Source organism: Polaribacter glomeratus (assembly GCF_002954665.1).
Classification (GTDB): domain Bacteria; phylum Bacteroidota; class Bacteroidia; order Flavobacteriales; family Flavobacteriaceae; genus Polaribacter; species Polaribacter glomeratus.
In genome coordinates this window covers 2323893-2381563 of record NZ_MSCM01000001.1, presented here as the reverse complement: position 1 = coordinate 2381563, position 57671 = coordinate 2323893, and the positions used below count along the sequence as shown (strand labels likewise).

Sequence of the window (57671 nt, the reverse complement as noted above, 5' to 3'; positions counted from 1 at the left end):
TAAAAAGTTAGGCGTTATTGGCTTCTCTGCTGGAGGAAGTTTAAGTGCTCGTGCAAGTACCCAGTTTTCTGAAAAAAGCTATACTTTAATGGATGAAATTGACACTATTTCAAGTCGGCCCGATTTTGCTTTATTAATTTATCCTGCATATTTAGACGAAGGAGAAAATAGAAATTTATCTCCAGAATTGCTAGTGAATACGCAAACTCCGCCCATGTTTATTTTCGCTACTGCGGATGACAAATATGGAAATAGTACTCTCGTTATGGCAACTGCATTGAGAGACAATAAAGTGCCTGTTGAACTGCATTTATTACCAAATGGAGGTCATGGATATGGAATCCGATCGGGGAATATTGCAGCAGAAACTTGGCCTTCTTTAGCAGGGACTTGGCTACAGAATGAGGTTTTAAATAAATAATAAATTATTTAACGAAGCATATTTTTAATCACTATTGTCCGATTAAAACTATTTTAATTTCAGGAATATCAACAAATAGTAAAGTTTAAGGTCGTTTTTAAACATTAGATTGAATTTAGAGTTCATTTTAAAAAGATAAATAAATGCAATTTCTATTTTAAAATATATTTGTTTTTTAGACAGTTAGAATCAAGTCTTGTTTCTTGATTCTAAAAGTGAAACAATCCTGATTCTTTTGTCGGACAACAATGATTTTCAATAAAAAAGCGCTTACTTTTCTATTTTAGCAACTTCTTCTTCGGTAACCATTTTATCATTCTCATTGCCCCAACTATTCGTAATATAATTCATAACATCAGCAACTTCATCATCAGCTAATCCTAAAGCGCTCATATTGCCGTTATATTCTTGGCCATTGACAATAATTTTGCCTTTTAGGCCGTATTTAATAGCTTGAATACTTTCTTTTCTTTTTTGCATCAGATAATCAGACTTTGCCAATGGCGGAAAAACTTCTGCCACACCTTCTCCCGCTGGCAAGTGGCAAGACATGCAAAAGTCCGAGTAAATTTCACTACCTCTTTTTATACTTTCTTTTAACGGATCTTGTGATGTATAGATTTCAATTTTAGCTTCCGATTCTATAGAGAAATAGAAGAAAAGTGCTGCTGTGAAAATAAGTAATGTTTTCATTTTTTTAGTAGTTTATAAATTCCTTTTCCTTCTACTGCCATGTAAATATAGCCATCCGGAGCTTGAACAACATTTCTAACGCGACCAATATTTTCATACAATTTTTCACGTTTTACAACTTTATTATCTTTTAAAATTAACCGCTCTAGGTATTGAAATTTTAAAGAGCCAACAAGGAAACTGCCAGTCCACTCAGGATATTTATCCGAAGAAACAATAACGAAGCCGTTTGGTGCAATCGAAGGTACCCAAAAGAAAACAGGTTCTTCCATACCTTCTTTTTTGGTAAGTTCTGTAAATGAGGTTTTGTTATAATTAATACCATAAGAAATAATAGGCCAACCATAATTTTTACCTTTTTTTACAATATTAATTTCATCGCCTCCCATTGGGCCGTGTTCATGTTCCCAAAGTTCACCAGTAATTGGGTCTATTGCTAGTCCTTGCGGATTTCTGTGCCCGTAACTATAAATGGCGGTTTTTGCATTTTTTACATCTATAAAAGGATTGTCTTCGGGAATTGTTCCATCTTCATTTAGGCGGTAAATTTTACCACCATCTCTTGTTAAATCCTGCGGATTTTCATCACGATTTCCTCTTTCTCCTATAGAAAAATAAAGATATCCATTTTTGTCAAATACAATTCTAGAACCAAAATGTTGCCCTCTTGTTGAGTTAATTGCTCCTTTGTATAATTTCTCAATACTAACTAATTTATTTTCTTTGAGTTTTGCTCTAATTAATGCGGTGTTACCGCCTTTTCCTTCTCCTTCGGATGACGAATAGGTAATATAAAGCCAACCGTTATTTTTATAATCTGGATGCAGTTTAATATCTAATAAGCCACCTTGTCCGCGAGCATAAACTTCTGGCACGTTTTTTATTTCAGTTTTTTTGCCATCTTTAAAGAGGTACAATTCTCCTGATTTTTCAGTAAAAATAATACTTCCATCAGGTAAAAAATCCATTCCCCAAGGGATGTTTAAATCTGCAATTATAAGTTCTGCTTTGTATTCTAAATCTTTATCAGCAATAGGTATTGGCACTATTTCAGATTGAATTTGGCTTAGCTCAGCTTCTGTTTGTGCAGCTGCAGCTTGTGCAATAAATAATGCAATAAATAAGTAATAAAATTTTCTCATATCCATGATTTTCAGTGCTAATTTACGTTAAAAATGATAATTCAAGTTTATTCCAGCATAATAATTTACAGGATTGCCTGGGTAATAATATCTAGGAGCGCTGCCACCAAAGCCAGTTGCATTTATTAAAATTTGAGAAGCGTAAAATTCATCAAAAACATTATTTACACCTACAAACGTATTTAACTTCAGCTTTTTAGTAAGGTTTGTTTGATACCCTATTTTAAGGTTTACGAGGTTGTAACTATCAGAATATAAGCTATTACTATCCGTAATTGGCATACTGCTCACAAATTGATAATTAATGTTTCCGTAGAAACCAACTAAAGTTTGAAAATCGAGACCCGTATTAAATACATCAGAAGGAACACCAGTTAATTCATTTCCAGAAAAATCTTTAGTATCATCAATAAAATCTTTAAATATATAATTGTTTAAAGTGTAGTTTAAAAACATACTTATGGAGATTTTTTCTTGATCTAGCCATTTATAATTAATGGCTAATTCTAGTCCGTCATGTTGGGTTTTACCCGCATTAATGCCAATAAATTGATCTTCTGCTGTTCTTCTAGGAACCAATAAATTTTTGATGTCTAGTCTATATATTGATGCGTTAAACTGAAACCTATCATTAAGGAAAGCACCACGAGTTCCTATTTCGTAGTTCCAACCTGTCTCTGGTTTTACAGCTCTATTTATTTGTCCGTCTGGTAATAATGTTTCCTGAAGAGAAATAGGAGAGAAGCCATGACTTATACTCGTAAAAACACTAATTTGTTTATTTAACAAGTGCGAAAAACCAAACTTAGGAGACACAATGTCTTTATATTTATAGCTGCCAGATTGGTCTTTGTTTTCAGTAGAAACTGGAAACCTATCCTTTAAATTGTAGGATGTCTTATTTAAATTTAAACCAATTGAAATCGTGGTTTTTTCAGAGATTTCATAATCTGCCTCGGCAAAAACATTGTAATAATATCTGCGTTCTTTGTAGTTAGATAATTGTTTGCCTTCTACACTTCCTGTATTTGGCGGAAAATCTTTATATAAATTTTCAAAAGTTCCGTAGGTATATGTGTCATTAAATAGTTCGCCGCCAATCGTCCAATTAAATGGGTTTTTAAATACTACCGTGTTTCCTAAAACTCTACTTCGGATACCAAGCCCACGTGTATTTTCTTTTAAAATATCAAAAGGTCTCGGCTCGTATCCTTCTCTAAAAGATGTAAAAACACTTGTAACTTGTTTTAGACTGGAACTGTAATCATGGTTCCATGAGATTCCAAAAATTCCTCGGGTAGCATCCTCATAACCTTGTGCTTGTTTCCATGTAAAAGCTGCAGACTTAGGATTATTTATAAAAGTATTTTCGTTAATTGAACTCGGTATAAACGCTTTTAAATTTACGAAACTTCCTAAAAAAGACACTTCATCTTTTTTTGAAATAAAATGGTTGGTGTTTAGTGTAATTGTTTGTCTATTATAATTGTTATTTTCACGATATCCATCACTTTCTGTGTCGCTAAAAACTGCTCTAAAACTATTTTTAGAAGTCCCGTAATTAGCATTAATAACACTTTTAATCAACCCAAAAGAACCTACAGTAAGTTCGCTATTAACGCTAGATTCATTTAAAAAAGCATTTTGTGGTTTTAAGTGAATAACGCCACCAAGTCCTGCGCCATAAACACTTGATGCAGCTCCTTTAATAATTTCTAATTGAGAAATTGAAGCGAGTTCAAAATCTTCAATCGTAGTTTCTCCACTTCCGTTTGTTAACGGGATATCTTTAAAATAAGCTCTAATTTTTGAGGTACCGTAAAGATTTCTAGAACCAATACCTCTTATGGTAATTCGGTTGGTATTTAACGCACCACTTTGCATAAAAACGCCAGGAGTTCTATTTAAAATTGGCGCAAAATCTGTATTGTTAAAGCGTGCAATGTCATCAGAAGAAATGATGTTGATGGCGTTGGTCGCTCTTTTTAGTTTTTTGGGTATTTGATTTGCATTAATAATAATTTCATTTAATTGATTAGGATTTATGCTAAGCTGAATAATAGCATACGTCTCTTTCTTTAATTCAATCGTTTTTTCAAAATAGCCCTCTTTTCGAAATGTGTATGTTCCAGTTTCTAAATTTTGAAATGTGCCATTTAAATCAGCGTTGGTACCAATACCGGTTTTAAAATTAGTGATTTTAGCAGATGCCAAAGGTGTATTTGTATCACTATCAATAATTTTTCCGCTTATTTTTGATTGACCTAAGCTTGTTAAAATGCTTAATAATAAGGTAAAGAGAAACAATATTTGTGGCATACTGTATATTTAATCGCAAAAGTATTCATTTTTTATGAATGAAAATTTAAACAAAAATAATTCGTTCGATAAATTTTCGTAAATTTGTTTTTAATATGAAACAAGTTTCACATAAAATAATATCAACTTTAATGGCTTTTGTAGTCTTATTTTCTACAATGTCGTTCACAATTGATATGCATTTTTGTGGCGACACTTTGGTTGAAACGGCTGTTTTTCATAAAGCAAAAGGTTGCGGAATGGAAATGCAAAAGCCTTCAACAAATGACTGTGAGATGACTAAAAAGAATTGTTGTAAAGACGAACAATTAGTGGTCGATGGTCAAGATGAATTGCAATTATTAGTTGATAAAATCACTTTTAATCAACAATTATTCATCGTTTCATTTGTATATACGTATCACACTCTTTTTGAAGGTTCAGCTAAAAATATATCTTCTTACGCAGCATACAAATCACCGCTCGTCATACGACAACTCTACAAAATTGACGAGACTTATTTAATTTGATTTTTTAAACAATAGACTCTTTTATCCACTGATTAATTTCATTAGGATAATTTCTTGTATTCGGTATTTTTTTAACACCAATGTCTAATTGTTTAATAATCAAAGCTAATGCTAAATAAAAGCATCAAATTTTTAATAGAAAATAAACTAGTAGCGGTTTTAATGCTTGTCCTTTTTGTGGGATGGGGAACTATAAACGCACCCTTTAATTGGAACACAGGTCTTTTGCCAAGCAATCCTGTAGCAGTAGATGCGATTCCTGATATTGGCGAAAACCAACAAATTGTCTTTACCAAATGGGACGGTCGTTCGCCACAAGATATTGAAGATCAAATTACCTATCCTTTAACGACTTCTTTACTAGGAATTCCCGGAGTAAAAACCATCCGTAGTTCTTCTATGTTTGGTTTTTCTAGTATTTACATTATTTTTGAGGAAGATATTGAGTTTTATTGGAGTCGTAGCAGAATCCTAGAAAAGCTAAATTCCTTGCCAAGCGGATTGTTACCTGAAGGGGTAAATCCATCATTAGGACCAGATGCAACCGGTTTAGGGCAAATATTTTGGTACACATTAGAAGGTCGTGATGAACAAGGAAACGTAACTGGCGGTTGGGATTTACACGAATTGCGAAGCATTCAAGATTACTATGTAAAATATGCGTTGTCTTCTGCAAGTGGCGTTTCTGAAGTGGCTTCTATTGGTGGTTATGTTCAAGAATACCAAGTAGATGTGAATCCAGAATTAATGCGTCAATACAATATTGGTTTAAACCAAGTTGTAAAAGCCGTTAAGGAAAGTAACAAAGATATTGGTGCGCAAACCTTAGAAATCAACCAAGCAGAATATTTAGTACGTGGTTTGGGGTATGTAAAATCGGTTGAGGATATTGAAAATGCAGTGGTTACTTCAGAGGATTTTACATCCATCAAAATAAAAGATATTGGTAAAGTATCTCTAGGTCCGGCAACTCGAAGAGGTGTTTTAGATAAAGAAGGTGCCGAAGTTGTGGGTGCAGTTGTGGTAGCAAGATATGGAGCAAATCCGATGGAAGTTATCAACAATGTAAAAGAAAAAATTAACGAATTAAGTGCAGGTTTGCCATCGAAAGTACTGGCAGACGGACGTACATCACAAGTTACTATTGTTCCGTTTTACGATAGAACAGAACTGATTCAAGAAACCTTAGGAACTTTAAATGAAGCGTTAATTTTAGAAATTTTAATTACTTTTTTAGTAATTATTGTCATGGTTTTTAACCTGCGAGCATCCATATTAATATCAGGATTATTACCTGTTGCGGTTTTAATTGTGTTTATTGCGATGAAACTTTTTGGAGTTGATGCAAATATTGTGGCACTTTCAGGAATTGCAATTGCCATTGGAACTATGGTGGATGTTGGGGTTATTTTATCAGAAAACATCATTCGTCATATTGATGAATCAGAAGAGCAACCAATAACTAACAACCAAAAACTAACAATTAATCAGATTGTTTATAATGCTACGGCCGAAGTTTCTGGGGCGATTGTAACTGCGGTAATGACTACGATTATTAGTTTTATTCCAGTTTTTACAATGATTGGCGCCGAAGGAAAATTATTTAGACCTTTGGCATTTACAAAAACCTTTGCATTAGCAGCAGCACTATTTATTGCGCTATTTTTAATTCCGCCTTTTGCAGCCTCGATATTCAAAAAAGTGAGCATCAGAAGAACAACGAGTTTTATTTTAAACGGATTGTTACTAATTCTGGGGCTTGTAATTATGTTTTTAGGCTATTGGATTGGAATTTTATTAATTAGTTACGGAACTGTAGCGTTTTTAAAAATGCAGGGTAAACTTACTGATAAAAGAGCAAATCGTATTAACATAATTGCGTCTTCATTGGCAATTGTATTTCTATTGGCCGAATATTGGAGACCACTTGGTGTTGATAAAAGTATTGCCTTAAACTTGATTTTTGTTTGTATTATTTGCTTCGGATTGTTGGGTATTTTTATTTTATTCCAAAATTATTACTCTAAAATTTTAAAATGGGCACTAGAAAATAGACTGCTATTTTTAACGATTCCTGCTTCCTTATTGGTTTTTGGTTTTTATATCATGAAGAATACAGGCAAGGAATTTATGCCGTCATTAAACGAAGGTTCATTTTTGTTGATGCCTACTTCGATGCCACATTCTGGGATAGAAGAAAACAAACGAGTTTTACAGCAATTAGATATGGCAGTTGCTAGTATTCCAGAGATAGAAACTGTGGTTGGTAAAGCGGGCAGAACAGAATCTGCTTTAGATCCTGCGCCAATATCTATGTACGAAAATATGATTCAGTATAAACCTGAATATATGTTAAATGAGCACGGAGAACGCCAGCGCTATAAAGTGAATGATGAAGGTAAATATGTGTTAAAAAACGGAATGTCTTTACCAACGGAACCTCGTGAAGCTTGGCAATCTGTGGATGCAAAAAAACAACTCATTCCAGATAACGATGGCGAATTCTACCGAAATTGGCGACCAGAAATTAAATCACCAGATGATATTTGGAACGAAATTATAAGAGTTACCAAGTTACCGGGAGTTACTTCTGCACCAAAATTACAACCTATCGAAACGAGATTGGTAATGTTGCAAACAGGAATGCGTGCACCAATGGGAATCAAAGTTAAAGGACAAGATTTAAAACAAATTGAAGCTTTTGGGGTTCAATTAGAAACGATTTTAAAACAATCTGAAGGGGTAAAGGAAGAAGCTGTTTTTGCAGACCGAATTGTAGGCAAACCGTATTTACTTATTGATATTGATAGAGAAAAAATAGCACGTTATGGCATTTCGATACAAGATGTGCAAGATGTTTTAAAAGTGGCTGTTGGCGGAATGATTTTAACACAAACCGTTGAAGGAAGAGAACGTTATGGTGTAAGAGTTCGATATCCAAGAGAATTGCGTAATAATCCAGATGATTTAAAAAACATCTACATTCCTGTTGGTAAAGGAAATCCGGTGCCATTAAGCGAATTGGCAACCATCCGTTATGAAAAAGGGCCACAAGTTATTAAAAGTGAAGATACTTTTTTGGTTGGCTATGTATTATTTGACAAGTTAGATGGTTTTGCAGAAGTAAATGTAGTTGAAACTGCACAAGCATTAATTCAGCAAAAAATTGCATCAGGAGAGTTAATTGTGCCAAAAGGCATCAGTTATAAATTTACAGGAACCTATGAAAATCAGCTTCGAGCAGAAAAAACCTTGTCAGTTGTGGTTCCTTTAGCTTTACTCATCATATTTTTAATTCTGTATTTTCAATTCAGATCTGTATCAACATCCTTAATGATTTTTACAGGAATATCGGTTGCATTTGCAGGAGGTTTTATTATGATGTGGTTGTATGGTCAAGAATGGTTTTTGAATTTTAGTTTTTTCGGAGAAAACGTACGAGACCTTTTTAATATGAAAACGATTAATTTAAGTGTCGCTGTTTGGGTTGGTTTTATTGCGTTGTTTGGTATTGCTACGGATGATGGTGTGGTGATGGCAACCTACTTAACGCAAACTTTTGATAAAAATGATCCAACAGATAAATTTGAAATTAGAAAATCAACTTTAGAAGCGGCATCAAAACGAATTAGACCTTGTTTAATGACGACAGTTACCACCGTTTTAGCATTGTTGCCAGTATTAACTTCAACAGGTAGAGGAAGTGATATTATGATTCCGATGGCAATTCCGATTTTTGGAGGAATGATCATCGACATTACTTCTTATTTTATTGTGCCTGTTTTGTTTAGCTGGAAGAAAGAATTTATAGCAAAGAGAAAATTAAAAAATGAAGCGCAACCAATTTCTATTAAATCATAAAACAGATGAAATTATATATAAAAATTAGCAGTATAGTTTGTTTTATGCTGTTTGTTTCTAAGACTCAAAGTCAGCAATTAGAAACACTAATTGGCGAAGCATTGGCAAACAATCCTGAAATTCAAAAGTATGAATTGCAATATAGCATCGCCACAGAAAAAGTAAATGAAGTAAACACCTTGCCAAATACCGAATTTGGTGTTGGCTATTTTGTAAGCGAACCAGAAACACGAACGGGAGCGCAACGTTTTAGAGTATCGGCAAAACAAATGTTGCCTTGGTTTGGTAATATTACAGCAAGAGAAAATTATGTAAGTTCTTTGGCGGATACAAAATATGAAGACATTGTAATTGCAAAAAGAAAACTGATGGTTTCGGTTTCGCAATCGTATTATAATTTATACGCAAATAAAGCGAAGCAACAAGTGTTATCCGAAAATATAAAATTGTTGGAAACCTACGAAACATTGGCATTAACTTCTGTTGAAGTTGGCAAAGCATCTGCAGTAGATGTATTGCGTTTGCAAATGCGTCAAAATGAAATGCAGCAATTATTAGATGTTTTGAGTCAGCAATACGTAGCAGAACAAACTGCTTTTAATAATTTATTGAATAGAGAAAATACGATTGTAGTTCGTCTTGTTTCTGAATTAAATATTCCTTCGGATGATTTTGAAATTACTAGTAAAAATTTAGCATTACACCCAGAATTGTTGAAATATGACAAACTCTATCAATCCGTAGAAAAATCTGAATTACTGAATCAAAAAGAAAGTAGCCCAATGATTGGTTTTGGATTGGATTATATCAACGTTGAAAAACGACCCAATATGAGTTTTAGCGATAATGGTAAAGATATTGTAATGCCAACAGTGTCAATTTCTATTCCAATTTTTAATAATAAATATAGATCGCAAACCAAGCAAAACGAGTTGCAACAAAAAGAAATCTTGGCACAAAAAAGTGAACGCTTAAACACGTTAGAAACACTTTTAGACAAAGCAAAAAAAGATAGAATTTCTGCAAGAATAAGTTATAAAACTCAGGCTAAAAATTTACGACAAGCCAAAAATGCAGAAGAAATTTTACTAAAAAGTTACGAAACAGGAACGATTGATTTTAAGGATGTATTAGACATTCAGGAATTACAATTAAAGTTTGAAATAAATCAAATAGAAGCTGTGAAGGCCTATTATGTGCAAACAACGATTATTAACTATTTAACGCAGTAACAATGATCAAAGATTTTTACATAAAAAATATGGTTTGTGATCGTTGTATAAAAGTGCTCAAAAATGAAATTGAAGCGCAAGAAATAGCAATAGTAGAAATTGAACTTGGTCGCATACAATTGAATATTTTAAATGATAAGGAATTGGATAAACTCGAGAAGATTATTATAAGCAACGGTTTTGAAATAATTAATAGTGTAGAAGAAAAAATAACTGAAAAAGTTAAAATAGATCTCATTAAAATAGTAAGTAAACTGCCGCTCGATTTGAAAGAAAATCTATCAACTCACCTTGCTGAAACAATGCATCAAGACTATTCGAAAGTAAGTAAAGTATTTTCATCAACGGAAGGAATAACCATTGAAAAATATTTTATCAAACTAAAAATAGAAAAAGTAAAAGAATTAATTGAAGCGCAAGAAAAAAACTTTACGGAGATAAGTCAGTTTTTAGATTACAGTAATATAAACCATTTGAGCAAGCAATTTAAAATAGAAACAGGTATGAGTCTTACTGATTATAAATTATTACAAAATAAAGGTAGAAACCCGTTAGACCAAATTGTATAGATTATATCCATAATTAGAATAAAGAAAATAGTATTAGAATACGAACTTTGTACAAGATAAATATAAAATGAAAATTGTAAAAATCATACTATTGGTTTTATTAGTTGCCTTTGTGGGTTTGCAATTTGTGCCTACAGCGCTTAACACAAGCGATGTTGTGCCAAAAACTGATTTTATGATGGTAAATAATGTTCCAGAAATAATTAAGAATAAATTACAAGTTTCTTGTTACGATTGCCACAGTAATAATACGGCATATCCTTGGTACAATAAAATACAACCTGTGGCTTGGATTTTAGAAGATCATATTAAAAAAGGTAAAGACGAATTGAATTTTAGTGAGTGGGATTTACTATCGAGCAGAAGAAAGGCAAGTAAACTTCGTTCAATTATAAAACAAATTGAAAGTAACGAAATGCCTTTGGAATCCTATACACTTATCCACAGAAATGCACTGTTTTCTTTAGTTGAAAAACAGAAAATAATTGAATATATATCAGAGTTAAAAAATAATTTATAATTAAATACAAAGAAAATGAAAAATTTAAAAATGAGTATAGTAGTAATGTTATTGTTAGTCGTTTCTTCTACCAATGCACAAGAAAAAAATGAAATAAATGATGCTAAGGCAGAAGCAATTCTTGCTGATTATTTTATGTTAAAAGATGCTTTGGTAGCTGATGATTCTAAAAAGGCTGCTCAAACAGGCGCTACATTGGTAATCTCTTTAAAAGCCTTTAATATGTCAAGTTTTACTGCGGATGAACAAAAAGAATTGATAGATATTATTGAAGATGCCACAGAACATGCAGAACATATTGCAAAAAGCCCGTTGGGTCATCAAAGAGAGCACTTTAAAACATTGAGTAAAGATATTTTGGATTTGGTGGCTATTACGGGAACAAAAAATACGCTTTACCAACAATTTTGCCCAATGTATGACAAAGGTTCTGCTTGGTTAAGTATGAGTAATGAAGTAAGAAATCCATATTATGGTAGTAAAATGCTTAAATGTGGAAAAGTTCAAAAGACGATTAATTAGAGATTTCTCCTCTTTAAGGATGATTTAAGAATCGCTTATTATAGTCTTAAGAATACAGGTAATCTATCAGCAATTAAAAATAATTAATTTTAAATACAATGAAACATACCTATCACATACACGGAATGACTTGCAACGGATGTAGAGGTCACGTTGAAGAAATACTCTCTAAAGTGGAAGGTGTTTCTAAAGTTGAGGTTAATTTAGAAAAGGCAGAAGCAATCCTAGAAATGGAAGTACATATTGCTATAGAAAAATTTCAAGAGGCGCTAAAAGATGATGGAGCTAGTTATAGTATTCATAAATCAGGAGAACATCCTCTTATTAAAGAAGAGAAAAAAGAGAAACCTAAAGGCAAAGGAACGGGAACATTTTATTGTCCGATGCATTGCGAAGGCGAAAAAACCTATAATAAAGCAGGTGATTGTAAAGTTTGCGGAATGGATTTAATCGAAGAAAGAAGCATTTCTTCTTCTAGCAATCAGTTTACATGTCCGATGCATCCAGAGGTTTTAAAAGATGAGCCAGGTGCTTGCCCTATTTGCGGAATGGATTTAATTCCGTTAGAAGCAGGTACATCCGAAGAAGATAAAACCTATAAAAAACTATTAAAAAAGTTTTGGATTGCGGTTGCTTTTACGGTTCCAATATTTCTCTTAGCAATGTCTGAGATGATTGAAAACAATCCATTATATGACATTTTAGCCCAGAAAAACTGGAATTGGGTTCAATTTGTATTGTCAATTCCTGTGGTGTTTTTCGCAACTTGGATGTTTTTTAAACGTGCTTGGACATCCTTAAAAACGATGAATCTAAATATGTTTACCCTAATCGGAATTGGTTCGGGAATCGCGTGGATTTTTAGTGTGTTTGCAATGTTATTTCCAGAAGTGTTTCCAGCAGATTTTAAAACTGCGGATGGCAACGTATTTGTTTATTTTGAAGCAACAACGGTTATTCTTACTTTAGTGTTGTTAGGACAATTATTAGAAGCAAGAGCACACAGTCAAACAAGTGGCGCTATAAAAGAATTACTAAAATTAGTGCCGGCAACAGCTACGTTAGTTACCGACGGTGAGGACAAAGTAATTGCCATTGATAAAATTGAAAAAGGAAACTTATTACGTGTAAAACCAGGAGAAAAAATTCCTGTGGATGGAAGTATCGTAGAAGGTCATAGTAGCATCGATGAATCTATGATTACGGGAGAGCCCATTCCTGTTGATAAAAACATTGATGATAACGTGAGTTCAGGAACCATAAATGGAACAAAATCATTTGTGATGAAAGCCGAAAAAGTAGGGTCAGAAACTTTGCTTTCTCAAATTATTCATATGGTAAATACGGCAAGCCGATCAAAAGCACCTATTCAAAAATTAGCGGATAGAATTGCTAAATACTTTGTGCCTACGGTGTTTTTAGTTTCTGTTATAACATTTATAGTTTGGGCACTATTTGGTCCAGAACCAGCCTATGTTTTTGCGTTTGTAAATGCAATTGCAGTATTAATTATTGCGTGTCCGTGTGCTTTAGGTTTAGCAACGCCAATGTCTGTAATGGTTGGTGTTGGTAGAGGTGCACAATCTGGTGTTTTAATTAAAAATGCAGAAGCTTTAGAGAAAATGAATAAAGTGGATACGCTAATTGTTGATAAAACAGGAACGATTACAGAAGGAAAACCATCCGTAGAAAAAGTAATATCAGTAAATGAAATAGAAGAAAATAGTTTACTTAAATATATTGCCTCTTTAAATCAGTATAGTGAACATCCGTTAGCGGAAGCAATTGTAAACTATGGGAAATCAAAAAATGTTTTAATTACTAAAGTTGATGATTTTGAAGCAGTTGCAGGAAAAGGAGTTATTGGTACTGTTGAAAATAAAAAAATAGCTTTAGGTAATGCAAAATTATTAGAACAATTCGCCATCGATATTTCTGAAAGTTTAGCAAGTAAAGTAAAAGCGGAGCAAGAGCATGGTAAAACGGTTTCATACATCACAGTTGATAACGAAGCAGTTGGATATGTTACTATTTTTGATGCGATAAAAGCAACCAGTTTAAAAGCGATTAAAGAACTACAAGACAACGGTGTTGAGGTAATTATGTTAACCGGGGATAATAAGAATACTGCAAAATCGGTTGCTGAGCAATTAAACCTAAAACATTACAAAGCAGAATGTTTACCAGAAGATAAATTGAATGAAATTAAAAAGCTACAGGAAGAAGGCAGAGTTGTTGCCATGGCAGGAGATGGAATTAATGATGCACCCGCTTTAGCGCAAGCCGATGTTGGTATTGCCATGGGAACAGGAACAGATGTAGCCATTGAAAGTGCATCCATAACTTTAGTGAAAGGCGATTTACTGGGTATTGTAAAAGCTAAAAAATTGAGTCATGGTGTAGTTAAGAACATAAAACAGAACTTATTTTTTGCATTTGTATATAATGTATTGGGCGTGCCCATTGCAGCAGGTGTTTTGTATCCAATATTTGGGTTGCTGCTTTCGCCAATGATTGCTGCATTAGCAATGAGTTTTAGTTCGGTTTCTGTGATTGTAAACGCACTAAGATTAAGAAATATTAAACTATAGTAAAATGAATAAACACATAAAATGGTGTATAGTTTATGTAGGTATATTGTCTGCTCATATGGTATTTGGCCAAAATGTAGTTCGATATAATTTAACCGTTACCGATACGATTGTTAATTTTTCTGGTAAAGAAAAAAGAGCGATTGCCGTAAACGGACAAATTCCAATGCCAACCTTAACTTTTACAGAAGGTGACATTGCTGAAATTGTAGTTCATAATAAGTTAAAAGAAAGTACTTCTTTGCATTGGCACGGCCTTTTTCTGCCTAATAAATATGATGGCGTTCCTTATTTAACGCAAATGCCAATTGAGCCGAACGAAACATTTACGTACCGTTTTCCTATAATTCAAAGCGGAACACATTGGTATCACAGTCATAGTGGTTTGCAAGAACAAATTGGAATGTATGGCTCACTGGTTTTATTAAAGAAAAAAGACGATCCAACTTTTAGAAGAGGGATTGACGATTTACCAGAAGTTCCTGTTCTTTTAAGCGAATGGACAGATATAAAACCTGAAAATGTACATCGTATGTTGCACAATGCAAACGATTGGGCAGCCATTAAAAAAGGTACTGTTCAAAGTTATTCAGAAGCTATAAAAACAGGACATTTTAAAACGAAATTAGGCAGCGAATGGAAACGTATGTTGGCGATGGATGTTAGTGATGTCTATTATGATAAGTTTTTAATCAACGGAAAAAATGAAAGTCAATTACCACAATTTAAAGTTGGTGATAAAGTTCGTTTGCGTATTTCAAATGGTGGAGCATCTTCTTATTTTTGGTTGAATTATGCCGGAGGAAAAATGACTGTGGTTGCAAATGATGGAAATGATGTTGAACCTGTAGAGGTTGATCGATTAATTATTGGAGTATCAGAAACCTATGATGTTGTGGTTACAATTCCGAAAAAAGATACAGCATACGAATTTTTGGTAACTCCGGAAGATCGCACAAAATCGGCTTCTCTTTATTTAGGAAGTGGCAAAATTAAGTCGATGCCTAAAATGCCAAAGCTCATGTATTTTGAAGGAATGAAGATGATGAACGACATGATGAATATGGACGGAAGTATGAATGATATGGGAATGGAAATGTCTTTGCAACAAATGGATATGAATACGATAATGTATCCAGAAATTTCTGGGATGTCAGGAATGGATGGAATGAAAATGGACGATAAAATGGAGCACTCCAATCATTCTATGAATGCAACCAAAGATACGATAGCTTCGAAGCCTGAGATGAAAATGGATGGAATGAAGATGGATCAAACAATAAATACATCAGAAGGGATTGTTACTTTAAATTATGCAATGTTAAAAGCACCACAACCAACAACATTACCCAAAGATGCACCAGTTAGAGAATTGCGTTTTGAACTAACAGGAAATATGAATCGGTATGTTTGGAGTATGGATAATAAAGTGCTTTCGGAAACGGATAAAATCCTCATTAAAAAAGGTGAAAATGTGCGGATTACGATTTACAATAATTCAATGATGCGACACCCAATGCACCTGCATGGACACGATTTTAGAGTTTTAAACGGTCAAGGCGAATTTGCACCACTTAAAAATGTACTGGATATTATGCCAATGGAAACAGATACCATAGAGTTTTTAGCAAATGTTGAAGGCGATTGGTTTTTTCATTGTCATATTTTATACCATATGATGGCTGGAATGAATCGCGTTTTTTCTTATGAAAATCAGGCACCAAATCCGTATTTACCAAACAAAAAATGGGCCTACAAAAAGTTACAGTCAGAAAGTAACCAACTTCATTTAATGGCAGAAAATAACGTTGCAACCAATGGAAACGACGGACAAGTAATGTTGCAAAATACACGTTGGAGTTTTGGAACAGAATGGCGTTTGGGCTATCATGACGAACATGGTTATGAAACCGAAACGCATATTGGTAGATATATTGGCAAAAACCAATGGTTGATGCCATTTGTTGGTTTTGATTGGCGATATCGAAAACAAAATGGCGCAGTTGAAAAAAATGTATTCGGACAAACAAACACCAAAGACCAAAGGGCAGTTTTGAGTTTGGGAGCAGAATACACGCTACCAATGCTTGTAAAATTGCAAGGAGAAGTATTTACAGACGGGAATGTGCGATTTCAGTTAATGCGTGAGGATATTCCTATTTCGCCCAGAGTAAGATGGGCGTTTATGGCAAATACCGACAAAGAATATATGACAGGATTTAAGTATATTGTTACTCGGAATATCGGAATTACAACCCATTACGACAGCGATATGGGAATTGGTTTTGGAGCAACTTTAAACTATTAAAGAAAATAAATGCAAAAAACAGTATTCAAAATATCAAAAATGGATTGCGCTTCGGAAGAAAATCATTAAAAATAAAAAATAGAGTAAAATGAAAAAATATTTAATGTATTCAGGAATGTTAATAGCTGGTTTGTTTTTAGGTTGGATTCTTTTTGGGAATTCATCCGAAGAAAAAATAGCACATAATCACGCTGAAATGTCAGAAACTAATAAAATGTGGACGTGTTCTATGCATCCGCAGATTATGCAACCAGAAGCAGGCGATTGCCCAATTTGTGGTATGGATTTAATTCCTGCAGAAACGAGTGCAGACGGATTAATGGCAGATCAATTTAAGCTCACTAAAAATGCAATGGCCTTGGCAAATATTGAAACTTCTATGGTTGGTGAGGGTAAAATTGAAAATTCAGCGATGAAGTTGTCTGGTAAGATTGTGCCAAATGAAGAAGCAAATACGGTTCAAGTGAGTTATTTTTCTGGAAGAATTGAGCAATTAAATGTTAGTTTTACGGGTGAAGAAATACGTAAAGGCCAATTGTTGGCAACTATTTATTCGCCCGAATTATATGCTGCCCAACAAGAATTAATTACTGCAGTGTCTTTAAAAGAATCGCAACCTGCATTGTACAAAGCGGTGCGTAATAAACTAAAAATCTGGAAACTTTCTGAAAATCAGATTCAGCAGATTGAAACATCCGGAAAAGTAAAAGAAAATTTTCCTGTTTATGCAACAGTTTCAGGTACTGTATCAGAAAAATTAGTAGCACAAGGCGAATCAATTAAACAAGGTCAGGCTTTGCTTAAAATTGCGAATTTAAATACCGTTTGGGCTAATTTTGATGTGTATGAAAATCAAATTGAATTATTTAAAAAAGGTCAGGAAATTTCCATCACTTCTAAGGCCTATGTTGATAAAGAATTTAAGGCAACAGTAGCTTTTATTGATCCTGTTTTAGACACAAAAACACGAACTGTAAAATTGAGAGTGGTACTTAATAATACAGCAGGTTTTTTAAAACCAGGGATGTTTGTTGAAGGAAATATTAAAGGAATTACTTCGAGCAAAGAGCAGGTTTTAACGGTTCCGGCTTCAGCAGTTTTATGGACAGGAAAACGCTCTGTAGTGTATTTGAAAGTAAATCCGAAGGAGCCTATTTTTAAAATGCTTGAAGTTACTTTAGGAAATAAAGTTGGTGATTTTTATGAAATAGTAGAAGGATTAAATGCTGGTGATGAAATTGTAACAAATGGTACATTTACGGTGGATGCTGCTGCGCAATTGCAAGGTAAAAAGTCGATGATGAACAGAGATGGCGGAAAAACGACTACAGGTCACGAAGGCCATCTAGGAATGAATGAAACGACTTCTGTAAAAAATGAGAATCATTTGAATATGAATGAAAGAATGAGCGTTTCAAAGGATTTTCAGAATCAATTAAAAGCAGTTTTTAATGAATATATTAAATTAAAAGACGCTTTGGTAAAAGAGGATTCAAAAAAAGGAATAGCAGCATCAAAAAAACTTTTAGATAATTTGTCTAAAGTTGATATGAAACTATTAGAAAATAAAGATGTTCATACTCATTGGATGTCTTTAGAAAATGAAATAAAAACGGCGGCAAGTTCAATTTCAAACACATCAAACATTAAAGCGCAAAGAAATCATTTTAAGCATTTATCATCAAATTTAGCGAATGCTTTAGAGGTATTTGGAATTAATGAAAAGGTTTATCATCAATTTTGCCCTATGGCTGATGCTAATAAAGGCGCGTATTGGTTGAGTACAGAAGAAAAGGTAATCAATCCGTATTTTGGCGATGCAATGCTAACTTGCGGAGAAGTAAAACAAGTAATAGAGTACTAACAATTAAATTTAAAACAATGAAAAAAGTAATTTTAAGTTTAGCAGTAATTGCTGCTATAGCGTTTACAAGCTGTAAAAATGAAGCAAAAAATGAAACAAAAACAGAAACTACAGAGATGTCTAAAGACATGGCAATGACAGCTGTTTCTTTTGGAGTAAGAGGTAATTGCGGCATGTGTAAAAGCACAATTGAAAAAGCAGCAAATGCGGTTGAAGGCGTTTCTAATGCAACGTGGAGTGTAGATGAAAAGAAAATTGATGTTTCTTTTGATGAAAGCAAAACGGATATAATGGCAATTCACACTGCAATTGCAGCGTCTGGTTATGATACAGAAAATGTACCAGGAAACGAAGAAGCATATAAAAATTTGCCAGGATGTTGCAAATACAGTCATTCCATGAATATGAATATGATTGTTAAATAGGACAAATTACAAAAGCACAAAATTTAGATATCCGATTTTTTTTATAAATAGATATTAATATTTTGATTTTATTTTAAACTTTAAAAGAGTAATTAGAAATAGTTACTCTTTTTTGATGCGCTATATTATGTATAAATTAATAGTTGGTGAAAGTGAAACACTTTTAGAAATAGCAACGCGTGCAATGCAAACAATAATTTACTAAATTTACTTTTTTAAAATTCAATATTTATAATGAATAATAAGGCGTACACCATTTTTATAAGTTTTATAGTAGCATTAGGAGGATTTCTTTTTGGTTTTGATGCAGGGATCATTTCTGGTGTAATGTCTTTTGCGGGGCCTCAATTTAATTTAACTGAAATTCAATCTGGATGGGTGGTAAGCGCACCTTCTTTTGCGGCGATGTTTGCGATGTTATTTTCAGGAAGGATAAGTGATATTATTGGTAGAAAAAAAACACTCATTTTTGTAGCTTTCCTTTATGCAATTTCAGCTTTATTGTCTGCAATTGCACCTTCTTATGAAATGCTTTATATCGCAAGAATGATTGGTGGTTTGGCATTTGGAGCTGCTTTGGTGTTAGCACCAATTTATATTGCAGAGATTTCCACAGCAGAAAACAGAGGTAAGTTAGTTTCATTACAACAACTTAATATCGTTTTTGGTTTCTTTGCAGCATTTTTAAGCAACTACTTTTTTAATAAATACAATACAGCCGATAGTACATTTTTAACCGATGAAACCGTCTGGAGATGGATGTTGGGTGTAGAGTTAATTCCTGCATTGTTTTATTTTGTTTTATTATTCTTTGTACCAAAAAGTCCGCGTTGGTTGTACCTAAAAAAAAACTATGAAGAAGCAGAAAAAGTTTTAAACCAGATTCACGGTGTAGAAAGGGGGCGCGTAGAAATTGCATCCATAGAAAAGAATATACACGCTGATAAAAATAAATCAGATTTAAAAATAAAAGATTTATTAAAACCGTCCTTGCGTTTTATTTTAGTTATTGGTTTAGTTGTTGGTATTCTTCAGCAAATTACAGGTATTAACGCAGTCTATTTTTATGCAACATCTATCTTTAAGCAAACTGGTATTGGTACAGATGCTGCTTTTTCATCAGGAGTTTTATTAAGTACTATTTCTGTAATTTTTACTTTTCTTGCAATCTATTTAATTGATAGAATGGGCAGGAGACCTTTGTTATTAATTGGTACAGCAGGTATTGCAGTAAGTTTATTGTTGTGTGCATATAGTTTTAATAATGCGACCTATCAATTATCCATCGAAAAAATTAATCAATTTGAGTTTGCAGAATCTCAGAAATTAGTACCCCTTGCAGATAAAATTTATGAGAATGATCTTGATTTTAAAAACGAAATAAAAGCTGTTTTAGGAAATCAAGTTTATAGTAAAAACGATGGCGAAATTTTAGAGGCTGCCACAAATATAAATGCAAATCTAGTTTTAATAGGAATTTTAGGTTTTATCGCATGTTTTGCATTTTCATTAGGTCCTGTAATGTGGGTGTTGTTATCAGAATTATATCCAATAAAGTATAGAGGAATCGCTATTGGCGTTATTGCTTTTATAAATTCTTTAATAAGTTCGATTGTACAATTAGTTTTTCCGTGGGAAATCTCTAATTTAGGAAATGCATTAACTTTCTTTTTGTTTGGTGCAGTTGCTGTAATTGGCTTTTTTGTGATGTTAAAGATAGTACCGGAAACAAAGGGGAAATCTCTGGAAGAGTTAGAAAGGGAGTTGGTTAAAGATTATTAAAGTGATGCAAACTTGATTGTTTTTTGATTGATAAAAAAGTTACTTTTTCATTTTAGAAGCAACTTTAAAGAATGAATGTTGAAATAGCGTATATTTATATTCCTTTAAATAAATATGAATAAATTAATTTTTTCTTGCTTTTTAGCACTCTTTACAACTCTTATTTACTCGCAAAAAGATTCTTTAGAGTTGGGCGATAGCTATGCCGATGATCAAATTTATGCAGCTATTACCTATGCACAATTTAGTAATCAGCCTTCAAGTATTACAAGAAGCAGATTTTCTTACGCATTCTCAATAGGTTTTTTAAAAGATTTTATTCTTAATGAAAAAGGGACTATTTCATTTGCAGCCGGAGTTGGTTATGGCTACGATTTTTTTAACCACGAATTAAAAGTATCAGAAATAAATAATAATACATTTTTTGATACATCAGCAAATACGAGTTCTAATGTCTTTAAATCTCATAATTTAGAGTTTCCTTTAGAAATTAGATGGAGAACCTCGAACGCTAAAAAATATGATTTTTGGCGAATTTACACAGGTGTAAAATTTTTATATAATGTATCTAACACTTTTCAGTTTACAGAAAATGCCACAGATTTTAAGTATAAAAATGTTTCTGCATATCGAAAATTACAATATGGTTTAACATTTTCCGCGGGTTATACAGAGTTTAACGCGTATCTTTTTTATAGCTTAACTCCTGTTTTTGAAAATGCAACCATTAATGGCGAAAACATCAATACGCAAATCTTAAAATTTGGATTGATTTTCTATATTTTATAAAAGGTAATACATACTTAAAGAGGATAAAACACCTGCAAAAAAACCAATATAAATTTCTTTTGTTGTGTGTGCCCTTAGGTTTAATCTAGCGGATGCTACTAAACCCGAAAGTAAAAATAGGAGTATAATTATAATTAAAAAGGGTTGTGAATAAAGGTTGCTCAAAATCATAAAAAAACCAATAGGGATTCCTAATGAAAACATGTGCAAACTAGCTTTTATTTTAAAGTAAAAAAGTAAGTAAACAATGAATAAGCCTAAAGAGGTTGCGTAAAAAAGTAAGCCTAAATCTTTTAAATGTGCAATAGTATTTAACGTATTTCCTAGCACATAAAACAAAGTAACCATTAAAGCAACTGGCAGTTTTCGTTCTTTTATACTTTCCGTTTGATAGTTTTCTATAATTTTTAATTTTTTAAAAACAGCTAAAATAAGTAACGGAATTAAATAAGTTACCACAAAAATCAGACTTAAAATAATAAGTTTTTGATTGCTTATAAAATTAGTTGGAATCAATAAAAAATACAACATTACTACAATTGTAGGCAGTACAATTGGATGTAAAATTACAGATATGAATTTATAAAAATGCACTAGATTTCTTTTCGTAAACGTGCCACAGGCAAATCTAATTGCTCACGGTATTTGGCAATAGTTCTTCTTGCTATTGGGTATCCTTTTTCTTTTAAAATTGCCGCTAATTTTTCATCTGTTAAAGGCTTTCTTTTATTCTCTTCGGTAATAACGGTTTCTAAAATTTTCTTAATTTCTTTGGTTGATACATCTTCTCCTTGGTCATTTTTCATAGACTCAGAAAAGAATTCTTTGATTAATTTTGTGCCATACGGTGTAGAAACATATTTACTATTTGCAACTCTGGAAACCGTAGAAACATCCATTTTTATTTGATCTGCAATATCTTTTAAAATCATTGGTTTTAACTTGCGTTCATCACCTGTTAAAAAATAATCGTATTGATAATGCATGATCGAATTCATCGTAACTAAAAGCGTTTGCTGACGTTGTTTTATGGCGTCTATAAACCATTTTGCAGAATCTAATTTTTGTTTGATAAAAAACACAGCATCTTTTTGCGATTTACTTTTTACAGTAGATTCTTGATACCCTTTTAACATATTATTATATTCTCTAGAAATATGCATTTCGGGCGCATTTCTTGAGTTTAGAGTTAAATCTAGTTCGCCATCTAAAATTTTAATCGAAAAATCAGGAACAATTTGTTCTGCAATTTTGTTGTTACCAGCGTATGAACTCCCTGGTTTTGGATTTAATCGCGATATTTCTGTGTTCACTTCTTTTAACTCAGCTTCAGAAATACTGTACTTTTCTTGAAGCTTTTTGTAATGTTTTTTCACAAAATGATCAAAGGCATTTTCTAAAATATCAATGGCTAAACTTCTAATTTTATTTTTATCCTTTGCTTTTAATTGAATGATTAAACACTCTTTTAAATCTCTTGCGCCAACCCCAATTGGATCCAAATTTTGAACCACTTTTCTTAAAACAGCCAACACTTTTTCTTCGGATGTAAAAACGTTTGCGGTAAAAGCTAAATCATCTACTAAATCAATAATTTCTCTTCGTATATAGCCACTATCATCTATGCTACCAACTAAAAATTCTGCAATTGCACGTTCTTCGTCATTAAAATTAAACGTATTTAGTTGATTTTTTAAAGACTGATGAAAACTCGTTCCAGCTGCATACGGCACATTTTTTTCTTCATCATCCGCAGAATAGTTATTGGCTTGCGTTTTATAACTTGGTGTTTCATCATCACTCAAATACTCATCAATATTAATGTCATCTGCATCAATTTTTTCATTTCCAGCATCATCATCGTCATCAAACTCGTTAGATAAATCATCATCTATAGATTCTGAATCATCTTTGCCCGTATCTAGCGCCGGATTTTCTTCAATTTCTTGTTTCAAACGTTCTTCAAAAGCTTGTGTAGGCAATTGAATTAACTTCATCAACTGTATTTGTTGTGGAGATAATTTTTGTAAGAGTTTGTATTGTAAACTTTGCTTTAGCATAGATTTAAATGTACGAAAATTCTATTTTAAAATTCAGCATTTTGCGGTGTTCTTGGAAAAGGAATAACGTCTCTAATATTACTCATCCCGGTTGTAAATTGCACCAAACGTTCAAAACCTAAGCCAAAACCAGAGTGCACTGCTGTTCCGTATTTACGCAAATCTAAATACCACCACAATTCTTTTTCGTCGATATTCATTGCTTTCATTTTTTCAACCAAAACGTCATAACGCTCTTCTCTTTGCGCTCCACCAACAATTTCTCCAATTCCTGGAAACAAAACATCCATAGCTCTTACCGTTTTTCCGTCATCATTTAAACGCATATAAAATGCTTTAATATTTGCAGGGTAATCAAATAAAATTACTGGACATTTAAAATGTTTTTCAACCAAATAACGCTCGTGTTCAGATTGTAAATCTGCTCCCCATTCGTTAATTAGGTACTGAAATTTCTTCTTTTTATTAGGTTTCGAATTTCTTAAAATATCGATTGCTTCGGTATAAGAAACACGTTTAAAATTATTATCAGCAACAAAACGTAATTTCTCTAACAAACTCATTTCACTGCGTTCTGCTTGAGGTTTACTTTTATCTTCTTGGGTTAAACGCTCATCTAAAAATGCTAAATCATCTTTACAGTTTTTTAAAATATCATTAATAACAGACTTTATAAAATCTTCTGCTAAATCCATATTGCCATCTAAATCCATAAAAGCAACTTCTGGCTCAATCATCCAAAATTCTGCTAAATGACGGGTTGTGTTTGAGTTTTCTGCTCTAAAAGTGGGTCCAAAAGTATAAGCTTTACCTAAAGCCATTGCAAAAGTTTCTGCTTCTAATTGACCAGAAACCGTTAAGTTGGTTTCTTTACCAAAAAAGTCTTTAGAATAGTCAATTTTGCCGTCTTCAGTTAACGGCGCTTTGTTGTCTTCAAAATTTGTAACTCTAAACATCTCTCCTGCACCTTCTGCATCCGAACCGGTAATAATTGGCGTGTTTACGTAGTTAAAATCATTTTCTTGAAAGTATTTATGAACTGCAAAAGATAGTTTAGAGCGCACACGCATTACAGCACTAAAAGTGTTTGTTCTAACACGTAAATGTGCATTTTCTCGTAAAAATTCGAAACTATGTTTTTTAGGCTGAATAGGATATTCTTCTGGATTACAATCTCCTAAAATTTCAATTTTAGAAACTTGTACTTCAACCGATTGACCTTTTCCTTGGCTTTCTACAATTGTGCCTTTTATAGCAATTGCCGCGCCAGTTGTAATTCTTTTTAAAGTAGTTTCATCGGTGTTTTCAAAGTCGATAACACATTGTATATTGTTTAAAGTTGAGCCATCATTTAAAGCAATAAACCGATTACTTCTAAATGTTCTTACCCAACCTTTTAATTCTACTTCTTGTAAAACTGAATCCGATTTTAAAATTTCGGCAACGTTTTTATGTGTCATCTTTTTTTTGTTTGATTTTCTACTAAATGTATATACTGAAACGTAAAGATACTTTTTTGCAACAAATTGCGCAATTATCAAATGTCAATAAAAGTATAAAGTTATATGGCGCTCTAAATCAGTTAAAATGATATCTATTTTTTTATATTTATAAAAATTTTCAATACATATTATGAAAAAGAACAATAAAATACCTTTTAAAAGAATTTTACAACAACTTAATGCAGATTTAATAGGGAAAGATTCTTATAGAGGTGTAACGCTAACATACGCTTGGTTGGCAAACCAGTTTGGGCATATCTCATTAGGGTTTATACCTACTTTTTTAGTGTATTATTTTTTACATACATCAGTGTTAAAATCAGCTTTATATGTTGCTATTTTTTGGTCTTTATTTGAATTGTATAATTTTTTAGGACCTTTGTTAAGTAAAAGAAAATCAAATACTGATGTTCTTTCCAATCAGCCAAAAAAGACTTATGTTTTTAAGCCTAGATGGTTTAATGTTGCTTTTGATACGTTTACAGATGTTTGTTTTTTTACCTTAGGTTGTTTTTTGTTCGCTTTCTGTATCCTTAAGTTAGATGATAATGATATACTAATTGTCCTTTCTATTTTAGGTCTTTATCTAGCATTTGCTACTAGGTATTGGTATGTTACCAAAATGTATCAATTTTATGCAAGATTTCCTTTTCAATTTAGATTAAGTCAATGGAATTTTAATATCAATGCTTCGGATAAACTAAAAGTTGAGAACTTTTTATCAGCAAAAACAAACGGAAATCATTTATTAATTTTTGGGTCTTTAGGTGCAGGAAAAACAAGTTTAGGTGTTGGAATGTTAAATGAATTAAGTATACAAAATAATAGTTGCTTATATGTAAATGCTATAAAAATGTTTAATTATTTTTTTAAGGAGGAAGGCGATTTAGTAAGCGCTTATGAAATCTGGAATTGGAAAACTGCTAATTTTTTAATGATTGATGACATAAACCCCAGTGAACCTATACAAGATGAATTAATTTCGCCAACAAAACTTTTAAGTTTCATAGACACACTAAAGCCCGAAAATCAAAAAAATAGAGAAACACTCAAAAATAAGAATATAATTTGGGTTTTAGGAAGTAAGCAATCTTTGGATGAAAGTCATGTTGATGAATGGAAAGATATGTTGCTAAAAATTGGAATAGAACAACATAAAATTGCAACCATAAACTTATAAAATATAATTATCGTGCGCAAAACTAATTAAGTGCGGTAAGCTTTTAACATCAAATCTTTTGTAAAGAGGAATCATTCTTTTTTCAATTGCAGATTGACTAACATTTAATTTATCAGCAATTTCTTTAAAAGCATAGCCTTTAGCTGCTAACTCTAATGCTTCTTTTTCTTTTCTTGAAATTGCTAATTGGTTAAATAATTGTTCATTCAACGTTTCTTCAAATCCAGAAGTTTCTGGCCCAAATGCTGCATATTGCATAATATTGCCTAATTTTCTTGAATGAATTTTTTCTGATATACCAATTAATTCTAAAATTGTACCATCCATAGATTTATAGACACCTACTCTTGAAAATATTGGAATAATTTCTCCGTTTTTATGAATTTTTTCTACTTCAATAGTAAAACTATATTTATTTAAATCTTCTTTAATGTCTTTTAAATATTGTAAACTTTTGTCATTTAATTCGTTAGAGAAGTTTGAGTGTCTTTTAGAGGTTGAGCTAACAATTTTTAATAAAGTAATTTCTTCATCTTTATAACCCAACATGTCTTCCCAACCATTTGCAAATAGCATTCTGTTTTTCTCAAAAGAGTAGATGTAGACTGCTTGGCCAACAAACTGTGCTATTTTCTCTTTGTATTCTTTGTAAAAATCATCGGTAGCATCAAAAGGAATATTTGACACTCTTTCTCTAGTATATTTACCAAATTGATTTTTCATTTAACGAAAATAACATAAAACTGCGTATAAACACAGTTGACAACACCTTAAATATAAGTTATCTTTGTAAAATAAATGTTATTGAAAAAGTGAAAGTATATTGAACAAGAGAAAGTAAAAAAATTCGCTATGAAAAAGAATTTATAAAAACTTTGCTTCTTATTAAAATCCTTTTATTCCCCCGGCCTAAATCAGTAAAAAAACCTTTACCAACTTTCTAAGTGGTAAAGGTTTTTTTTATTCCTCATTCATTTCCTCTTTCGGAGGAATAATTTTTATCGATGGTTCTTTAAAATCTTTTTTGTTAGCAATTTTCTTTTCAAAGGTTAATAACAAAGAAGGCAATAAAAGTAAGTTTGATACCATTGCTAATAATAAAGTTACAGAAACTAAGCCTCCCAATGCAATTGTACCACCAAAACTAGAAAGTGTAAACACTAAAAAGCCAAAGAATAATACTATTGATGTGTAAAACATACTAACTCCTGTTTCTCGCAAAGCAGCGTAAACAGACGGTTTAATTTTCCATTTGTTGGCCATTAATTCCTGCCTATACTTGGCTAAAAAGTGAATAGTATCATCCACAGAAATACCAAAAGCAATACTAAAAACTAAGATGGTAGACGGTTTTATAGGGATGTCTAAAAAGCCCATTAAGCCTGCGGTAATTAATAAAGGTAACATATTTGGTATCAAAGAAATTAAAATCATTTGTGGTGACCTAAACATCCAAGCCATAAATAGTGCAATCAAAATAATAGCCAATGATAAAGAAAAAACTAAATTATTGATTAAATAATTAGTTCCTTTTATAAAAACCAATGCTTTACCCGTTAATGTAACCGTGTACTTATCCGAAGGAAATTCCTTATCGATTACCGCTTTTAATCGTTCTTGAATAACATCCATTTTGTCTGTACCAATATCTTTCATAAAGGTAGTTATTCTTGCATAACGTCCGGTAGAATCTACAAAATTCTTGAGCATTCCTGCTTCGCTATTCGAGTTTTTCGTGTACGAAAAAATATAACTTTGTTCTTGATTTGTTGGTAATTGGTAATATTTAGGATTCCCTTTGTAGTACGCTTGTTTAGAGTATTTTACCAAGTTTACAACAGAGATGGGTTTTGATAATTCAGGAAAGGTTTCTATCGCTTCATTAATTTTATCCATCTTTTTTAAAGTGGATAATTTCATGACGCCTTTTTCCTTTTTTGTGTCAATTAAAATTTCAAGAGGCATAATTCCGCCAAACTCTTTTTCGAAGAATTTAATGTCTTTATAAAAGCCCATACTTTTAGGCATGTCTTCAATTAAACTTCCAGAAACTTTAATTTGATAAACGCCAATAATTCCTAAAATAATAACAACTACAGATGCTATATAGATTGTAATTCGTTGCTCTTTTACCATTCTTTCCATCCAATTTACCACATTTTCAATCCATCTTCTTTCGAGATGATTTAAATGTTTCTTTTTTGGAAGCGGCATAAAACTGTAAATAATAGGAATAATTAATAGTGCTAAAATAAAAATACTAATAATGTTCACAGAAGCTAAAATTCCGAATTCACGTAATAAATCACTTTTAACAAAAATAAAAGTTGCAAAACCAGAAGCGGTTGTAATGTTAGTCATTAAAGTTGCATTTCCTATTTTGGAAATTACACGCTGTAAAGCTTTTGCTTGTTGACCATGTTTTTTAATTTCTTGCTGATACTTATTAATGAGAAAAACAGCATTTGGTACACCAATTACAATTATTAAAGGCGGAATTAATGCTGATAAAACAGTAATTTCATATCTAAATAAACCGATGAAACCAAAAGCCCAAACAACACCAATTAACACTACCAAAAGCGTAATAAAAGTAGCTCTAAAAGACCTAAAAAAGAAGAAGAAAATGATGGCGGTTATCCCTAAAGCCCCAACAACAAAAAGTATAATTTCATCTTGAATGTTTTGCGCATTTAGTGTTCTTATATAAGGCATACCAGAAACACGAACATCTACATTGTTCTCTTTTTCGAATTTTTCTATAGTCGGAATTAATTTATCAAAAATAAAATCTCTACGAGCTGGAGTATTAATAATCTCTTTTTTGATGTAAATAGCAGTTTGTAAAGTGCCTGTTTCTTTGTTAAAAAGTAAATTGTCGTAAAAAGGAAGCTTCTCAAAAAGCTGTTTCTTAATTTCTAGAACTTCTTCTTTGGTTGTTGGGTCTTCTTCGTACAAGGGCTCTAATACAAATTTTCTTTGTTTTCTGTCTGCTTTTAATTGTTTAACATCAGCAATAGAAATGGTGAAATCTATTTCGTCTAAGTTTTCAAATTCACGAACTAAATTATTCCATGCATTAAACTTTTTTGGCGTAAAGACAGTAGAATCTTTTATACCAAGAATTACCAAGTTGCCTTCTTCGCCAAAGATTTTAAGAAATTTATTGTATTCTAAATTGGCTTCATGGTTTTCTGGCAGCAAGTTTGCTTCTGTATATGAAAACTTCATATACTTCATTTGTGAAGCTAATAAGCCAGTAATGATTGCAATAATTATTAAAATTAAGTATCTGTTTCTTAAAATTATACCTGCAACTTTTGTCCAGAAATTCATTTATTTAATTTTGTGCAAAGTTAGTTAATTTGTAATGGTGGTTTAAATAAAAAGGAGTGTTTTGCAACACTCCTTGTATTTAGTAGGTTTTATTTGATTAAACTTTCATTATTTCCATCTCTTTTACAGAGAATTTATCGTCAATAGTTTTTACGTAAGTATCCGTTAATTTCTGAATTTCATCTTCTGCAATCTTTTTCATATCTTCAGAAATATCAACTTTTTTGATCTCGTTATTAGCGTCTTTACGTGCGTTTCTAATACCAACTTTTGCATGTTCTGCCTCTGCTTTTGCTTGTTTAGCTAAGCCAACTCTTCGCTCTTCTGTTAATGGTGGTACATTAATCATAATAACATCTCCATTATTCATTGGGTTAAAACCAAGATTAGCCAACATAATAGCTTTTTCTATAGTTTGTAACATACTTTTTTCCCATGGTTGAATGTTTAAAGTTCTTGGGTCTGGAGTGGTAACATTTGCAACCTGGCTTAATGGTGTTTGCGAACCATAATAATCTACCATAACCATACCCAACATTGCAGGTGTAGCTTTACTTGCTCTAATAGATCTTAATTCTTTTTCTAAATGCTCAATTGCATTTGACATTGCTTCTTTTGCAGTGTCTACTATAAATTCAATTTCGTCGTTCATCTTTTTAAATTTAAAGATTATGCTTTTAATTGTTTATGATTGTACCAATTTCTTCTCCAGAAACTAGTTTTACTAAGTTTCCTTCTTTATTCATGTCAAAAATAATAATTGGTAATTCGTTTTCTTGACTTAAAGTAAAAGCGGTCATATCCATCACTTTTAAACCTTTTGAAATTACATCTTTAAAGGTAATTGTTTCAAACTTAATGGCGTCTTTGTTTTTTTCAGGATCACTGTCATAAACACCATCAACTCTAGTTCCTTTTAAAATACAATCTGCATTAATTTCAATAGCTCTTAAAACAGCTGCTGTATCCGTAGTAAAATAAGGATTTCCAGTACCTGCGCCAAAAATAACAACACGTCCTTTTTCTAGATGTCTAATTGCTTTTCTTTTTATATAAGGCTCTGCAACTTCTTTAATTTCAAGAGCAGTTTGCAAGCGTGTATGCACATCTTCATCCTCAAGAGCGCTTTGTAATGCTAATCCGTTTATTACGGTAGCAAGCATTCCCATGTGATCTCCTTGCACACGATCCATGCCATTACTTGCGCCAGCAACACCTCTAAAAATATTTCCGCCACCAATAACAATAGCAACTTCAATACCTTTTTCTACAACTTCTTTAATTTCTTTTGCGTATTCAGCAAGACGTTTTGGATCTATACCATATTGTCTGTCGCCCATTAGAGCTTCTCCACTTAATTTTAAAAGAATTCTTTTATATTGCATTTAGTATGTTGTTTGAAAATTCCCTTTTGGGAATAAAGTTGAGCAAAATTACGGAATTTTTTTATTTTTTAGAAATTCAGCGTTATTGTTTTGATTTATAATTTTTTAAATAAAATGAAAATGCTGAAATAGAACCGTTTAAACCTTTGTAATATTCATACAAATTGATTAATTTTGCAGTCGATTTTTTAAGAACTATACATAATAAGAAATGAATATTACAAAAGAAAACGTAGACGCATTAAATGCAGTTGTAAAAATTGATATTGTTGCTGATGATTATCAAGCAAAAGTAGCTGATTTGTTAGCAGATTATCGTAAAAAAGCAGATATTCCTGGTTTTAGAAAAGGCCACGTGCCAATGGGAATGATCAAAAAGCAGTATGGTAAATCTATAATGATAGATGAGGTTAACAAACTTTTACAAAGTTCTTTAAATAAGTTTTTAGCAGATGAAAAATTAGAGATTTTAGGAAACCCTTTACCTAGAATGAAAGAGGATTTTAATTGGGACGCAGCTGTGTTCTCTTTTGAATTTGAAGTAGGTTTAGCGCCTACATTTGAAATCAATTTAAGCGAGAAAAACAAAATACAGCAGTATAAAATTGTCGCTACCGATGATTTAATAAACGAAGAAGTTAAAAACATTCAAACACGTTACGGAAATGTAAATGCTATTGATGAAGCTACTGAAAATGCTAGTGTAACAGGAACTTTTGTAAACGAAGAAAAAGAAATCAATAAAAAGGCTACTTTTTTAGTAAAAGATTTAAAAGGTAAGAAAAACGAAGCGAAAGTTATTGGTGCTAAGTTAGGTGATGTAATAGCGTTAGAAACTAAGAAATTATTTGAAGACGATCATAAATTACAGCAAATTTTAGGTGTTTCTCATGACGAAATTCATGATTTAGACATTACAGTTACTTTTACTGTTGAAGATATTACAACAACAGCACCAGCAGATTTAGACAAAGAGTTATTTGATAAATTATTTGCTGATGGAAGCGTTACTTCTGTAACAGAATTAAAAGAAAAAATTAAAGAAGACGCAGAAAAACAATTTCTACAACAAGGTGATCAGCAATTATTAAATGCTGTAACCGAGTATTTAGTAGAAAACACAAAATTTGATTTACCTGCAGATTTCTTAAAAAAATGGTTAGCAAATGCTGGCGAAAAGCCATTAAATGCTGCAGAAGCTACCGCAGAATACGAAAAATCAGAAAAAGGTTTACGTTACCAATTAATCGAAGGTAAGATTATGAAGGATAACGATATCAAAATTGATTATAAAGAATTGATCGACTATGCAAAAGGATTTATCCGCACGCAAATGGCTCAGTTTGGTAATATGAATCCAGAGGAAAAAGAATTAGAAGATATTGCTGGTAGAATTTTACAAAATCAAGAAGAAGCTCAAAAGTTGCAAGCGCAATTAATTAGTCATAAATTATTGGCTTTCTTTAAGGAGAAAATCAGTTTTAAAACAAAGGAAGTTTCTTACGAGGAATTTATTAAAGAAGTTTATAAATAAACGTCATTGCGAGAAACGTAGTAATCTATTTATCAAATAATAGATTTCTTCTGATATTAATAATTCGCAGCGACAAAAAATCAAAACCTGAATTTTAAATTCAGGTTTTTTTGGCAAGTACATTAACAGAAAGGTAATAAATAGTTTCTTACCTTTACCAATCAAAATATTTAAAATAATCATCAATGGATTACGGAAAAGAGTTCGAAAAATATGCTACTAAACATCACGGAATTAGCAGCACTAGTTATACAAAAATTACAAGTAGTTTAACGCCATATATTATGGAAGAACGTCAAATGAACATCACTCAAATGGATGTTTTTTCACGTTTAATGATGGATAGAATTATCTTTTTGGGAACTGGTATTAACGATCAAGTTGCAAATATTATTCAAGCGCAATTGTTGTTTTTAGAAAGTGTAGATTCAAGCAAAGATATTTCTATTTACATCAATTCTCCCGGTGGTGGCGTGTATGCAGGTTTAGGGATTTATGACACAATGCAGTTTATAAAGCCAGATGTTGCAACAATTTGTACAGGAATGGCAGCTTCAATGGGTGCTGTTTTAATGTGTGCAGGTCAAAAAGGAAAACGTTCTGCTTTACCTCATTCTAGAATTATGATTCATCAGCCTTTAGGCGGTGCTCAAGGTCAGGCTTCGGATATGGAAATAACTGTAAGAGAAATTGGAAAGCTAAAAACTGAATTGTACGAAATTATTGCAAATCATTCTGGTCAAACTCTCGAAAAAGTGCACGCAGATTCTGATAGAGATTATTGGATGAAAGCAGATGAAGCAAAAGAGTATGGTATGATTGATGAAATCTTAGTTAGAAAGTAGTAAAGTATTTAGTTATTGGATTTTTAGCTGTTGGTAAGTATTTTGCCAAACAACTATTCGCCAGTAACCAAAAACCAGAGAATAATGGCAAAAGAAGAAATTTTAGAGTGTTCATTTTGTGGACGAAAAAAAGCAGAAACAGACTTGCTAATCGCAGGAATGGATGCTCATATTTGCGATAAATGCATTGAACAAGCGCATGGTATTGTAACAGAAGAAATATCTGATGTAAAATCGAGCAAATTGTCTAAAGACTTAATGCTTAAGAAGCCTTTAGAAATAAAGGAGTTTTTAGATCAATATATTATTGGTCAGGTAGAAACTAAAAGAGCAATGGCTGTTGCAGTTTACAATCATTACAAGCGTTTATTGCAAAAAGAGACAGATGACGAAGTAGAGATTGAAAAATCGAACATTATTTTAGTCGGTGAAACAGGAACAGGAAAAACATTAGTGGCAAGAACAATTGCAAAAATGTTAAATGTACCTTTTTCTATTGTAGATGCTACTGTTTTAACGCAAGCTGGTTATGTAGGTGAAGATGTAGAAAGTATTCTTAGCAGATTATTACAAGCTGCGGATTACGATGTAGAAAAAGCAGAAAAAGGAATTGTTTTTATTGATGAAATTGATAAAATTGCCAGAAAAGGCGATAATCCTTCCATTACTAGAGATGTTTCTGGTGAAGGTGTTCAACAAGCGTTGTTAAAATTATTAGAAGGTTCTGTGGTAAATGTGCCGCCAAAAGGAGGTAGAAAGCACCCAGAACAGAAGTTTATTGAAATAAATACCAAAGATATTTTATTTATTGCTGGTGGTGCTTTTTCAGGAATTGATAGAACAATTAGCAAACGTTTAAACAGGCAAGCTGTTGGTTTTGGCGCCTCTTTAGAAGGTAATAAAATTGATGAAGAAAATTTGTTACAATACATAACGCCTTTAGATTTAAAATCTTTTGGATTGATTCCAGAGATTATTGGTCGTTTACCAGTTTTAAGTTACATGAATCCTTTGGATGCAGAAACGTTAAGAGCAATTTTAACAGAACCTAAAAACTCAATTATAAAACAATATACAAAGTTGTTTTTGATGGATGAAGTTGCATTTACAATTGAAGAGGGTGCTTTAAACTATATTGTAAACAAAGCAATAGAATATAAATTAGGTGCAAGAGGTTTGCGTTCTTTATGTGAAGCAATTTTTACCGATGCAATGTTTGAGTTACCAAGTTCTAATGATAAAGAATTTAATGTAAACAAAGAATATGCAGAAGCTAAATTAACGAATACTACATTAAAGAAATTAAGAGCAGCTTCTTAAAATAACACATATTATACTAGACCTCAAAGGTTTTTAAACTTTTGAGGTTTTTTTATTTTATAAACTTTTGTATTAGAAATAATCAAAGTTCTAAACCTTATATTTGTTTACTTTTATCACATAAACTACATGATTTCTAGAAGTACCATAGACCGAATTTTCGAATCTGCGAGAGTAGAGGAGGTTATTGGTGAGTTTGTTCAGCTAAAAAAAGCAGGAAGTAATTTTAAAGGATTAAGTCCTTTTACAGACGAAAAATCACCATCATTTATGGTTTCTCCTGTAAAACAAATCTGGAAAGATTTCTCTACAGGAAAAGGAGGGAACTCAGTTTCTTTTTTAATGGAACACGAGCATTTTTCGTATCCCGAAGCTTTAAAATGGTTAGCCAAAAAATACAATATAGAAATTGAAGAAACAGAGCAATCTGATGAGCAAAAAGAGCAAACTAATGAACGAGAAAGTATGTTCTTGGTGTCTAATTTTGCAAAAGATTATTTTCATAATTTAATGCTCAACACAAACCAAGGGAAAGCCATCGGTTTGTCTTACTTTAAAGAACGTGGTTTTACAGATGAAACGATTAAAAAATTTCAGTTAGGATATTGTTTAGATGAATGGGATAATTTTACAAAAGCAGCTTTAGCAAAGGGCTATGATCTAAAATATTTAGCATCAACCGGTCTTTCAATAGTGAAAGAAAACAAACAGTTTGATCGTTTTAAAGGAAGAGTGTTATTTCCAATTCAGTCAATGTCTGGGCGTATTTTAGGTTTTGGTGGTAGAATTTTAACTGCGGATAAAAAAGCGGCTAAATATTTAAATTCTCCAGAAAGTGATATCTACCATAAAAGTAAAATTTTATACGGAATTTATCAAGCCAAAAAAGAAATTGCAAGACAAGATAATTGTTTTTTAGTGGAAGGATATACAGATGTTATTTCCTTTAATCAATCTGGCGTAGAGAATGTTGTGGCATCTTCAGGTACGGCTTTAACATCAGATCAAATACGATTAGTAAACAGATTAACAAAAAACATAACAGTACTTTTTGACGGTGATGCAGCCGGAATTAGAGCTTCCATTCGCGGAATAGATTTAATTCTAGAACAAGGAATGAATGTTAAAGTGGTTCAGTTTCCTGATGGAGAAGATCCAGATAGTTTTGCGAAATCACATACAAATGCTGAGTTAAAAGAATATCTAGAAACCTCAGCGCAAGATTTTATTAATTTTAAAGTATCGCTATTACTAAAAGATTCTAATAACGATCCTATAAAAAAAGCAACCGTAATTAGAGATATTGTAACAAGTATTTCTAAAATTCCGGATGGAATTCAAAGAGAAGTATACGTACAAGAATGTTCAAGAATCATGGATATTTCTGAGCGCGTATTATTTAGTGAGTTAGCGCAGTTACTAAAAAAAGAGGCTACTCAAAGAAATAAACCAAGTTCTAACTATACTAATAATGCAGATCCAAATGAGCCGCCTGCAGAATATTTTTATGAGCAAGAGCAATCTTCAATGGCACTTGTTAAAGGTGTGCAAATATCTTCTCAAAAAGTAGATCAACTATCAATTCTAGAAAATGAAATTATAAAGATTTTGTTATTGTATGGTAATGAAGAGGTAGATTTTTCTGAAGAAGTTAGTAACATTGATGAAGACGGAAAAGAAACTTTTTCAAACAGAAAGTATCAAAACTTAGTTTGTGCAGAAATTTATTTACACTTACAAGAAGATGAAATAGAATTTACAAATCCTCTTTTTCAAGAAATTTATACAGAAATGATTCATCAGTTAAATCAATCTGAAAAATTAGAAATAGATAAATTTATTAATAACAAAAATTTAGATATTGCAACTACAGTTACTTCTATTTTAATGGATGAAGAAAAGTACCAATTAAGCAACTGGGGCGGTAAAAGTATTGAGGTTAAGTCTGCTTTTGAAGTATTGCCAAAAGCGGTTTCTGATGTAATTTATAATTTACGCAGAATTTTAATTGATAGGTTGGTAGATGAGTTTTTAGTACAAGGTAAAGAATACACAAATGAGGAAAAAGAGGAGATTATGAGTTATAATTCGTTAAGAATTCGACTTTCAGAGAAACTAAAAAGAGTCGTTTAGTTGCCGTATTTTTTTTTAGAATACATAGTTAGCTTTTTTTCTTGTTTAGTACCTTTTTAGCAAAAAACTCATAAAAATTTAAGATAAAGTTAGGTTTTACTTCGTTAGACATTTTTTTAAAGTACTTTTGCAGGCGAAAAAGAAAAAACCAAAACTATGAAAAGAGTATTTGAAATTTTAAAGATTGTTGCATTACTGCTTAGATTGCCTTTAGATATTTCTAATGGTTCAAAAAAAAGTGCTTCTGTTAAAATTAAAAAGTTAATGATTAATGCTCGATTATTGTAAAATGTTTAAGTTGTTAAGGTTCGTTTTTTAAAGTAATTTTCTCATTTTTAACTATCTATATTTTAACCTGATTTTAAAAAAGGGGGTTTTTCCCTTTTCTCTTTAAATCAAAGTTCTAATTTTTTTTGTACATTTGTCTTAAGAAAAAGAAACCTATGCATCATGAAAAGAACATTACAAATACTAAAAATCATTCAATTATTCATCTTTTTACCATTTGAAATTTCCAAAGGTTCTAAAAGAAGAGCTTATCAGAAAATTAAAAGAATGATGATTTCTGCAAACTTATTATAAAAAAGATACAGAAAGAAAAACGTCTTAGCTAATTATAGTTAAGACGTTTTTTTTTGCTCTACAATACTGGTTTACATAATTTTTTTTGGAATTTTGCAAACAGGTATTGCTAACATTTTATGTTGATTTATGGTGTTTAAACGCGTATAAATCTTAAGTACTTCCTTTTCTCTTCCAGAAAAATCAGCAGCAGTTTTACCTTTTTCTTTCATATTCATTGCCCATTCTAATTCATCGTAAGAAGCACCAATTTGATCTTCATCTGTTCTGCTATCGCCAAATAACCCATCTGTAGGTTGTGCTTTTTGTATGGAATTTGGTACACCTAAATAGGCTGCTAATTGATAGACTTCAGATTTCATTAAATCAGCAATCGGACTTAAATCTACGCCGCCATCGCCATATTTTGTGTAAAAACCAACACCAAAGTCTTCTACTTTATTTCCTGTTCCGGCAACTAATAATCCTTGTAAGCCAGCAAAATAATACAAAGTAGTCATTCTTAAACGTGCTCTTGTATTTGCCAAAGACAAATCTAACTTTTCAGAATGCGCTACACTTGGCAATACATTTTTAAAATCTTCAAAAGTTGAAGTTAAATCAACTCTTGCTTCAGAAACATTAGCAAAACGCTTTTTAAGTTGTGCAATATGTTCTTCTGCTCTAGAAACTTGACTTTCTGCTTGATGAATAGGCATTTCTACACATAAAGTTGGGTAACCTGTTTTTGCGCATAAAGTTGAGGTTAATGCAGAATCTATTCCGCCAGAAACACCAACTACAAATCCATTTACTTTTGCATTGGTTGCATACTCTTTTAACCAATTAATAATATATTCTGCTACTTTTTCGGTATTCATTGACAAACTATTTTAGTATTTTTATCGTTCTTAAATTGAGTTACTAAGATACGAAGAATATGAGATTTTTTTTTACAGTTTTAATGGTTTTATGCCTGTTTTTTTCTTGTTCTGATAAAAATTTGAATCAAATAGACGTTTCTAAGATAAATGTTGATTTTGCCGTAAAAAGATATGATGTAGATTTCTATACAGCTACAAGTCAAAATTTACCGCAGTTGAAGCAAAACTATCCATATTTGTTCCCAAAAGAATTTACAGATAGCTTGGTTTTTGCAAAGATAAATGACAAACAAGAACAAGAATTATTTGCAGAAACTCAAAAAGTATATAAAGATTTTTCATCCGAAGAAAATGAAATAGCATCGCTTTTTAAACATGTTAAATATTATAACAAAGAGTTTAAAGAACCAGCTGTTGTAACGATATTATCAAATATAGATTATGATAGTCGGGTTATTTATGCAGACAGTTTAATGCTTATTTCTTTGGATGTCTATCTTGGTGAAAATCATAAATTTTATGGAGATTACCCAAAATATATTAAGGAAAATAACACCAAAAATCATATCGTTGTGGATGTTGCAAATGCCATAATTGACAAGCAAGTATACCCATCAAACAAAAGAGATTTTATTGCTAAAATGATACAAGAAGGCAAAAAAATGTACCTCATTGACATGTATTTACCCTCAATTTCTGATCATGAAAAAATAGGATATCCAGAAGATAAATTAAACTGGGCAACTACCAATGAAGAACAAATTTGGATGTACTTTATAGATAACAAATTATTGTTTAGTACTGATACAAAACTAAATCAACGATTTTTAGAAAATGCGCCGTTTTCAAAGTTTTATACAGCACAAGATAACTTATCACCAGGTAAAATTGGTGTTTGGATTGGTTGGCAAATTGTAAGGTCTTATATGAAACATAATGATGTATCTTTGCAAGAATTATTAGAAATAGACGAATCAGATTTATTTAATAAATCTAAATACAAACCCAAAAAGTAATGGCAATTAAACACAATTCTGAAATAAAATTTAAAGTTGGTTTAGATGAAAACAAAGTTCCTGAAGAAATTTCTTGGACTGCAATAGATGGCGGAATTAATAATGAAGCTTCAAAAGCAATTATGATTTCTGTTTGGGATCATAAACAAAAAGATACGTTGCGTATGGATTTGTGGACAAAAGATATGCCTGTAGATGAAATGAAACAATTTTATCATCAAACTTTAGTTTCTATGGCAGATGCTTTTGAAAAAGCAACAGATGACACAAAAATGGGTGCAACAATGCGCGATTTTTGTGCTTATTTTGCTGATAAATTAGACCTTAAAAAGTAGCGGTTTAAACGTTTTTAATTTTGTTGATGATATACTTATAATCATCATCATTATCAACAAAATCAATTTCTGAAACATCGATAACCAAAACATTTAAATCTTGTTGGGTACTTATAAATTGTTTGTACCCATCATGGATTTTTTGCAAATAATCTGCCTCAATATTTTGCTCATAATCTCTGCCACGTTTTTTGATGTTCTGCAAAAGGCGATCTGTATTCTGATATAAATACACATACAAATCTGGTTTTGTAATTTCTTTGTACATTAAGTCAAACATTTTTCTATACAAAACATACTCATCTTTTTGCAAAGTAATTTGTGCAAAAATCAACGATTTAAAGATGTAGTAATCAGAAACAATTAAATTTTTGAATAAGTCTAATTGTGCTAAATCATCTGATAATTGTTGATATCTATCTGCTAAAAAGCTCATTTCTAAAGGAAACGCAAAGCGCTCTTTATCTTCGTAAAATTTTGGAAGAAAAGGATTGTCAGCAAAACGTTCTAAAATAATTTTTGCGTTAAATTCATCAGACATCATTTTGGCTAAGGAAGTTTTTCCTGCGCCAATATTGCCTTCAATAGCGATGTAATTATACTTTTCTGATATCGGAATTGGTCTTTTTAATTTTTCTTCAATCACAGTGATTTCAGAAGAGTCATCACAATTTTTTAAACAAACAGTAAGCTGCTTTTTCTCAATTGGATGAAAAGTAGAACCCGCAATTTCTGCCAAAGGAACTAAAACAAATTTACGTTCTAACATCTTTGGATGCGGAACGGTTAGCGTTCTAGAAAATATAATTTCATCGTCAAACAAAAGAATATCTATATCAATATTTCTATCCACATATTCTTTCGAATCTTTTCGTTCTCTACCAAGTTCAGCTTCGATATGTAAAAGAGTGCTAATTAGTTTTTCAGGAGCATGATAAGTTGTAACTTGTAAACAGATATTCAAAAAATCGTCGCTAGCAAAACCCCAAGAAGCAGTTTTATAAACAGAGGATACTTTTTGAATATCACCTACTTTATCAGCAATTGAATTAATCGCATTTTGTAGATTTTCAAGTTTATTTCCTTGATTTGTTCCTAAAGATAAATATGTGATACGTTGAATTTTCATATAAGTGATGCAAAGAAAATAAAAGGATTCTAATTATTACTATGGTTTCATAAAATTAATAGAAATTAATTGATGGACATATACTTATCTTTTTTACAATAATAAAGTAAGCTATTTTTAAAAATAATAGCATGTATATCAATAGTTAAAGTAAAATAATAAAGATGCTTTGTAAAGGTTTAAAATTAGAAACTTCTAAAACTAGTAGTAAATTAATGCTATTAAATTGTATCGATATTTGTTTTATGGTTATTTTCTTGATAGAAAAAACGAACGTTTATGTCTTATATTTCTAGTAATCTAAATTTTCCATTTGATATTGGTGGCTTTTTACAACGGTGTCATTTTTGAATATTAATTCCAAACATTCTTGTTGTGTATTAAATGCACCAGGCTTAAAACCTAAGTTGTAGTTCCATTTTTCAGGAGAATTTGCTTTGATACTATCATCCCAGCCATACCATTCGCTTGTTCCTAATGATTTCTGAACTTCACTTTTAGTTTTACCTTTAAACAATTGTTTATCGATAATTTGGTTGCTCATTTCGAAACGTAAAGTAGGTTTTTCTTTCCATGCAGTAGCTTCAAAGTATTTTTCGTGATGATAATTGCTAAAAATGTTTAACAAAGGATAAAACAAGTAAAAATAGATTACAGGTGTAAGAATAATACTTACTAAAAGAGTGAGCCATTTACGATCATCTATAGTTTTGACAAACAGCCATAATACAATGAATACAATAAGTAAAAAAATAATTAAAAGAGGAGTTGCTATCATTTAGAAGTAAGGCTAAAAAGTTATTTTTAATATTGAACAAAGTTACTAAACTGAAACTATTTGATGAAATATTTTTTTAGACTTTTGCATTAGATTTATACTTTGAGTATTTCTCTTAATAGTAACTTGCTATTTTTTGTAAAGTTATAAAAGTAGTATTTATAAGTTTGCTCAGATTGATATGTCTAAAATTGCTTTAAAATAAAAAAGGCTGTCTTTAAAGACAGCCTTTTTATAAATTATTTAAATATCAAGAATTTATTCTTCTTTTCTTGGTTCTCTCGGTTCTCTTGGTTTTCTATCATCACGTCCGCGACTATCTCTACCTCTGCTATCACGAGGACTACTGCTACGTTTGTCATCTCTTGGCGGTCTTGCAACATACCCTTCTGGTTTTGGTAAAATAGCTTTTCTCGAAACTTTTTCTTTACGAGTTCTTGGGTCTAATCCAAAATATTTTACATCTAAGATTTCTCCCATTTTCACTACGTCAGAAACATTGTCTGTTCTTTCCCAAGCTAATTCGCTTACGTGTAATAAAACTTCGTTTCCTGGAGCTTCAATATATTCTACAACTGCACCAAAATCTAACATTTTAATCACTTTTACTTCGTACACGTTACCAACTACTGGTTTAAACATCATTGATTCTATACGAGCAATAACTTTTTCAATTCCTTCTGGACTTGTTCCTAAGATTTCAATAATTCCTTCTTCAGTTACAGCATCTTCAGTAATTACAATTGTAGTTCCTGTTTCTTTCTGTAATTCTTGAATATGTTTACCACCTGGTCCAATAAATGCACCGATTAGTTCGTTAGGAATTCTTCTGTTAATCATTTTAGGAGCATGTGCTTTTACTTCTGGGTTTGCAGAAGCAATAGTTTCAGTTATTTTTCCTAAAATATGTAAACGACCTTCGCGAGCTTGTTTTAGTGCATTTACTAAAATTTCGTAGCTTAAACCTTTTACTTTAATATCCATTTGACAAGCAGTAATTCCTTCAGAAGTACCTGTTACTTTAAAATCCATGTCTCCTAAGTGATCTTCATCACCTAAAATATCAGATAATACAGCATATTTTCCAGATACAGCATCAGAAATTAATCCCATTGCAATACCAGAAACGGGTCTAATCATTTGAACACCTGCATCCATTAATGCCATTGTACCAGCACAAACAGTTGCCATAGAAGAAGAACCGTTAGATTCTAAAACTTCAGAAACTACTCTTACTGTATAAGGGCAATCTGCAGGAATCATTCCTTTTAAACCACGTTGTGCTAAATTACCATGTCCAACTTCTCTACGAGATGTTCCACGAATTGGTCTAGCTTCACCTGTACAAAATGGAGGGAAGTTATAATGTAAATAGAAATTTTCTTCACCTTCATAAGAAGGCATATCTATTTTGTTTGCATCTCTTGACGTTCCTAGAGTAACGGTAGCTAAAGCTTGCGTTTCTCCACGAGTAAAGATTGCAGAACCATGAACTGATGGTAAATAATCTACTTCTGACCAAATTGGTCTAATTTCATCTGTTTTACGACCATCTAAACGCAATCCTACGTTTAAGGTTAAATCTCTAATCGCTGCTTTTTCTGCTTTGCGATAATAATCAGAAACTAAACCACCATAATCTGCTAATTCTTCTTCAGAAAAAGTTGCTTTGATAGCTTCTTTTATTTCTTTAAATGCAGCACTTCTTTCATGTTTAGCAGATCCAGCTTCTGCGATAGCATATACTTTATCGTATGCCATATCATGAACCTTTTTCTCTAACTCTTTATCTTCTCTTGCAGCTTCGTATTCACGAACTGGTTTCTTTCCGAATGCTTCTGCTAATCTTAATTGAGCAGCACATTGAATCTTAATAGCTTCGTGTGCAAACTTAATTGCGTCTGCCATTTCTTCTTCAGAAATTTCATCCATTTCACCTTCAACCATCATTACAGAATCTGCAGAAGCGCCAATCATCATATCGATGTCAGATTCTGCTAATTGTGCTCTTGTTGGGTTGATGATAAACTGACCGTTGATACGACCAACTCTTGCTTCAGAGATTGCACATTCAAATGGAAAATCTGATAATTGAATCGCTGCTGATGCTGCTAAACCTGCCATTGCATCTGGCATCACATCTTCGTCATGAGACATTAACTGAATCATCACTTGCGTTTCTGCGGTATAATCTTTTGGGAATAACGGACGTAAAACACGGTCTACTAAACGCATTGTTAATACTTCGCCGTCGCTTGGTCTTGCTTCTCTTTTGAAGAAACCACCTGGATAACGACCTGCAGCTGCAAATTTTTCTCTATAATCTACCGTTAATGGTAAAAAACCAAGATCTTTTTGTTCGTAATTGGAAACAACTGTACACAACATCATACATTTTCCTGATTGCACAACAACACTACCATGAGCTTGTTTTGCTAATTTACCTGTTTCGATAGAAATTTCTCTTCCATCTCCAAGGTCTATAACCTCTCTAAATACTTTTGGAATCATAAAATTTTAATTCTAAATTTTTAATTTGTTTGTTGTTGCGTTGTTGTTTGTTGTTGCAATGGAAATACAAGAATTTTGTTAAGATTCTTGATTTTTTTATTAAGTTTCTGTGAGTTAGACAGAATCAAATACTTTTTTTAATTCTCATTTTAACGAGAAATACAAATTTAATGTTTTGTAGCTAAAAGCTGCAAAAATTTATCATAAAAAAAAGAGGCACGTTTATAGAGCCTCTTTTTTTTGTGAGAATTACTTTCTAATTCCTAATTCTAGAATAATTGCACGATATCTATTGATTTCAGATTTCTTAAGATAATCTAATAATCTTCTACGCTTACCTACCATCATTACTAACGAACGCTCTGTATTAAAATCTTTACGATTTCTTTTTAAATGCTCAGTTAAATGGTTAATTCTGTGTGTGAATAACGCAATTTGTCCTTCTGAAGTACCAGTATCGTTTTTACCTTTACCGTGCTTTTCGAAGATGCTTTCTTTTACTTCTTTTGTTAAGTACATGCCAATATTATTTAAATGATTATTATGTATATCAATGCTTTCATTGAAGCTGCAAATATATAATTAATTTTTGAATAGAAACGCAACAAGGATTGCTTTTTTATTAAGCTCTAATTGGTATATTCTGAATTAAATCAATATATAAATTTACTTGTTTTTTTAATTCTTTTCTTTCGTAAATTGCATCTAAGAAGCCGTGTTCTAAGACAAATTCTGATTTTTGAAATCCTTCGGGTAAATCTTTACCTGTAGTGTCCTTTACAACTCTTGGGCCAGCAAACGCAATTAATGCATTTGGTTCTGCAATGTTAATATCGCCTAGCATTGCATAAGAAGCTGTTGTACCACCCGTTGTAGGGTCTGTACACAACGAGATATAAGGTATTTTAACTTCTGCTAATTGTGCTAATTTTGCAGATGTTTTTACCAATTGCATTAAAGAGAGTGATGCTTCCATCATTCTTGCTCCTCCAGATTTTGAAACCATTAAAAAAGGAATTTTGTGCTCGATAGCGTAATTAATTGCTCTTGCAATCTTTTCACCTACTACAGAACCCATAGATCCACCGATAAAAGCAAAATCCATTGCTGCAATTACAATATCTTTTCCTAAAGATTTTCCAACAGCGGTTCTTACAGCATCATTTAATTTTGTTTTTTCTTGAGCAGCTTTTAATCTGTCTGGATATTTTTTGGTGTCTTCGAATTTTAAAGGATCTTTTGAAGTTAGATTTGCATCTAATTCTAAAAATTTATTATTATCAAAAAAGATTTCGAAATATTCTTTACTACCAATTCTTACATGATATCCATCTTCTGGACTTACATATAGGTTCTTTTTTAACTCTTCTGTGTCAATAATTTTTCCACTAGGAGTTTTGTACCAAAGTCCTTTTGGGGTGTCTTTTTTATCTTCTGTAGGAGTTTGAATTCCTTTGTCTTTACGTTTAAACCAAGCATTCATAGTTAGTTTATTTTATTGTTGATGTTTGTTATTTGTGTTTAAAAAAAAATAAAAATCAGTCTACAAATGTAAAAGATTTTTATGAACTATAAATTTTCTTAATAGGATTCTTTTTAAGTACCCTAATTTTGAGCATAAAAAAAGCATCTTGAAATATTTCAAAATGCTTTTAAATGTTTAGTATACAAATTTTATAATGTGTCTACATTATTTAAATCTGCAAATGCTTGTTTTAATCTTGTAATAAAAGTTGCTTCACCTTCACGCAACCATTTTCTTGGGTCGTAATATTTTTTATTAGGCTGTTCTGCTCCATCAGGATTACCAATTTGATTTGCTAAATAAGGAGCTTTACCTTGCATATAATCTCTAATTCCTTCTGTAAAAGCAAATTGTAAATCGGTATCTATATTCATTTTAATAACACCATAACCAATAGCTTCTCTAATTTCTTCTAAAGTAGAACCAGATCCTCCATGAAACACAAAATCAATTGTATTATGAGGAACGTTGTACTTTTTAGAAACATATTCTTGAGAATTTTTTAAAATTTTTGGTGTTAATTTTACGTTTCCTGGCTTGTAAACTCCATGTACGTTTCCAAAAGCAGCAGCAATTGTAAATTGAGGAGAAATTTTTAGTAACTCTTCATATGCATATGCAACCTCTTCTGGTTGTGTGTATAATTTAGATGCATCTACATCAGAATTATCAACACCATCTTCTTCACCACCGGTAATACCTAATTCAATTTCTAACGTCATACCCATTTTACTCATACGAGTTAAGTATGCTTTACAAATTTCTATATTCTCTTCAATTGGTTCTTCCGATAAATCAATCATGTGAGAACTATATAAAGGCTTGCCAGTTTCTTCAAAATGTTTTTCTGAAGCATCAAGTAAACCATCAATCCAGGGTAATAAACTTTTTGCACAGTGGTCTGTATGTAAAATTACAGGCACGCCATAAGCAACTGCTAATTCATGAATATGTTTTGCACCAGCAATTCCGCCAGCGATTGCGGCTTTTTGATTTTCGTTTGATAAGCCTTTACCTGCATTAAATTGTGCTCCTCCATTTGAGAACTGTATAATTACAGGTGCATTTAAATCTCTAGCAGCTTCTAAAACACCATTAATAGTGTTAGAACCTACTACGTTTACTGCTGGTAAAGCAAAACCTTTTTCTTTTGCTAATTTAAAAATTGCTTGAACTTCTTTTCCTGTTGCTACTCCAGGTTTTATAGTATGACTCATTTTGTGTATTTTATGGATGTATATATGTCAAAAGTACTAAAAAATAGTAGTTTAAGAATATTGATTGGTAATAAAATAACGAAAACGTTATAGAATTTTAGCACTTATTTTACTAGAAAGGGTAGTTAATACCAACATTATAAACTGCGTTCGAAAAATTATAATTTCTAAACCATTTGTTGCTATCTAAGTAAGGTTCATAGGTTTTAAAACCAATATCGAAACGTAAAATTAAAAAGCTAAAGTCTAATCTTGCGCCAAAACCAGACCCAATAGCAATGTCTTTTAAAGAGTTAAAACCATTAAATCTCGAATTGTCATCGACCAAACTAGAACCAGAAATGTCCCAAATATTTCCTGCATCAACAAATAAAGCACCTTTTAATCGGCTAAAAACATCAAATCGATATTCTGCACTTGATAAAAATTTAAAACTACCTGTATTGTATTCTAAACCTGTATTTCTACTTCCTGGGCCAAGTTCATAGGTTTGCCATGCTCTAATATCATTGGATCCACCTGCAAAATAACTTTTAGTAAAAGGAATATCAGAATTATCATACGTAACAATAGCTCCCAAAAATGTTCGTACTCCAAAAACGGCGTTATTTCCAAAATTCCAGAATTTTTTATATTCAATATCCGTTTTAAAATATTGAGCTAACGGAATGTTTAAGAATGTTTTTTTGTTGTTTTCATTTCTGTTTTTAGATAGTAATCCTAAAATATTTCCAGAATTTGCAATTCTAACTTTAAAGTAAGAAAAATCGCTGTCTTTAAAAGTTGTTTGGTTATTGTAGGTATATGAGTAGCCAAACACCGGAATTAAAAAGTCGGATGTAATTATATTATATCTATTTAAAATATTCTTTGCGGTGTTAAACTCATCAGAATTACTAGCTCTAAAATTGATATCGGTTGTAACAGTGTTCATAAAAGTTAACGCTTCATTTGGCAAACTCAAAATTTTGTTGGTATCATTAAAGTACACTTTAGCAACAGCGTTCAGATTTCTAAATTCAGATTTATAGATATTAAAAAAGCTACCAATATTTAAATTTTGTACATATTGTGTATTTAAAACCTCTAATTGTATCGTTTTCTTTTGATTAAATTGCCATTTGTAATCTGTTAAAAAAGAAAATGTTTGTCTGTCTAGCCCAATGTTTTTCTGAAAACTGGATCCTACAGAGAATAATGTTCTTGGCGACATTTCTTTTGGTACTAATTTATTTAATCCAAAAGGAGCAACAAACCTAGGTACTTCTAATGAAACATCTGCACCAATTTCGTAACCTGGACCATTATTTGAATTAAACCAAGAACCTAAAAGAGACATTTTTAGCAGTTCGGCACCTTTAAAAGTATTTCTATTTGTAATAGAAAATTTTGCAGAAGTACCAATATTTCTGATGTTAGAGTGCGTTAATTCTGTTTCTAAGCCTAGCGTAAATTTTTCTAAAGGAGCTAAAAAAATATCCATTTTTAGCTCATCATCTGTACCCGGAATTGAGGAGTAAACAATATTAGATGATTTAAAATTCTTTAAAGACTTTAAATGGGTTCGTGTTAAATTACTTAAAGTGTCTTTATAAATACCTTCTGGTTTTAAGAAAATTGACTGTGCTAAGTATTTAGGATTGTACCTTAACTTGTTGTATGCTAAAAATTTAATTCCTTTATAGTCTACAGAATCTTGAATCGATCCGCCTTTTTTTGTAAATGAATAATCTGTAATAACATTAATTTCTTTTATGGTATGAACCTTAAACGGTTTTTCTACATAAAGGCCGTCTTCTTCAATTAACCGTTCTCCAGAAATTAAAAACTCTACATTTGTTTTGTAATCTGTTCTAGTAGAATCTACATAAAAACCTAAAGCCGATTCTGTAAAATGATAAATTCCACTATTTCTAAAAAGTTTAACAACAGTATTTGCTTCATTTCTAAAGGTTACATCTTTATATTGTTCTCCAGTTTTTAAAAAAGTTTCTATGTTAGCTGTTTTATAAATTGAATCTAAAACTGGCGAATCTATTTTAAATTTAATAGAATCTAAAACAGTAGCTTTCCCTGTAGTAATATAATAGGCAACGGAAGCTTTTTTGCTGACGGAATCTTTATTAATTTGAGAATTTACAGAAGATTTAAAATACCCTTGCGTTTTGTAATAAGCCCACAAATTATCTGCAGTTCTATTTACCTTTATCTCATTAATTATTTCGGGTTCATTATTCTTTAAAAACCTATTATTTAGTTTTATAAACGAATTAGCATACGCTATACTTTGCTTTTCAGAAAAAATAGTTTTTATAAAATTGTAAGAACGTGGATTTTTCTTAGCCCATTTTATGGGTGTTTTAGGTTTGTTATGATTGCCAATATTATGAAAATATAACGCAATTGGTAAGCCTAAAAAACGAGGATTTGGTTTTTGTAATATATATTTTTGTAAATCTGTACCTTTTGTTTTTATGCTGTCTATAAAAATATAATTATCATTTAACATGTGTTCGCCTTCGGTTACATGTTTTGTAGAATTACATGAAACAAAAAAGATAATTAATAAAAAATAAAACGAAATTTTTTTCATTATTTTAGCGCTGCTAAGAAAATCAAAAATAACAATTTTCAACGGTTAATTCCAATTAACAAACAATTAATGAGCATCTCAAAAAGTCAGCTTAAAATTATAACAAGTTTATCTCAAAAAAAGTACAGACAAAAGCATAAATTATTTATTGCTGAAGGAATAAAAGTTGTGAATGAACTATTAAACTCTTCTTTTAAAGTAGACACTTTATTTGCTACAGAAGATTTTCAAACCGATATTTCTTCGGATAAAATTATAAGAGTTTCGGATAAAGAATTACAAAAAATAAGCAACTTAAAAGCATCAAATAAAGTATTAGGATTATTTATAATTCCTGATGAAAAACCGCTTCAAACTAACGGATTAACAATTGCTTTGGATGCTATAAATGATCCTGGAAATTTAGGTACAATTATTCGCTTATGCGATTGGTTTGGGGTTACTCAATTACTTTGTTCTAAAGAAACGGTAGATTGTTACAATCAAAAAGTAGTGCAAGCAAGCATGGGTTCTTTAACCCGAATATCTGTAAAATATATTGATTTAGCAACGTTTTTAAAAGAAGCAGCTGTACCAAGTTTTATTGCTGATATGGATGGCGAAAATGTATACAAATCAACTTTACCAGAAGAAGCTATATTAATTATGGGAAACGAGGCAAATGGTGTTTCTGATGAAATAAAGGCACTGATAAAAAACAAAATTTGTATCCCAAGATTTGGAGAAACCCAAGAAACAGAAAGTTTAAATGTTGCAACGGCAACGGCAATTTTATTAAGTGAGTTTAAGCGCAGTTGTTAGTATTCGAGGAGTCGTTTAGGGCAGAAAAATATTTAGAACAGTTAAAAAATAGTTTTATGCTGCTTAATTCTTTTAAAATACGCAGCGAAATAGCATTGTGAAACAATTTTACCACAATAGAAACATAGAAAACATCGTTTATTTAGCCAGATTTGCTAATCACTTGGCGTAACTAAGTCAAATAGCTTTGTGAATATCTGAGAAATAACCCTTCAATAACAGGCGCTATTCAAAAGCAAAAGTAAGAAAAACGCCACGCGTTCCCATAAAGTTTATTGGCGAAGTCCATTGACTGTTAGGGTCATTATCGTATTTTATTTCGTTTGTTATCGCAAAAACGCCACGAATAGAAGGTGAGAACTTAAAGAAATTTAAATAGATATCAATTCCTAAACCAACTTCGTACATAAAATCGCTTGATTTCATTCTAAATTGTCCAGAAGAATTATCGTCTTGATTGTCTTCATTACTAGAAAAATTAAAATTATACGAAACGCCACCTAATAAATAAGGACGAATATTTTTATACCGATCGGTACTAAATTTTAATAATAAAGGCGCGTGCAAGTAGGTCGAGCCAACCTCTCTAACACTATCTTGTGCTGTGGCTAGATGATTAAAATAAATTTTCTTTGAATTTGTCATTAAACCTGGTTCAAAACGTAAACTTAAATTTTTATGTAAACGAAAGTCAGTAATTAAACCAACATTAAAACCAGCAGAGGGTTCAACTCTAATATCTGCATTTGGTATTGTACTGTTTCTTAGATTTAGTTTAAAATCATTTTGATTAACCCCTAAGTAAAAACCATAATGCAACCTTCTTTCATCAAACGTTGGTAAGTTTTCTACAGGTTCTCTTTGCGCATAAAACGCGGCAGAAATCATTAGATAAAAACCAAAAAATAGCACTTTTTTATTCATTGTTATTTGCTTGCAGTATAAATTGTAGCAACTCCAAAAGTTACAGGTTTATGCTTTGTATGTGTAAACCCATTTTTTTGCAAAATATTGTTGAAAGTTTCACCAAAAGGAAAAGAATTTGCAGATTCTGATAAATAGGAATAAGCAACTTTGTCTTTTGAAAATAATTTACCAATTATAGGAAGTATATAATTTGTGTAAAATTTATAACCTTGTTTAAAAGGAAATTTAGTGGGATTTGAAGTTTCTAAAATAACCAAAACTCCTGTAGGCTTTAAAACTCTAGCAATTTCTGTAATACCTTTGTCTAAATGTGCAAAATTTCGAACGCCAAAAGAAACGGTAATTGCGTCAAACGTATGATCATCAAAAGGCATATCTTCAGAGTCTCCTACAATCATTTCAATTTTTTCTGATAATTTAGCTTTGGCAATTTTTCTTTTACCAACATCTAGCATACCTGCCGAAATATCCAAACCAACAATTCTATCAGGGTTTAGAGAAGCCATCATTAATGCCAAATCGCCGGTGCCTGTTGCAATATCTAAAATTTGCTTTGGATTATTTTCACCGACAATTGCAACTACTTTTTTACGCCATTTAACGTCAATTCCTAAAGAGATAATTCTGTTTAAGTCATCATAATTTTCAGAGATAGTGTCAAACATTTGTGTAACTTGTTCCTTTTTGCCAAGTTGAGAATCTTTATAAGGATTTATTTTTTCTGCTGACATATTTTTTATCCGTTTATTGCAATCACTTCGTTAATTTGATTTGGCAACATTTCTTTTAGTAACGATTCTATTCCGTTTTTTAAAGTAGCAGTAGAAGATGGGCAACCACTACATGCGCCTTGTAAAACTACGCTTACTACTTTATTTACTTCATCATATGAACGAAATGCAATATTTCCTCCATCGGCAGCAACAGCAGGTTTTATGTACTCATCTAAAATGTCTACAATTTGTGCAGGAATACCTTCTAGTTTTACGGCAGGAACGTCAACGGAAGTTTCAGAAACCGGTTTTTCACTCGGAATTTCTTTAATAATTGTTTTTCCTTCCACTAAGTATTCGCGAATAAAACTTCTAACTTCGGTAAAAACTTCATTCCATTCAACCATATCATATTTTGTAATCGAGATATAATTATCAGAAATAAAAACTTCTTTTACAAAAGGAAACGTAAAAATTGCTTGTGCTAAAGGCGATGATTTGTTTGCTTCATCTATATTTTTGTACTCAACATCAGTTTGAGTTAATGCTTTATTAGTTCCAAATTTCATTACTGAAGGATTTGGGGTAACCTCTGCATATACTTCAATTGCTTCTTTTTTGGTTGTTGATGTTTGTTCGTTTACAACAAGGTTTCCGTCAGCAATATACGCTTCAATTTGTTCTGCAACTTCTTGTTGAACGTCAAGCCATTCTACAATATCAAAACGTTGAATTGCAATAAAGTTAGCGGTTATGAATACCTTTTTTACAAATGGTAAATAAAATAATTCTTGCGCTAAGGGTGAGTTTTTAGCGTCGTCAATATTAGAAAATTCGTAACTACCACCGTTAATTAAAATTGTGTTACTGTTAAATTTTAATATGGTGTTATTTGTAGTTTCTTGAATGGTAATTTTAGTCTCTTGCATAATCTTTAAATAAGTTGCAAAATTACGGGAAAAAACTGACAACAAATAAAAAGACTTCGTATGATTTTAAACACGAAGTCTTTTTTTTATTAAAAAGTAGTTTGTTAAAGATTGATTGTTAATGTTGTTGTAAAAATTTTGTTATTAATGCTTAGTTCTGTTGAGTTTACATCAAAACCTGAGTAAAAATTATAAACACCAGTTCTATTATTATCTCTGTAAGAAAAATCTAATTTAAAGTTATTAAAATTATAACCACCACCAAAAGAATACCCCGTAATATTATCAGAATTTATAGCCAATTTATCTGGGTTTTGTTCAAACATGTATCCTCCTCTAACACTAAATCGATCAAACCGCCATTCTGAACCAATGTTTAAATTATGTGTATTTCTTAATTCATTTTGAAAAAATTCATTTTCATCTGTGAAATTAGAATTTGATAATTTTGTTCTATTAAAACTTTTATTACTATAATCTAAGCTCAATAAGCCATTTTTGCCAAATATAAAAGCAGTGCTGGCGGTTAGCTTACTTGGTGTTTTTAATCTGTAAATAAATTCTTGGCTTGGAAAAAAATTACCATCTGTATTGTTGTAAACAGCATTGTCATTACTTACAGAAATCCTTGTATCACCATTAAAACCATCATTATCTACAATATTTGTTCTTTCTAAAATTTCTGAAAAGTACGTAGGTGTTTGGTATGATAGTCCTAATCTTACACTTTTATGAACTTTATAAATAAAACCTAAGTTTGCAGAAAAACCAGCGCCAGTAGTTAAGTTTTCTTGATACAATTTAGCGTCTAATTCGTTGCCATCTGTATCGCTGTTAAATTCGTATAAACTGGATCTTTGATTAAAAGTTAAATCATAAAAATTTAAACTTAAACCAACATGTAAATTTTTTTGAAATACAGATGAAAACCCAAGATTAAACTCAGAAAGATTACCTCCGTAATTGTTTTCAAAACGTTGGCTGTCTGCAATGTTATATTGTATAGGGTTTTGTAGATCGGGGTCTTTTGGAAATTCGATAAAAGTTGCAATACCGCTGTTACCTTCTGTTACAAAACTATCTGCAAAATTTTTTGTAATCCTATAATTAAAACCAATTGCAAATTTACCCCAGTCTTTGCTGTAAGCACTGTCAAACACTAAAACAGCTCCTACTTGCGATAAATTTATAAATTGATCTTGAGAGTCTATGCTATTACCATAATAATTAGAGGTAATAGTAGAAGCTCTAGAATTAATAGTTCCGGTTAACAAACTGTTTGTAAATACAGATAAACCGGCCGGATTTATGTTCAAGGATGATAAATCTCCGCCTAAAGCACCAAAAGCTCCTGACATTGATGTAAAACGTGCAGTTCCATTTTGGTCATTTTGTGAAAAAAGTAACCCTAAATCTTGATATCCCAAAGATTGAGAAAATGACACAAGAGTGGATGCGATAAATACCGCTGATAGATAAAATCGTTTCATTGTTTTTTTATTTAAGCATGTATTTTTAGTTACCTCTTCTTCTCGATGTTGATGAAGAACTTCTACTAGTTGAACTCCTGCCAGACGTTCCTGAAGATGAAGAACTTGTTGAACTTCTTCTTTGCGAAGTGTTGCTATTATTGTTATTATTTGAAGATGAAGTTCTTTCGTAATTAGGAGAACTATTATTTCTACTATTTGTTGAATTTCTTCTGATTGAATAAGTAGATCTTCTGCTAGTTTGCACATTAGAATTAGCACTTCTTCTTGATGTAGAAGAACTATTATTTGCATTACTTCTTCTACTTAAAGCAGAGGTAAATCTTGAGTTTTCGTTAGTGTTTCTTCTATTAACGTTATTGTAGTCTCTTCTTCCATAACTAACATTTCTATTTCTGTTGTTGTTATTACCCCAATTATTGTTGTTACCCCAGTTGTTGTTACCCCAAGGTCTATTATAAAACCAAGGATTTACAAAGCCGTTATTCCATCCAAAACCATTGTGATAAGGATGCCAATAAGAGTTCATTCCCCAATAGTTACCACCCCACATGCCCCAATTTCTATTTCCCCAATTATTAAATAACCAAGGATCATTATAGCCCCAATTGTTAAAGCCATTCCAATAAGGGTCATTCATTACATTTATGTTAACAATTGGCGCACTACTATTGTCGTATCCCCAAGCTGCATTTGCATTGTAATTAAGGTTGTTGTCATTAGTTTCATCATCAATATAAGTAGTGTTATCAGAACTGTAAGAATCAACATCAACAAAAACCTCATTTTCACCAATATTTTCAAGTTCTTCTAATCTGTTTGTAAAAGAGTTTTGCTGGTAATTTTGTTGATTAGGGTTTTGATTAATTACAGCAACTTCTACTACTTGTCTTTTTATTTCATCATCATAAATACCATCTTGATTGTAAACACTTTGGTATGTGCCACAAGAAAACAATAGCAAACTCATTGCAAATAAAGTAAGTAATGAATAATTTTTAAAGTATTTAGATGTAGTTTTCATAATGTTGAATTTTAATTGATAAACGAAAAAAATAAAATAATAGTGTAAAACATTTAAACTTTACTTGGTCTATGATCATTTTATACTAGTTTTGTAAATGGTAACAAAAAACCAGAAACTAAGATATTATTTCACTATAAATATAACAATATTTGTGCCAAAGTAAATATTTATGAGCAAGAAGTTAACAAAAAGGACAGAAGATTACTCTAAGTGGTATAACGAATTGGTGGTAAAAGCCGATTTAGCAGAAAATTCAGCAGTTAGAGGTTGTATGGTTATAAAACCCTACGGATATGCAATTTGGGAAAACATGCAAGCAGAGTTAGATAGAATGTTTAAAGAAACAGGACATCAAAATGCATATTTTCCGCTTTTCGTGCCTAAGAGTTTGTTTGAAGCTGAAGAAAAAAATGCGGAAGGTTTTGCAAAAGAATGTGCAGTTGTAACCCATTATCGTTTGCAAAACGACCCAGATAATCCTGGTAAATTAAGAGTAGATCCAGAGGCTAAATTAGAGGAAGAGTTGGTTGTTAGGCCAACATCCGAAGCAATTATTTGGAGCACTTACAAAGGTTGGATTGAGTCTTACAGGGATTTACCGTTGTTAATTAATCAATGGGCAAATGTGGTAAGATGGGAAATGAGAACCCGTTTGTTTTTGCGTACAGCAGAATTTTTATGGCAAGAAGGTCATACTGCACATGCAACCAAAAACGAAGCGGTAATAGAAGCAAAACAAATGCAAGAAGTATATGCGGAATTTGCAGAAAATTTTATGGCAATGCCAGTTATAAAGGGTTCTAAATCTGAAAGTGAACGTTTTGCAGGTGCAGAAGAAACCTTTACTATAGAGGCCTTAATGCAAGACGGAAAAGCTTTGCAAGCAGGAACCAGCCATTTTTTAGGTCAGAATTTTGCAAAAGCGTTTGATGTAAAATATACCTCAAAAGAAGGCAAGCAAGAATATGTTTGGGCTACTTCTTGGGGAGTTTCCACTCGTTTAATTGGTGGATTGATTATGACGCATTCTGATGACTTAGGGTTAGTTTTACCTCCAAAATTAGCGCCAATTCAAGTGGCAATTATTCCCATTTATAAGAATGATGAGCAATTAGTTGCTATTTCAGAAAAAGTAAATGAAATTGTAAAAGAATTACGCAAAAAAGGAATTTCTGTTAAATATGATGATAGAGATACCTACAGACCAGGAGCAAAGTTTGCAGAGTATGAATTAAAAGGAGTTCCTGTTAGAATGGCTATTGGAAGTCGTGACTTAGAAAATAATACAGTAGAAGTTGCCAGAAGAGATACTTTAGAGAAGCAAATTGTTTCTCAGGATGATGTTGTTAATTTTATTGATACTTTATTGGTTGAAATACAGGATAACTTATTTAAGAAAGCAACCGATTTTAGAAATGAACATACAACAGAGGTAACAACTTTTGATGAATTTAAAAAAGCGATAAAGAATAAAGGTGGTTTTGTTTCTGCACATTGGGATGGAACATCAGAAACAGAAGAAAGGATCAAAGAGTATACAAAAGCTACTATTAGGTGTATTCCTAACGATGCAAAAGAAGAAATTGGTATTTGTGTATTAACTGGGAATCCTTCTTTAAAAAGGGTGCTTTTTGCAAAAGCATATTAATTTGAAAAAAAAAGTAATTTTTTTTCAAAAATAATTGCACAATTTAAAAAACGTTGTATATTTGCACCCGCAATTGAGAAGTATTTAATTGTTATGGTCCGTTCGTCTAGGGGTTAGGACGCATGGTTTTCATCCATGTAACACGGGTTCGATTCCCGTACGGACTACAAAGTTTTAATATATAAAAACTAATAAATTAAGAATTATGGCAAATCATAAGTCAGCTTTAAAAAGAATTAGAAGCAACGAAGCTAAAAGAGTACTTAACAAATATCAGCACAAAACTGCGCGTAATGCAGTTAGAGATTTACGTGCTGTTGAAGACAAAACAGAAGCACAGTCTAAATTAGCTAAAGTTGTTTCGATGTTAGATAAGTTATCTAAAAGAAATATTATTCATAAGAATAAAGTTGCAAACTTAAAGTCTAAGTTAACCAAGCATGTAGCTACGTTATAAATATTAAAATATTTTTTATACTACAAAACGCTTTGAATTCAATTCAGAGCGTTTTTTTTTGTTTAATAGATTTTTTAAGGAAAAGAATTTTGATAGTTTTGTGTCAATGTACCTTTTAAATTCAAAAGTTGTTAAATTTAGAATTTAAGTATAAATCATCGAGAGTTTAAAAAGGAAGAACTCTATGTTTCTAACGACTTTAAACTGTGCTCTAAATACTTTATTCTTGCAGTGAAAGATTCTGCAGATGTGTTAGTATTTTCTATTGTCAAAATAGTTTAGAATATT

48 protein-coding genes and 1 tRNA gene (1 of these 49 only partly in view) are annotated in these 57671 nt (G+C 31.6%); 26 read left to right on the top strand and 23 right to left on the bottom strand.

Features of this window, described 5'->3' with window-relative positions; translation table 11 throughout:
* On the top strand, positions 1-421 hold the end of the coding sequence (locus BTO16_RS10080; protein WP_245892062.1) for an alpha/beta hydrolase. The gene continues 434 nt to the left of window position 1, outside the view; the window shows 421 of its 855 coding nt (coding positions 435-855); the start codon falls outside the window, past its left edge; it ends in the stop codon at positions 419-421.
* 270 nt (positions 422-691) lie between these two features.
* On the opposite strand, the gene BTO16_RS10075 is transcribed toward BTO16_RS10080, so the two are convergent.
* From BTO16_RS10075 to BTO16_RS10065, 3 genes are read right to left on the bottom strand one after another with little or no spacing between them, the layout of a single operon-like run.
* Positions 692-1114 carry a c-type cytochrome gene (locus tag BTO16_RS10075; protein WP_105021444.1) on the bottom strand — a complete coding sequence of 141 codons (423 nt, stop codon included), beginning with the start codon at positions 1112-1114 and terminating at the stop codon, positions 692-694.
* A complete protein-coding gene (locus BTO16_RS10070; protein ID WP_105021578.1) occupies positions 1111-2256 on the bottom strand; it encodes a PQQ-dependent sugar dehydrogenase in 1146 nt (381 codons plus the stop codon). The genes BTO16_RS10075 and BTO16_RS10070 overlap by 4 nt, the downstream gene beginning before the upstream one ends.
* Before the next feature lie 27 nt (positions 2257-2283).
* Positions 2284-4575, bottom strand: coding sequence for a TonB-dependent receptor domain-containing protein (locus BTO16_RS10065; RefSeq protein WP_105021443.1), 2292 nt, complete (start codon positions 4573-4575; stop codon positions 2284-2286).
* Between the two features lie 95 nt (positions 4576-4670).
* Here BTO16_RS10065 and BTO16_RS10060 point away from each other — a divergent pair, with 95 nt between their 5' ends.
* The 12 genes from BTO16_RS10060 to BTO16_RS10005 all read left to right on the top strand — a co-directional run bounded on the left by BTO16_RS10060 (position 4671) and on the right by BTO16_RS10005 (position 21547).
* The gene (locus BTO16_RS10060) at positions 4671-5084 is read left to right on the top strand and encodes an HYC_CC_PP family protein (protein WP_245892060.1); all 414 of its coding nucleotides are present in this window, start codon (positions 4671-4673) and stop codon (positions 5082-5084) included.
* Positions 5085-5192: 108 nt separating this feature from the next.
* A complete protein-coding gene (locus BTO16_RS10055; protein ID WP_105021442.1) occupies positions 5193-8945 on the top strand; it encodes an efflux RND transporter permease subunit in 3753 nt (1250 codons plus the stop codon).
* Between the two features lie 5 nt (positions 8946-8950).
* Positions 8951-10177, top strand: coding sequence for a TolC family protein (locus BTO16_RS10050; protein WP_211298221.1), 1227 nt, complete (start codon positions 8951-8953; stop codon positions 10175-10177).
* Positions 10178-10179: 2 nt separating this feature from the next.
* The gene (locus BTO16_RS10045) at positions 10180-10746 is read left to right on the top strand and encodes a helix-turn-helix domain-containing protein (protein ID WP_105021440.1); all 567 of its coding nucleotides are present in this window, start codon (positions 10180-10182) and stop codon (positions 10744-10746) included.
* Positions 10747-10813: 67 nt separating this feature from the next.
* Positions 10814-11266: a heme-binding domain-containing protein gene (locus BTO16_RS10040; RefSeq protein ID WP_105021439.1), complete on the top strand. Its 453-nt coding sequence runs from the start codon at positions 10814-10816 to the stop codon at positions 11264-11266.
* Positions 11267-11281: 15 nt separating this feature from the next.
* Positions 11282-11788: a DUF3347 domain-containing protein gene (locus tag BTO16_RS10035; RefSeq protein WP_105021438.1), complete on the top strand. Its 507-nt coding sequence runs from the start codon at positions 11282-11284 to the stop codon at positions 11786-11788.
* A 98-nt stretch (positions 11789-11886) separates the two neighbouring features.
* Positions 11887-14379, top strand: coding sequence for a heavy metal translocating P-type ATPase (locus tag BTO16_RS10030; protein ID WP_105021437.1), 2493 nt, complete (start codon positions 11887-11889; stop codon positions 14377-14379).
* 58 nt (positions 14380-14437) lie between these two features.
* The gene (locus tag BTO16_RS10025; RefSeq protein ID WP_407675518.1) at positions 14438-16687 is read left to right on the top strand and encodes a multicopper oxidase domain-containing protein; all 2250 of its coding nucleotides are present in this window, start codon (positions 14438-14440) and stop codon (positions 16685-16687) included.
* An 88-nt stretch (positions 16688-16775) separates the two neighbouring features.
* The gene (locus BTO16_RS10020) at positions 16776-18551 is read left to right on the top strand and encodes an efflux RND transporter periplasmic adaptor subunit (RefSeq protein ID WP_105021435.1); all 1776 of its coding nucleotides are present in this window, start codon (positions 16776-16778) and stop codon (positions 18549-18551) included.
* 17 nt (positions 18552-18568) lie between these two features.
* A complete protein-coding gene (locus tag BTO16_RS10015) occupies positions 18569-18976 on the top strand; it encodes a heavy-metal-associated domain-containing protein (protein WP_105021434.1) in 408 nt (135 codons plus the stop codon).
* Positions 18977-19210: 234 nt separating this feature from the next.
* A complete protein-coding gene (locus BTO16_RS10010; RefSeq protein WP_105021433.1) occupies positions 19211-20758 on the top strand; it encodes a sugar porter family MFS transporter in 1548 nt (515 codons plus the stop codon).
* 114 nt (positions 20759-20872) lie between these two features.
* Complete coding sequence (locus BTO16_RS10005) at positions 20873-21547, top strand: porin family protein (protein ID WP_105021432.1); 675 nt, start codon at positions 20873-20875, stop codon at positions 21545-21547.
* Here the strand turns inward: BTO16_RS10005 and BTO16_RS10000 are convergent.
* From BTO16_RS10000 to asnS, 3 genes are all read right to left on the bottom strand, one after another.
* Positions 21542-22078 carry a hypothetical protein gene (locus tag BTO16_RS10000; protein ID WP_105021431.1) on the bottom strand — a complete coding sequence of 179 codons (537 nt, stop codon included), beginning with the start codon at positions 22076-22078 and terminating at the stop codon, positions 21542-21544. The two genes, BTO16_RS10005 and BTO16_RS10000, sit on opposite strands and share 6 nt — an antisense overlap.
* 62 nt (positions 22079-22140) lie before the next feature.
* Positions 22141-23607 (bottom strand): RNA polymerase factor sigma-54, encoded by a 1467-nt coding sequence (gene rpoN, locus BTO16_RS09995; protein WP_105021430.1) that lies wholly within the window; start codon positions 23605-23607, stop codon positions 22141-22143.
* A 26-nt stretch (positions 23608-23633) separates the two neighbouring features.
* Positions 23634-25067 carry an asparagine--tRNA ligase gene (asnS, locus tag BTO16_RS09990; protein WP_105021576.1) on the bottom strand — a complete coding sequence of 478 codons (1434 nt, stop codon included), beginning with the start codon at positions 25065-25067 and terminating at the stop codon, positions 23634-23636.
* Positions 25068-25239: 172 nt separating this feature from the next.
* On the opposite strand from asnS, the gene BTO16_RS09985 reads away from it, so the two are divergent.
* Positions 25240-26289 carry an ATP-binding protein gene (locus tag BTO16_RS09985; RefSeq protein WP_105021429.1) on the top strand — a complete coding sequence of 350 codons (1050 nt, stop codon included), beginning with the start codon at positions 25240-25242 and terminating at the stop codon, positions 26287-26289.
* Here BTO16_RS09985 and BTO16_RS09980 read toward each other — a convergent pair.
* The 4 genes from BTO16_RS09980 to pyrH all read right to left on the bottom strand — a co-directional run bounded on the left by BTO16_RS09980 (position 26284) and on the right by pyrH (position 31010).
* Positions 26284-27012 carry a LuxR C-terminal-related transcriptional regulator gene (locus tag BTO16_RS09980; RefSeq protein WP_105021428.1) on the bottom strand — a complete coding sequence of 243 codons (729 nt, stop codon included), beginning with the start codon at positions 27010-27012 and terminating at the stop codon, positions 26284-26286. The two genes, BTO16_RS09985 and BTO16_RS09980, sit on opposite strands and share 6 nt — an antisense overlap.
* A 237-nt stretch (positions 27013-27249) precedes the next feature.
* A complete protein-coding gene (locus tag BTO16_RS09975) occupies positions 27250-29625 on the bottom strand; it encodes an efflux RND transporter permease subunit (protein ID WP_105021427.1) in 2376 nt (791 codons plus the stop codon).
* A 97-nt stretch (positions 29626-29722) separates the two neighbouring features.
* Positions 29723-30277, bottom strand: coding sequence for a ribosome recycling factor (frr, locus tag BTO16_RS09970; protein ID WP_105021426.1), 555 nt, complete (start codon positions 30275-30277; stop codon positions 29723-29725).
* A 25-nt stretch (positions 30278-30302) separates the two neighbouring features.
* Entirely contained in the window at positions 30303-31010 is a 708-nt protein-coding gene (gene pyrH, locus BTO16_RS09965; protein WP_105021425.1) for a UMP kinase, read from the bottom strand.
* 211 nt (positions 31011-31221) lie between these two features.
* On the opposite strand from pyrH, the gene tig reads away from it, so the two are divergent.
* The 6 genes from tig to BTO16_RS17970 all read left to right on the top strand — a co-directional run bounded on the left by tig (position 31222) and on the right by BTO16_RS17970 (position 37424).
* Positions 31222-32544: a trigger factor gene (gene tig, locus BTO16_RS09960; protein ID WP_105021424.1), complete on the top strand. Its 1323-nt coding sequence runs from the start codon at positions 31222-31224 to the stop codon at positions 32542-32544.
* 185 nt (positions 32545-32729) lie between these two features.
* Positions 32730-33389: an ATP-dependent Clp endopeptidase proteolytic subunit ClpP gene (gene clpP, locus BTO16_RS09950; protein WP_105021422.1), complete on the top strand. Its 660-nt coding sequence runs from the start codon at positions 32730-32732 to the stop codon at positions 33387-33389.
* 84 nt (positions 33390-33473) lie between these two features.
* The gene (gene clpX, locus BTO16_RS09945; RefSeq protein WP_105021575.1) at positions 33474-34709 is read left to right on the top strand and encodes an ATP-dependent Clp protease ATP-binding subunit ClpX; all 1236 of its coding nucleotides are present in this window, start codon (positions 33474-33476) and stop codon (positions 34707-34709) included.
* Between the two features lie 129 nt (positions 34710-34838).
* Positions 34839-36842, top strand: coding sequence for a DNA primase (dnaG, locus tag BTO16_RS09940; protein WP_105021421.1), 2004 nt, complete (start codon positions 34839-34841; stop codon positions 36840-36842).
* 156 nt (positions 36843-36998) lie between these two features.
* A complete protein-coding gene (locus tag BTO16_RS17975) occupies positions 36999-37130 on the top strand; it encodes a hypothetical protein (RefSeq protein ID WP_262503042.1) in 132 nt (43 codons plus the stop codon).
* Between the two features lie 162 nt (positions 37131-37292).
* The gene (locus tag BTO16_RS17970; protein WP_262503041.1) at positions 37293-37424 is read left to right on the top strand and encodes a hypothetical protein; all 132 of its coding nucleotides are present in this window, start codon (positions 37293-37295) and stop codon (positions 37422-37424) included.
* 71 nt (positions 37425-37495) lie between these two features.
* On the opposite strand, the gene nadE is transcribed toward BTO16_RS17970, so the two are convergent.
* Complete coding sequence (gene nadE, locus BTO16_RS09935; RefSeq protein ID WP_105021420.1) at positions 37496-38284, bottom strand: NAD(+) synthase; 789 nt, start codon at positions 38282-38284, stop codon at positions 37496-37498.
* Between the two features lie 59 nt (positions 38285-38343).
* Between nadE and gldB the strand changes: the two genes are divergently transcribed.
* Positions 38344-39303 (top strand): gliding motility lipoprotein GldB, encoded by a 960-nt coding sequence (gldB, locus tag BTO16_RS09930; RefSeq protein WP_105021419.1) that lies wholly within the window; start codon positions 38344-38346, stop codon positions 39301-39303.
* Positions 39303-39638 (top strand): gliding motility protein GldC, encoded by a 336-nt coding sequence (gene gldC, locus BTO16_RS09925; protein ID WP_105021418.1) that lies wholly within the window; start codon positions 39303-39305, stop codon positions 39636-39638. Before gldB ends, gldC begins: the two co-directional genes overlap by 1 nt.
* A 4-nt stretch (positions 39639-39642) precedes the next feature.
* Here the strand turns inward: gldC and folK are convergent, their stop codons facing one another.
* The 7 genes from folK to tamL form a co-directional block, all read right to left on the bottom strand.
* Positions 39643-40767, bottom strand: coding sequence for a 2-amino-4-hydroxy-6-hydroxymethyldihydropteridine diphosphokinase (gene folK / locus BTO16_RS09920; protein WP_105021417.1), 1125 nt, complete (start codon positions 40765-40767; stop codon positions 39643-39645).
* Positions 40768-41059: 292 nt separating this feature from the next.
* Positions 41060-41545 carry a hypothetical protein gene (locus BTO16_RS09915; protein WP_105021416.1) on the bottom strand — a complete coding sequence of 162 codons (486 nt, stop codon included), beginning with the start codon at positions 41543-41545 and terminating at the stop codon, positions 41060-41062.
* 258 nt (positions 41546-41803) lie between these two features.
* Positions 41804-44056 carry a polyribonucleotide nucleotidyltransferase gene (locus BTO16_RS09910; protein ID WP_105021415.1) on the bottom strand — a complete coding sequence of 751 codons (2253 nt, stop codon included), beginning with the start codon at positions 44054-44056 and terminating at the stop codon, positions 41804-41806.
* A 249-nt stretch (positions 44057-44305) separates the two neighbouring features.
* Positions 44306-44575, bottom strand: coding sequence for a 30S ribosomal protein S15 (rpsO, locus tag BTO16_RS09905; protein WP_104811331.1), 270 nt, complete (start codon positions 44573-44575; stop codon positions 44306-44308).
* A 103-nt stretch (positions 44576-44678) separates the two neighbouring features.
* Positions 44679-45539, bottom strand: coding sequence for an acetyl-CoA carboxylase, carboxyltransferase subunit beta (accD, locus tag BTO16_RS09900; protein ID WP_105021414.1), 861 nt, complete (start codon positions 45537-45539; stop codon positions 44679-44681).
* Positions 45540-45730: 191 nt separating this feature from the next.
* Positions 45731-46798, bottom strand: coding sequence for a class II fructose-bisphosphate aldolase (fbaA, locus tag BTO16_RS09895; RefSeq protein WP_105021413.1), 1068 nt, complete (start codon positions 46796-46798; stop codon positions 45731-45733).
* Positions 46799-46910: 112 nt separating this feature from the next.
* A complete protein-coding gene (gene tamL / locus BTO16_RS09890; RefSeq protein ID WP_105021412.1) occupies positions 46911-49391 on the bottom strand; it encodes a translocation and assembly module lipoprotein TamL in 2481 nt (826 codons plus the stop codon).
* 69 nt (positions 49392-49460) lie between these two features.
* On the opposite strand from tamL, the gene BTO16_RS09885 reads away from it, so the two are divergent.
* Complete coding sequence (locus tag BTO16_RS09885; RefSeq protein ID WP_105021411.1) at positions 49461-50192, top strand: TrmH family RNA methyltransferase; 732 nt, start codon at positions 49461-49463, stop codon at positions 50190-50192.
* 225 nt (positions 50193-50417) lie between these two features.
* Here the strand turns inward: BTO16_RS09885 and porT are convergent, their stop codons facing one another.
* The 5 genes from porT to BTO16_RS09860 all read right to left on the bottom strand — a co-directional run bounded on the left by porT (position 50418) and on the right by BTO16_RS09860 (position 55275).
* Positions 50418-51116, bottom strand: coding sequence for a type IX secretion/gliding motility protein PorT/SprT (gene porT, locus BTO16_RS09880; protein WP_105021410.1), 699 nt, complete (start codon positions 51114-51116; stop codon positions 50418-50420).
* A 2-nt stretch (positions 51117-51118) separates the two neighbouring features.
* Positions 51119-51850 carry a bifunctional demethylmenaquinone methyltransferase/2-methoxy-6-polyprenyl-1,4-benzoquinol methylase UbiE gene (gene ubiE / locus BTO16_RS09875; protein WP_105021409.1) on the bottom strand — a complete coding sequence of 244 codons (732 nt, stop codon included), beginning with the start codon at positions 51848-51850 and terminating at the stop codon, positions 51119-51121.
* 5 nt (positions 51851-51855) lie between these two features.
* Positions 51856-52761, bottom strand: coding sequence for a NifU family protein (locus BTO16_RS09870; RefSeq protein ID WP_105021408.1), 906 nt, complete (start codon positions 52759-52761; stop codon positions 51856-51858).
* Positions 52762-52865: 104 nt separating this feature from the next.
* Positions 52866-54251 carry an OmpP1/FadL family transporter gene (locus BTO16_RS09865; protein WP_105021407.1) on the bottom strand — a complete coding sequence of 462 codons (1386 nt, stop codon included), beginning with the start codon at positions 54249-54251 and terminating at the stop codon, positions 52866-52868.
* Positions 54252-54276: 25 nt separating this feature from the next.
* A complete protein-coding gene (locus BTO16_RS09860; protein WP_105021406.1) occupies positions 54277-55275 on the bottom strand; it encodes a hypothetical protein in 999 nt (332 codons plus the stop codon).
* Positions 55276-55447: 172 nt separating this feature from the next.
* Between BTO16_RS09860 and proS the strand changes: the two genes are divergently transcribed.
* From proS to rpsT, 3 genes are all read left to right on the top strand, one after another.
* Positions 55448-56926, top strand: a complete 1479-nt coding sequence (gene proS, locus BTO16_RS09855) for a proline--tRNA ligase (RefSeq protein ID WP_105021405.1) — start codon at positions 55448-55450, stop codon at positions 56924-56926.
* 95 nt (positions 56927-57021) lie between these two features.
* Positions 57022-57093, top strand: a tRNA-Glu gene (locus BTO16_RS09850).
* 38 nt (positions 57094-57131) lie between these two features.
* Positions 57132-57383: a 30S ribosomal protein S20 gene (gene rpsT, locus BTO16_RS09845; protein WP_105021404.1), complete on the top strand. Its 252-nt coding sequence runs from the start codon at positions 57132-57134 to the stop codon at positions 57381-57383.
* Positions 57384-57671: the final 288 nt, after the last annotated feature.

What these genes read in the sequence shown, in the direction of transcription:
- BTO16_RS10055 (WP_105021442.1), top strand. Translation starts at nt 5,193, where the DNA reads ATGCTAAATAAAAGCATCAAATTTTTAATAGAAAATAAACTAGTAGCG.
- BTO16_RS10070 (WP_105021578.1), bottom strand. Translation starts at nt 2,256, where the DNA reads ATGAGAAAATTTTATTACTTATTTATTGCATTATTTATTGCACAAGCT.
- proS (WP_105021405.1), top strand. Translation starts at nt 55,448, where the DNA reads ATGAGCAAGAAGTTAACAAAAAGGACAGAAGATTACTCTAAGTGGTAT.
- tig (WP_105021424.1), top strand. Translation starts at nt 31,222, where the DNA reads ATGAATATTACAAAAGAAAACGTAGACGCATTAAATGCAGTTGTAAAA.
- clpX (WP_105021575.1), top strand. Translation starts at nt 33,474, where the DNA reads ATGGCAAAAGAAGAAATTTTAGAGTGTTCATTTTGTGGACGAAAAAAA.
- BTO16_RS10010 (WP_105021433.1), top strand. Translation starts at nt 19,211, where the DNA reads ATGAATAATAAGGCGTACACCATTTTTATAAGTTTTATAGTAGCATTA.
- BTO16_RS09910 (WP_105021415.1), bottom strand. Translation starts at nt 44,056, where the DNA reads ATGATTCCAAAAGTATTTAGAGAGGTTATAGACCTTGGAGATGGAAGA.
- BTO16_RS10065 (WP_105021443.1), bottom strand. Translation starts at nt 4,575, where the DNA reads ATGCCACAAATATTGTTTCTCTTTACCTTATTATTAAGCATTTTAACA.
- frr (WP_105021426.1), bottom strand. Translation starts at nt 30,277, where the DNA reads ATGAACGACGAAATTGAATTTATAGTAGACACTGCAAAAGAAGCAATG.
- BTO16_RS09860 (WP_105021406.1), bottom strand. Translation starts at nt 55,275, where the DNA reads ATGAAAACTACATCTAAATACTTTAAAAATTATTCATTACTTACTTTA.
- tamL (WP_105021412.1), bottom strand. Translation starts at nt 49,391, where the DNA reads ATGAAAAAAATTTCGTTTTATTTTTTATTAATTATCTTTTTTGTTTCA.
- BTO16_RS10005 (WP_105021432.1), top strand. Translation starts at nt 20,873, where the DNA reads ATGAATAAATTAATTTTTTCTTGCTTTTTAGCACTCTTTACAACTCTT.
- BTO16_RS17975 (WP_262503042.1), top strand. Translation starts at nt 36,999, where the DNA reads ATGAAAAGAGTATTTGAAATTTTAAAGATTGTTGCATTACTGCTTAGA.
- rpsO (WP_104811331.1), bottom strand. Translation starts at nt 44,575, where the DNA reads ATGTACTTAACAAAAGAAGTAAAAGAAAGCATCTTCGAAAAGCACGGT.
- BTO16_RS10020 (WP_105021435.1), top strand. Translation starts at nt 16,776, where the DNA reads ATGAAAAAATATTTAATGTATTCAGGAATGTTAATAGCTGGTTTGTTT.
- BTO16_RS10030 (WP_105021437.1), top strand. Translation starts at nt 11,887, where the DNA reads ATGAAACATACCTATCACATACACGGAATGACTTGCAACGGATGTAGA.
- rpsT (WP_105021404.1), top strand. Translation starts at nt 57,132, where the DNA reads ATGGCAAATCATAAGTCAGCTTTAAAAAGAATTAGAAGCAACGAAGCT.
- BTO16_RS10050 (WP_211298221.1), top strand. Translation starts at nt 8,951, where the DNA reads ATGAAATTATATATAAAAATTAGCAGTATAGTTTGTTTTATGCTGTTT.
- BTO16_RS09975 (WP_105021427.1), bottom strand. Translation starts at nt 29,625, where the DNA reads ATGAATTTCTGGACAAAAGTTGCAGGTATAATTTTAAGAAACAGATAC.
- nadE (WP_105021420.1), bottom strand. Translation starts at nt 38,284, where the DNA reads ATGAATACCGAAAAAGTAGCAGAATATATTATTAATTGGTTAAAAGAG.
- BTO16_RS09885 (WP_105021411.1), top strand. Translation starts at nt 49,461, where the DNA reads ATGAGCATCTCAAAAAGTCAGCTTAAAATTATAACAAGTTTATCTCAA.
- BTO16_RS10025 (WP_407675518.1), top strand. Translation starts at nt 14,438, where the DNA reads ATGGTATTTGGCCAAAATGTAGTTCGATATAATTTAACCGTTACCGAT.
- accD (WP_105021414.1), bottom strand. Translation starts at nt 45,539, where the DNA reads ATGAATGCTTGGTTTAAACGTAAAGACAAAGGAATTCAAACTCCTACA.
- BTO16_RS10060 (WP_245892060.1), top strand. Translation starts at nt 4,671, where the DNA reads ATGAAACAAGTTTCACATAAAATAATATCAACTTTAATGGCTTTTGTA.
- BTO16_RS10045 (WP_105021440.1), top strand. Translation starts at nt 10,180, where the DNA reads ATGATCAAAGATTTTTACATAAAAAATATGGTTTGTGATCGTTGTATA.
- BTO16_RS17970 (WP_262503041.1), top strand. Translation starts at nt 37,293, where the DNA reads ATGAAAAGAACATTACAAATACTAAAAATCATTCAATTATTCATCTTT.
- porT (WP_105021410.1), bottom strand. Translation starts at nt 51,116, where the DNA reads ATGAATAAAAAAGTGCTATTTTTTGGTTTTTATCTAATGATTTCTGCC.
- BTO16_RS09865 (WP_105021407.1), bottom strand. Translation starts at nt 54,251, where the DNA reads ATGAAACGATTTTATCTATCAGCGGTATTTATCGCATCCACTCTTGTG.
- rpoN (WP_105021430.1), bottom strand. Translation starts at nt 23,607, where the DNA reads ATGCTAAAGCAAAGTTTACAATACAAACTCTTACAAAAATTATCTCCA.
- BTO16_RS10075 (WP_105021444.1), bottom strand. Translation starts at nt 1,114, where the DNA reads ATGAAAACATTACTTATTTTCACAGCAGCACTTTTCTTCTATTTCTCT.
- pyrH (WP_105021425.1), bottom strand. Translation starts at nt 31,010, where the DNA reads ATGCAATATAAAAGAATTCTTTTAAAATTAAGTGGAGAAGCTCTAATG.
- clpP (WP_105021422.1), top strand. Translation starts at nt 32,730, where the DNA reads ATGGATTACGGAAAAGAGTTCGAAAAATATGCTACTAAACATCACGGA.
- BTO16_RS09870 (WP_105021408.1), bottom strand. Translation starts at nt 52,761, where the DNA reads ATGCAAGAGACTAAAATTACCATTCAAGAAACTACAAATAACACCATA.
- gldB (WP_105021419.1), top strand. Translation starts at nt 38,344, where the DNA reads ATGAGATTTTTTTTTACAGTTTTAATGGTTTTATGCCTGTTTTTTTCT.
- BTO16_RS09985 (WP_105021429.1), top strand. Translation starts at nt 25,240, where the DNA reads ATGAAAAAGAACAATAAAATACCTTTTAAAAGAATTTTACAACAACTT.
- BTO16_RS10040 (WP_105021439.1), top strand. Translation starts at nt 10,814, where the DNA reads ATGAAAATTGTAAAAATCATACTATTGGTTTTATTAGTTGCCTTTGTG.
- gldC (WP_105021418.1), top strand. Translation starts at nt 39,303, where the DNA reads ATGGCAATTAAACACAATTCTGAAATAAAATTTAAAGTTGGTTTAGAT.
- fbaA (WP_105021413.1), bottom strand. Translation starts at nt 46,798, where the DNA reads ATGAGTCATACTATAAAACCTGGAGTAGCAACAGGAAAAGAAGTTCAA.
- dnaG (WP_105021421.1), top strand. Translation starts at nt 34,839, where the DNA reads ATGATTTCTAGAAGTACCATAGACCGAATTTTCGAATCTGCGAGAGTA.
- asnS (WP_105021576.1), bottom strand. Translation starts at nt 25,067, where the DNA reads ATGACACATAAAAACGTTGCCGAAATTTTAAAATCGGATTCAGTTTTA.
- folK (WP_105021417.1), bottom strand. Translation starts at nt 40,767, where the DNA reads ATGAAAATTCAACGTATCACATATTTATCTTTAGGAACAAATCAAGGA.
- BTO16_RS10015 (WP_105021434.1), top strand. Translation starts at nt 18,569, where the DNA reads ATGAAAAAAGTAATTTTAAGTTTAGCAGTAATTGCTGCTATAGCGTTT.
- BTO16_RS09980 (WP_105021428.1), bottom strand. Translation starts at nt 27,012, where the DNA reads ATGAAAAATCAATTTGGTAAATATACTAGAGAAAGAGTGTCAAATATT.
- BTO16_RS10000 (WP_105021431.1), bottom strand. Translation starts at nt 22,078, where the DNA reads ATGTTGTATTTTTTATTGATTCCAACTAATTTTATAAGCAATCAAAAA.
- BTO16_RS09915 (WP_105021416.1), bottom strand. Translation starts at nt 41,545, where the DNA reads ATGATAGCAACTCCTCTTTTAATTATTTTTTTACTTATTGTATTCATT.
- BTO16_RS10035 (WP_105021438.1), top strand. Translation starts at nt 11,282, where the DNA reads ATGAAAAATTTAAAAATGAGTATAGTAGTAATGTTATTGTTAGTCGTT.
- ubiE (WP_105021409.1), bottom strand. Translation starts at nt 51,850, where the DNA reads ATGTCAGCAGAAAAAATAAATCCTTATAAAGATTCTCAACTTGGCAAA.